The following is a 54,190-nucleotide window of genomic DNA, read 5'->3' as shown; positions in this document are numbered from 1 at the left end:
TTAAAAAAAGAAAAGGCCCAGGTCAGTCGAGAACTACGAGTTCTCCCGACCTGGGTCTTTTCTTCGTACCCAGACCCCGGTGCAAGTAGCCACCTACTCGCACCCACGGCCGGCCCCGCCCCAGGCGGTAGCAAAGGTCCCTTGCTCTCTCCGCGGTGTCGCTTAGCGGTTCCGCCGCGCGACCGCGCGCCGGCGAACTGGTGACGAGAAGACCAGCGAAGTCGTCGTCTCTCCATAACGCTGCATCCGCTCTACGAGCCCTTCCAACTCCGCGGTGTTCCGACAAGCGACCCTCACCAGCCAGCACTCGTCGCCCGTGACGTGATCGGCGTCGAGCACCTGGGGCAACGCGAGGATGGTTTCGCGGAAGCGAGGCGTGTCGAGGCTTCGCACCTTTGCCCGGACCATCGCCTCGATCGGGAGCCCGAGCTTGTTCAGGTCGACACTGGCCGAGTATCCGGTGATGATCCCTTTCTCCTCGAGCCGCCGAACCCGCTCGGTCACCGCCGGCGCCGACAGCGATACCCGACGGCCGAGTTCGGAGAAGGTCAGTCGACCGTCGGACTGGAGGAGTTCGAGCAGCTGCCAGTCGAGATCATCGAGGTTCACGGAACTCCAGGTCGATCGTCATCCCTGCCAGGAAACTCCAGGTTAGCCGTCGGAGAGACCTGGAATCTCCGATGTTGCGGGTGATCACCGGTCAGCAGGATTGAGCCATGACGACAGAACCCCGCGTACTGACCTTCCCCGCCTTGGACAGCACGACCGCGGCCGCGCTCCTGCGTGCAGAGCTCGCCCTGGACGTGGATCCTGATGACCTTGTCCGGGACCTCGACTCCGGTGCTCAACGGGGGTACGTGATCGTCGAGACCCGGGCTCCCGAAGTCTTCGCGACCGCTCGCATCCCTGGCGCTATCAATCTTCCGTACCGGGACATGACTCCCGAATCGGTCAGCCGACTCGACCGGGATCTCGTCTACGTCTGCTACTGCGAGAGCATCCACTGCAACGCGGCGACCAAGGGCGCCCTGAAGCTCGCGGAACTCGGCTTCAAGGTCAAACGCCTGTCCGGTGGCATCACCGCTTGGCAAGCGGCCGGCTACCCCGTTGACCGGAACCTCCTCACTTCCGCACCCAGCCCCACCCCTTCCCCACGCTGCGCCTGCTGACGAGCGCGCGAAGCAAGGGACCTTTGCTATCGCCGCCCCGAGCGATAGCAAAGGTCCCCTGCTCTCTTGGCGGTCGTAGGCTGGGGTGGTGACCGCTCCCAAGTTGCTCGTCATCCAGCCAGATGAATCAGATCCGATCGGTCCCCTCGGCGACTGGCTCACCGAGGCGGGAGCCGAGCTCGATATCAGGTTGCCGCCTGAACAGGACCTTCCTGCCGATCTTGATGGGTACTCGGGCGTCGTATGCCTCGGTGGCGGGATGGGTGCGAACGACGACGCCGCCCACCCGTGGCTCGCGGACGTGCGGAAGCTTCTTTCGAAAGCCGCGGGCGCGCGCATCCCGACGCTCGCGATCTGCCTTGGCGGCCAGCTCCTGGCGGTGGCGCTGGGCGGTAGCGTCGCCACCGGCGAACAGGGACCCGAGGTCGGCCCTGGGCTTGTGTCCAAGAAGGACGCTGCCTGGACCGATCCACTCTTCGCGGACCTGCCCCTCATGCAGGACGTCCTGCAGTTCCACAACGACGCGATCACCCGGCTGCCCGCGGGTGCCGAGCTTCTCGCTTCCTCGCCGCGGTATGCCTACCAAGCTTTCCGATTCGACCGTTGTGCCTACGGTGTCCAGTTCCATATCGAGACGACGCCGGACGTGGTCCTCGACTGGGCGCGGCAGTCGCCGGAAATGGCGGAACTCACCCGGCCGGACGTACTGACCCAGGAAAACCTCGCCCGAGTGCACGCCGATATCACCGAAACCTGGCGACCGTTCGCGCACCGCTTCGTCCGACTGGTGTCCGGTGACCTCGCTCCGGCTGCGGACCGTCAACGTACTTTGCCGATGGCTTAACGACTTATGTCTCAAATGTGTATGGGTTGTTAACACTCGGTCCTGGCTGTCAGGTACCTTGCGAAGGGAGTTTCGAAGGGTTCGGAGGTCGGGGTGGAGCCCTCAGTGTTGGTCGTGCTCGTCGTCGTCACGGCCCTAATTTTCGATTTCACAAACGGTTTCCATGACACGGCCAACTCGATGGCGACGTCGATCGCCACCGGGGCGTTGCGACCCAAGGTCGCGGTGACGATCTCCGCGGTCCTGAACCTGGTCGGAGCCTTCCTCTCGGTCGAAGTGGCCAAGACCATCTCGAATGGACTGGTCGATGACACCAAGATCGGGCCGGCGATCGTGTTCGGTGGCCTGGTCGGGGCGATCGTGTGGAACCTGGTCACCTGGTTCGTCGGCCTACCGTCCAGCTCGTCTCACGCGTTGTTCGGTGGCCTGATCGGTGCCACCTGGGTGTCGGCCGGAACGGACTCCGTCCATTTCGGAAAGATCGTCGAGAAGGTCCTGGTTCCGGCGGCGCTGTCGCCTGTCCTGGCAGGCCTCGCCGCGATGATCGTGACGTACTTCGTCTATCGGATCTTTGTCCGTCGAGGCCGCACCGCCGGCTTCCGAGTTGGACAGATCATTTCGGCTTCACTGGTATCGCTTGCCCACGGCACGAACGACGCGCAGAAGACCATGGGTGTCATCACGCTGACGATGATCACCGCCGGAACCCTCCCAGCGGGGGCGGGGCCACCGCTCTGGGTAATCGTCAGCGCGGCGTTGGCGCTGGCGCTCGGCACGTATCTGGGTGGCTGGCGAATCACCTACACGCTCGGTAAGGGCCTGACGGACATCGATGGTCCGCAAGGTTTCGCAGCACAGACCAGTTCGGCGGCGGTCATCCTCGCCTCGACGAACTTCGGTTTTCCTCTCTCGACGACCCACGTCTGCTCCGGAGGCATCGTCGGCTCCGGCGTGGGCCGGAACGAGTCCCCGGTCCGCTGGCGCACTGCCGGCCGCATGGTGATCGCTTGGCTGTTCACGCTTCCGGCTGCGGCCATCGTCGGCGCCGCGGCCGGCCTTGTGACCTCGACAGGCACGGTGGGCACCATCGCCGTCGGCGTAATCGGCCTGGTCATCGGCGTCGGCATCTACCTGCTTTCGCGCCGGAGCCCAGTCAACGCCGGTAGCTTCGCCAGCCCTACTTCGACCGTTCCTGAACAGGAAGTCGGCAGGATCGCCGCCTAGCGAAGCAAGGGACCTTTGGTACCGCCGGGCGTGAGACGACACCGAAGGTCCCTTGCTCCTTTGCGCGTCCGCCTGGTGACGGGCGCAAGGGCGACTACGGTGGAAGCCGATGGTTGAGCGCGCCAGGCCGACCGCTTCCGTGGCGAGATACGGCTTCACCGACCCCCGTGCCGACGGGCAGCTGCGTGCTGCCGGTTGGTGGACCGAATCCGGCGCGGACGGCTCCGCCGCCGACGTCTTGTCAGCACTTTCCCGAGCGGCGGATCCTGATCTCGCCTTGAGCGGGCTCGACCGGATCAGGGAAGCCGACCCGGCTGCCTGGAATGAGCTCGACCAGGCGCTTCGCACCAACCGAACCTTCCGCGGCCGGATGCTCGGTGTCTTGGGCACGTCGAGTGCGCTCGCGGACTTCCTGGTCGCGAACACCGACTGCTGGCGGACCCTCCAAGCCGACAAGAGCACCGAGCCGGATCAGTACGTGAGCCGTCTCCTCGACCATTTACGGTCGGAAGGCGAACTGGTCACGGGGCTCGAGGCAGAGCAGGCTCTTCGCGCCGGGTACCGCGAGCTCCTCCTCGGGATCGCGGCTGCCGACCTCGGCCACCTGGTCGAATCAGGTCTCTACCAGCCTCCTTATGCCGAGATCGGAGCTCAGCTCACCAGGCTCGCCGAAGCCGCGCTGACGGTGGGGCTTCAGGTCGCGGAGGCTGAGGTGAGCGCCGGCGTCGAAGGTCGGTTGGCCGTGATCGCGATGGGTAAATGCGGTGGCCGAGAGCTGAACTACGTGAGCGACGTCGATGTCATCTTCGTCGGCGATGGGGATCTTTCGATCTCGACGCGACTCGCCAGCACGATGATGCGCGTGGTCGGCAAGGCATGCTTCGAGGTCGACGCGGCGTTGCGTCCGGAAGGTAAGGCGGGCGCCTTGGTCCGAACCCTCGACGGACATGCCGTCTACTACCAGAAGTGGGCCAAGACCTGGGAGTTCCAGGCGCTGCTCAAGGCACGGCCGGTCGCAGGCGACGCCGACCTCGGACGTCAGTACGCGGAGATGGTCGCACCCAAGGTGTGGGCGGCGGCCGATCGGGAGAATTTCGTCCCCGAGGTCCAGAAGATGCGGCGCCGTGTCGAAGGCCATGTGCCCTCGGCACACGCCGAACGTGAGCTGAAGCTGGGGCGCGGTGGCCTTCGCGACGTCGAGTTCGCCGTACAGTTGCTACAGCTGGTCCACGGTCGGATCGACGCGGACCTGCGTTCTCCGTCCACGATGGACGCACTCGCCGCGCTGGGGGAAGGCGGGTACGTCGGCCGGAAGGATGCTGCGGAGCTCGGATCTTCGTACGAGTTCCTCCGGACGATCGAGCACCGGCTCCAGCTCCGCCGACTGCGGCGTACACACCTGTTTCCTGCCGCTTCGGATGCCGACGAGCTGCGAACGATCGCGAGGGCGAGCGGAGTGCGGCCCGCCCGGGGCCGAAGCGAGGGGGACGTGCTGCTGGCGGAGTTCCGCCGCCACCTGCAGAGCATCCGACGTCTTCACGAAAAACTCTTCTACCGACCCTTGCTGCAATCGGTCGCGAACGTGCCGACCGAAGCACTACGGCTGACGACGAAGCAGGCAGAGAGCCGTCTCGCCGCACTCGGCTACGCCGCACCGGATGGAGCCCTTCAGCACATCAAGGCACTGACCGCGGGAATGTCACGCCGTGCGGCCATCCAACAGGCCCTGCTGCCGGTCCTGCTGGACCTTCTCGCTGACACCCCGGACCCTGACCGTGGCCTTCTGTCCTATCGAAAGGTCTCGGAGGCACTCGAAGCAACGCCTTGGTACCTCAGGGTCCTTCGGGACGAGGGTGCCGTCGTCGAGCGGCTCGCCTTCTTGCTGGGCACGTCACGACTGGTGCCCGATCTGCTGGCGAGAGCGCCCGAAGTGCTGCAGCTGCTGGGCGATCCCACGCGTTTGGCCGGTCGCACGCCGGCTGAAGTGGCCACTTCGCTGCGAGCCGCAGTGCGACGTCAGCCGGGTTTGAACGCCGCGGTCGCGGCCGCGAGATCGCTCCGACGACACGAGATGCTGCGAATTGCATCAGCGGACCTGCTGGGGTTGCTTGAAGTCCCCGCGGTCTGCGCCGCGTTGTCGAGTGTGTGGGTCGCCGTGCTGCAAGGTGCCTTGGCCGCTGCCTTTCGCCAGCGTCAGGCAGAGCTCGGTAAAACGCCCGCGAAGATCGCCGTCATCGGCATGGGACGTCTGGGTGGGGCCGAACTCGGCTACGGGTCCGATGCGGACGTCCTCTTCGTATGCGAGCCGACCGAAGGAGTGTCGGACTCCGAAGCGGCGAAGTTCGCTTCCTCTGTCGCTGAGACTGTTCGTAAGATTCTCGGGGCGCCCAGCCCCGATCCGGCGTTGGTCGTCGACGCCGACCTCCGTCCAGAAGGGCGGAGTGGTCCCTTGGTACGGACCCTCGAGTCCTACCGCAGCTACTACGGTCGATGGGCAGAGGTTTGGGAATCGCAGGCGCTGCTCCGGGCGCGGTTCATCGCCGGTGACGACGACCTCGGCGCGCGGTTCATCGCGATGATCGACCCCATCCGCTACCCGCAGGCAGGTCTTGACGCGGTTCGGGTGCGAGAGATCAGGCGGATCAAGGCGCGCGTGGAGACGGAACGGATGCCGAAGGGCGCCGACCCGACACGACACACGAAGCTCGGGCGAGGAGGGCTCGCCGACGTGGAGTGGACTGTGCAGCTCATGCAGCTGCGTCATGGCCATGAAGTTGAGGGGCTTCGGACCACTTCAACGATCGAGGCGCTGAAAGCCGCAGCGGAAGCGGGTCTCGCCGAACCCGCCGAGATCGAATCCCTGACCGAAGCATGGTTACTGGCGACGCGTGTCCGGAATGCCGGGATGCTGGTCCGAGGCAAGGCAGTCGACGAGATCCCGAGCTCCGGGCGAGACCTCGCCGCGGTCGCGCGGGTGCTCGGCTACTCGGCCGATGACGATCCAGGCGAGTTTCTCGACGCCTATCGGCGGACGACGCGACGTGCCCACGCGGTTGTGGAGACCCTCTTCTACCAGGGCTGACCTCTCCGACCTGCAAGAAGTGAGCAAGGGACCTTTGCTATCGCCAGCCGTGCATGGACGAGGCGATAGCAAAGGTCCCTTGCTCACACTCGGCGTCGTGGATAGGGAGCGACGCTTACAGTGGACCGGTGACTGTGCGCGAACCTTTTCGCACCCGGATCAAGGTGCGGCACTACGAGCTGGACACTCTCGGCCATCTCAACCACGCCGTTTACCACTCCTACGGCGAGGTCTCCAGACTTGAGCTGATGGAACTCGCCGGTGGCCTCAACTCGGGCATGCGAGACGCGAATCTCGCCTTCGTGCTGCTTGAGTCCCACATCGTGTTCCGGCGCGAACTCCGGGCCGGTGACGTCGTGGACGTGACCTGTGACGCCAAGTTCGGCACCGGCAAGACCTTCCACATGGACTCGAACATCTACAAGGTCGACGGCACTCTCTCCGCGGAGATCACCTGCACCCTGGGGCTGATGGATCTCGAGCGACGCAAGCTGGTGGATGACCCCCGCGGCCGCATCGAGCGAGCAGGCGTCGACTTGAAGGTTCTCTCCACTTCGGAGTAGGCGCCCCTGCCAGACCAATAAGAAACGCCGGTGGTGAGGGCGATTCCGCACCTCACCACCGGCGTGCTCTTGGTGTTCCTACCGCACGATCACACGTCGTAGTACAGCGAGAACTCGTACGGGTGCGGGCGCAGCCGCAGCGGGTCGATCTCGTTCTCACGCTTGTAGGAGATCCACGTGTCGATCACGTCGGGGGTGAACACGCCACCCTCGAGCAGGTAGTCGTGGTCGGCCTCCAGCGTGTCGAGAACCGCACCGAGGTCGCCAGGAACGAGCTTGACGTTCTGGGCCTCCTCCGGCGGGAGCTCGTAGAGGTCCTTGTCGATGGGCTCCGGCGGCTCGATCTTGTTCTTGATGCCGTCGAGGCCGGCCATCATCATCGCCGAGAAGGCCAGGTACGGGTTGCCGGACGAGTCCGGGCACCGGAACTCGGCACGCTTGGCCTTCGGGTTGTTGCCCGTGATCGGGATACGGACACAAGCCGACCGGTTCCGCTGCGAGTAAACCAGGCTGACCGGCGCCTCGAAGCCCGGCACGAGCCGGTGGTACGAGTTGACGGTCGGGTTGGTGAAGGCCAGCAGGCTCGGCGCGTGCTTGAGCAGACCACCGATGTAGTGGCGTGCGGTGTCGGACAGACCCGCGTAGCCCGACTCGTCGTGGAACAGCGGCGTGCCGTCCTTCCACAGCGACTGGTGGCAGTGCATGCCCGAGCCGTTGTCACCGGCGAGCGGCTTCGGCATGAAGGTCGCGGTCTTGCCGGCGGCGAACACGGTGTTCTTCACGATGTACTTGAACAGCTGCAGGTCGTCCGCAGCATGCAGCAGCGTGTTGTACTTGTAGTTGATCTCGGTCTGACCGGCGGTGCCCACCTCGTGGTGCGCACGCTCGATCTCGAAGCCAGAGCCCTGCAGCTTCTGGACGATCTCGTCGCGCAGGTCGGCGAAGTGGTCGACCGGCGGGACGGGGAAGTAACCACCCTTGAACTTCGTCTTGTAACCCTGGTTGCCGCCCGGCACGTCGGCACCGGTGTTCCACCAGCCCTCGACGGAGTCGATCTCGTGGAACGAGGCGTGCTCGGCGGAGTCGAACCGGATCGAGTCGAAGATGTAGAACTCGGCCTCCGGGCCGAAGAACACGTTGTCGGCGACGCCGTACTCCGCGATGTACTGCTCGGCCTTGCGCGCGATGTTACGCGGGTCGCGGCTGTACGCCTCGCGGGTGAACGGGTCGTGCACGAAGAAGTTCAGCGACAGCGTCTTCGCCTTGCGGAACGGGTCGATACGCGCAGTCTCGGGGTCCGGGAGGAGCAGCATGTCGGATTCGTGGATCGACTGGAAACCACGCACCGAGGAGCCGTCGAAGGCCAGGCCTTCTTCGTAGGCCTCTTCGTTGAACGCCTTCGCCGGAACGGTGAAGTGCTGCATAACGCCGGGCAGGTCGCAGAACCTGACGTCGACGACCTCTACGTTCTCGTCGGCGATAAGGCGCTGAATGTCGTCTGGAGTAGTGGGCACCCTCGGTGACTCCTTCTCGTTCGTTGCCGGCGGCAGTACTCTCTTCGGCTCACGCTAAGAGCGCGGTGTTGCCCGACCGTCACCCGTATGTTTCGCCGGTGTTAACGGGGCGGCGATATCGGGTAGTCGACCAGGGCGAATGTGTCCCGCGCCACCGGCATACCCTGGATGGGTGGCGAGATGGACCGGAGAATGGCTACCCGGAGCCGGGGATGGAACGACGGCCGGTGGCGAGGGTACGCAGCGGTGGCGCGGTGAGCGACTCGGCTTGCCCCAATCGGGTGTCGGCTCGGTGACGGGCGGCGGGGCACGTCTCCTCGGACTGGTCATCGACCTGGTCCTGGCCTCGCTCGTCACCACTCTTTTCGTGACGCCGAGCCTTCAGGATCCCGCCGTCATGCAGACGTTCAACCTCTGGTCGGTGGGTGTCTGGGCGGCGATCACCGTCATTCCCGCCGCCTTCTTCGGCTTCACTCCCGGTATGGCGGTGGTCGGAGCCCGTGTCGCCAGGCTCGACGGCGCGCAAATGGTCGGAGTGTGGCGGGCGGTGGTACGGGCGGCACTGACCTTCCTGATCATCCCGGCCGCGATCCGCAACATCGACGGCCGCAGCTGGCTGGACCGGCTGACCGGGACCGTTGTGATCCGCATGCGATGACCTTGGGAGGGGAGCAGGGGACCTTTGCTCCCGCCGAAGGAAGCGGCCACGGCACCGGCGGTGGTCAGGCGGCCGGTGCCGCAGGAGTACTGCCGAGCTTCGGAGGCGGTCGTTGCCGAGCGCGACGGTGAGCCGCTCGTAGTTCCTGGATCACCATCAGCGGCTCGTCGCGTAGGCGCGCAGGACTTACCTGGACGGCGATGAGGCCCTCGGCGACCAGCGAGGGTATTTCGGGCGCCTTGTCCCGTTCGAGAGCGACTTCGTCGTAGCGGATTTGAATCGCGACGCCGGCCTTCGGCCACCAAGCGTCGGCGACACCGACGATCTCTCCGTCCGAAGTCCGTAGTTCGACCTTCCGTATCGGCGTTGGCAAACCGCTGCGCTCTAGTACGGTCTCCAGCCACTGCTCGACAGCGGAGTCGACGCCATCTTGGAGCGCGCCGATGACGATCCGGGGGAGTGCCGAGCCGATCGTGCTGGCCTGCGCCAGCTCCTCTCGAAGTTCCTCCGGAGTGCAAAGCCCGCGATGGACAGCGTCGTGGATCATCTCGCGCACGGCTTGGAGTTCGTCCATGCGCCGGGCCGCGTCGATCAAAGCCCGTGCGAGTGGAGCTACCGGCAGCCCGTCGATCTCGACTGGTTCCGGCAGGTGGATCGTTCGTTCGACGATGGCGAATCCCCAGGTGGCGACCTTGCTCCGGTGAGGGATCAGGGTGTGGGCCCGTCTCTCCGGCGGAAGTCTTCGGACTCCGTACAGCCTTGCTGCCTGGACTCCGGTGAGCATCGCCGCAGGGCCTGCGTGAGTCAGTGCGACCTTCAGGAGTTGACGTCTGGTCGGCGTGCCGTTGGTCAGGAGGATGACGCCGGGGATGGGACGTCGCCACGGACCGCCTTCGCGGCAACGGCGAGAGATCCAGGAATGGGAGTGTCCGAGGGCGACAAGTTTCGCCCGAGCGGCCACGCCGTCTGGGAACATCGCTGCCAGCGCCTTCTGCAAGGCGGTTGAGGTTGTGTCCACCCAGTGATCATGCGACCACCCACCGACAGTTCTTTGCCCGGAAACGCATCAGGGGTCCTTTACTACCGCGTAGCGGCAGCAAAGGACCCCTGATGCTGGTTTGGTCAGCGGCGACGGATGGTGCGCTGGACGTTGCGCATCTTCGCGCCGGCAGGCATCGGGCCCTTGGGCATCGCCGCGCCGCGGTTGCCGAGGGCGGCGAGCTTCGCTTCCAATGCGTCGACCTGCGCGGGCTTGAGGTTGCGCGGAAGCTTCATGAGGTAGCCCTGAAGCTTCTTCAGCGGAACCTGCTGGTCTTCGTTGCCGATGATCACGTTGTAGATCGGGGTCTCACCGATCAGGCGGGACACCCGCTTCTTCTCCTGCACGAGCAGGGACTTCACACGGTGCGGGGCACCTTCGGCGACGAGCACGACACCCGGGCCGCCGAGCACTCGGTGCACAGCGTCGAGCTGGGTCGTGGCCGCCACGGTCGGCGTCACCTTCCAACGGCCCCGCATGTTCTCGAGCGCCCAGGCCGCAGCGCCCGGCTGCCCGTCGGCCTTCGAATACACGGTCTTCTGGACCCGCCTGCCGAAGATGATCACAGCGGCGAGCGCGCCGAGCAGAACGCCCAGCGGCAGCACGACCCAGTGGACGTCGAAGATGAACCCGATGCCGAACACGACACCGGTGATGACCAGGAGCGATCCGACCATCCAGGGGATGAGCGCCTTGTCTTCCTTGCGCTGCATCTTGAAGGCTTCGAAGATCTGCCCGCGGCGAGCCTTGCTCGCGGCACGCTTCTCCTTCTTGGCCAGCTTCGCTGCTTCCTTGTCCTGCTTTCCCGCCATGTGACCAGGATACGGCCGCGTGCCCTGCGTCGATCCCGTCGGGCCCTCTGCGAGGATCGGGGCGTGGTTAGCGCATCGTCCCCGAAGAGTCGTCCAGGCCTGCTCGATGGGCTCGATCCCGAGCAACGCGCCGCCTGCTGCGCGCCGAGGGGGCCGGTCTGCGTCCTTGCTGGAGCGGGGACCGGTAAGACGCGGACGATCACACATCGCATCGCTCATCTGGTCCGTTCCGGGCACGTCGCCGCTGGTCAGGTCCTCGCGGTCACCTTCACGACCCGTGCGGCAGGTGAGATGCGCGCGCGCCTTCGAGGCCTTGGTGTCGACGCCGCCCAGGCACTCACCTTCCACGCCGCCGCCCGCCGCCAGCTTCGGTACTTCTGGCCCCAGGTCGTCGGGGACCGGCCCTGGGAGCTGCTCGAGAACAAGTTCCGTTACGTCAGCCAAGCCGCCAACAAAGCCGGGCTCGGCACGGAGACGGAGCTCCTGCGCGACCTCGCCAGTGAGATCGAGTGGAGCAAGGCCTCTTTGGTATCGCCGGACGACTACCCGGCCGTCGCCGCGCGCACGCAGCGGGACACGCCAGCGCCCGCGTCGCAGGTCGCGGAGGTCTACCGCAACTACGAGAAGGTGAAGACCGCCGCGCAGGTCCTCGATTTCGACGACCTGCTCCTGCACACCACCGCCGTCCTCGAGGAGCACACGGTGGTGGCCCAGGAGTTCCGCGAGCGCTATCGCTGCTTCGTCGTCGACGAGTATCAGGACGTCACGCCGTTGCAGCAACGGCTGCTCGACGCGTGGCTGGGCGGCCGCGACGACTTGACCGTCGTCGGCGATGCCAACCAGACCATCTATTCGTTCGGCGGCGCCTCTCCCCGACCGCTGCTGGAGTTCACTCGGAGGTTCCCCGAGGCGACGGTCGTGAGGCTCGAGCGGGACTACCGCTCGACCCCGGAGGTCGTGGCACTCGCCAATCAGGTGATCGGTGCCGCACGTGGCCGCCCAGCCGGGGCGAGGTTGAAGCTCGTCGGCCAGCGTCCGTCGGGGCCAGTCCCGCGCTTCGCCGAATACGACGACGAGACCGCGGAGGCCGCCGCAGTCGCGCGCAGGATCCGTGACCTGCTCGACGGCGGGGTGGCGGCCAGCGAGATCGCGGTGCTCTATCGCGTCAACGCCCAGTCGGAAGCCTATGAGCAGGCACTGGCGGAGGTGGGCATCCCGTACCTTGTCCGCGGCGGCGAGCGGTTCTTCGCCAGGACCGAGGTCCGGCAGGCGATGTCCGCGTTGCGGATGGCGTCGACCGACGCCGACACCGGCGAGCTGGTGACCCGGGTTCGCTCCGTGCTCGCGAAGGTGGGCCTCACCGACCAGCCGCCGGCCGGCGGTGCGGCGAAGGAGCGATGGGACGCGCTTCTTTCGATCGTCGAACTGGCCGAGGAGCTGGCATCCACCGTCGAAGACGCGGACCTGCCCCGATTCGTGGCGGAGCTCGAACAGCGGGCGAACGCGCAGCACCCGCCGACGGTCGAGGGCATCACTCTGGCCTCGCTGCACGCGGCGAAGGGGCTCGAATGGGACGCGGTGTTCCTCGTCGGGCTCGCCGAGGGGACCATGCCGATCCTCCACGCCGACGGTGACGACGCCGCCATCGAAGAAGAGCGCCGCCTCTTCTATGTCGGCGTCACGCGAGCACGAGAGCATCTCTCGCTGTCGTGGGCCTTGGCCAGGACGTCGGGGAATCGCCGCAATCGGCGACGCAGCCGGTTCCTCTACGGCCTGATCCCCGAAGACCACCCGGCGGCGAGGGTCGCTCGAGCGCAGCAGCCGAAGCAGTCGGGCAACAAGGCACGGTGCCGGGTGTGCGGCGGGCCGCTGCTGGAGACCCTGGACATCAAGCTGGGACGCTGCTCCCGTTGCCCGTCCAATGTGGATGAGCAGCTGCTCGAAAAGTTGAAGTCCTGGCGTGGGGAACGTTCACGCGAGCTCAAGGTGCCGGCCTTCGTCGTCTTCACGGACGCGACCCTGGTCGCCATCGCCGAGCAGCGGCCGACCGATGACACTGCGTTATGCGCCATCTCCGGGATCGGCGCGACGAAGCTCGAACGCTTCGGGGCGGAGGTTCTCGATGTCGTGCGGGCCTCGGTGGAGTCTTGACCGCGTTCCGGGCTTGATCCACGCGGCGAACCCGCTGCTCAGAGCCGATCTTCGCAACTTCGACGGATTTTCTGGAAAATAAGTTGCCCCGGTGAGCCCAGGAGCAATAACCTGCAAGTACCCGGGCGGGAGCGCCCGGACTGGGGAAGAACATCTACACAACACAGCGTAGGCCGCAGGGCGGTTCGCGCGCGACAGAGAAAGGCGGTGCCGGTGAAATGACGAACAAAATGATGCTCACGAACCCTGGCACCCGTCTGTCCTGCGTCGCGGAAGTCCCGCAGGCTCAGCGCCAGGGCACCTTCATGCCCGTGAGCATCCTCGCCGCCCGCGGCACCCAGCGGTTCGACCTGAGCTGGATCGCCGCCGACGAGACCTTCACGCACGCTGCCGCCTTGGGTGGGGCGTACGTGAAGGGCGGCGTCGATCTGCCGGTCATCAAGCAGTTCCGTGTTCCGTTGTCCATACGGGAGCGAAGTTCCTGACCTAGTCAGGACTAGAGGCTCACGAAGGCCGCGGAACCGGTTACCGGATCCGCGGCCTTCGTGTTTTTTGCTGCACAAACAAGTTGGCTGCACAACCTAATTGGGGTCAGCGTTGTCCAGTTCCACCGTCAGTACGAAATCCGTCACGGGACAGAGGAGTGCACTTATGTCATCGGCCATAGCTTTCGCGCCGGGGGAGGCCCTGCCCTTCGCCGACGCCGGCGTCGTCGACCTGCTCGACGCCATCGACTCGCCTGAGTCGATGCTTCCCTGCCGTTCGGGCGACGCGGACCTTTGGTTCGCCGAGTCACCGGCAGAGCTCGAGCGTGCGAAGGCGTTCTGCGCGGACTGCCCGGTCCGTTCCGCCTGCCTCGCGGGTGCCCTTTCGCGGCGTGAGCCGTGGGGCGTCTGGGGTGGCGAAATCTTCGAGCGTGGCGTTGTCGTCGCGCGGAAGCGGCCCCGTGGCCGCCCCCGGAAGAACCCGGTCGTCGAGCCCGTCGCCGAGGCGCGTCCCGTCGCGCGCAAGGTCGAGCGGAGCGCCGCGGCATGACCGTCGAACTCATCACCACCAGGGATTACGAGGCGCGGACGGGTTACCGGACTCTCGCGCCGACCAAATCGAACGAGATCAAGGTCGAGGAGACCAGCGAAATGTTGCTTTATGAAGAACTGTCCAGGGCCCGAATACGAGACCTCGAGGAGGGAGTCCGCGCACAGCGGGCTCGAAGCGGCCCACGCGCCGCACGCAGGTGGACCAAGGTCGCCCGCTGGGCGACCCGGCGAGCCGAGCGCCTTCAGGCCTGACCACTCGGGGGAGCGGGGGACCTTTGCTATCGCCGTGCGGCAGCAAAGGTCCCCCGCTCCCTTTTTGGGGCGTGGCGCGGCTCGGCTTGGTGTTCACTGGGGGAATGGCCGTACACACGCATGACGACATCGACTGGGCTGACAGGCTTCGATCGCTTCGCATGGCCGAAGCACTCGACGCCGGGCCGATGCGGATGGCCGCTCGCCGACTGCTGGAAGGCATGCCGGACAGGCCGACCATCCTCGACGTCGGCTGCGGTGCGGGCGGGATGAGCGTGCTGGTCGCCGAGGAGCTCACCTCCGCCGGCGCCAAGATCGTGCTGGTCGACGCGACCGAGCCCCTGCTGGCCGAAGCGCACCGGGTGGTTGCCGCGGCCGCGGGGGACAACGTCACCGTCGAGACGATCCACGCCGACGTGGCCGACGACGGGTTGTCTGCCAAGCTGCCTCCTGCTGATCTGGTCTGGGCTTCGCGCGTGGTCCATCATCTGCCCGATCAACAGTCGGCAGTCGACACTCTCGCCCGGCTCGCCCGCCCCGGCGGGCTGGTCGCCATCTCCGAGGGCGGCCTGGACTTCAACTGTCTCCCCTGGGACCTCGGCATCGGGCGACCAGGGCTGGAGGAGCGCCTGCTCGCCGCGCGAGGCGAGTGGTTCGCCGAGATGCGGGCGGGCATCCCCGGCTCCGTCTCGATGCCCTATGGCTGGAACATCGCGCTCCAGCGAGCAGGGCTGATCGACGTCGATTCCTTCGGCGTCCTCATCCACCACCCGGCGCCCGGACCGGACCTGCTGCGCGAGTTCGTCATCGAGCGGGTGACCTGGCTGACCGAGGTGGCGGGCGAACTCCTGAACAGCGACGACCACGAGACCGCGGCCGCCTTGCTGGATTCGGCGAGCCCGGACTTCCTCGGAGCACGCCAGGATCTGTTCTTGCAAGGGGCCAAGACGATCCATTGTGGACGGCGATCGTGAGCGACCGGGTCGGCTGCTCGTTGTGCGGCCGGATCCGCGGCGCGGACGAAGAGCCCGCGCAGACGCTCGCCTGGGTGTCCACCCGTGAGAAGAACGCCGTGCGCTGGATGTGTCCTGCCTGCGCTCGCCGCCACACCCGCGACATCGAGGGAAAGCTGCCCGACGAGTACTGGTGAGCTCGTCAGGCGGCGTCGATCCGGCCGATGGTGCGGACTTTCGGCCGCGGTGTACGCGCCGCTTCGGCGAAAGCCCTGACGAGTTCGGCCGCGACTTCCTGCGGAACCTTCTTCAACTGGTCGATGGTGCAGCGGACCAGCACCGTGCCGGTCGCGGTCAGCGCCAGTGGGTGGAAATCCGCGGCGCCTCGTTTCGGCGCACGGAACTGCCAGGCCAGGCCGATGTCGTCCCACCAGGCGTCGGCAGAGCCGATGGGACGTCCCCGCCGGTCGCAGATCGTCGTGTTCCATGACGGCGCGGGCAGCGGGCAGCCGCTGAGAGCCTTCTTCGCCAGCCCATGCGCGTAGGTCTCTTCGGGATCGACGCGCCGCAGAGCCGCGCGGACCGCGGCTGAGCCTCGCCGGTTACCGGAGTCGAGCTCTTCCTTGAGCTCGTCGAGCGTGCACAGCCCCCAGTACAGCGGTAGTGAGATCAGCTCGTCGATCCGCGCGGGATCGAGCTCCAACCTGGCGAGATCGAGCGCCGCCCTGGCCGGAGGCGCGAACGGGACGCCGTCGATCAAGGTCGGCGGTGGCATCCGCGTGGTTCTTCGCGGCAGCATGCCGGGCTCCGCCGGGACGCGCCGATAATCGGGGACGAGGAGATGGACCTCCCGTGTCACCGCGCAGTCGACGCCTCGTGCGCGAAGCGCGTCTGCGCCCGTCACCACCACGTCGGGCCCGAATCGTGCGACGGCGGCCTGCAACAGCTGAAGCCGGGTGGGCGCGGAGTCGCGCAGCAGGATCACACCCGGCATCAGCCTTCGCCAAGGACCGCCCGGGCCACAGAGCTTCGCGGCGTAACGGGCGGTGACGCCCGCCTTGCGCAGCTCGCGGCTGGTGACGATCCCGGATTCGCTGGTGTTACTGAGCGCCATCAGTCGGGCGCTTCGTGTAGTGGTCATGAATCGAGGATGGCCGTTGGGCCGACCGGGTGGAACCGCTTTGGCGAGGTTGTGGACAACTCGCCCGAACGCCCCCGGTTTCGGCTCAACCGCATCGTTCCCTGTGGATAACTTCTCAGGCCGCGAAGCCCGGCTGCCACCGTTCGACGATCGCGCGGGCGGGGATCTCCGCGTCGAGCTGGCAGAGGATGCCCGTCGATCCGGCGGTCACCCGGTGGATCATCAGGTACTCGGGCGGCAGGTTGAGGGACCGGCCGATCCGGAAATCCCGGCCTCGGGTGTCGCCGACCCGGCCCGCCTGCCGCTGCATCCAGCGGCGGGTGAAGTGGAACGTGTCGCCCGCCAGCGGTTCGGTGAACGGCGCCAGGTACGCGAGCACGTCGTCGGCCCGCAGGTCCGCGTCGGCCCGGATGAAACCGGACTCCCTGAGCAGCCGCATGAGCTTCGAGGATTCGCCGTCGAGCGCCAGCCTGGTCATCTCGCCGAGGTGTTGCGGAATCCCCTCGGGTAGCCGGGACACCCCGCCGAAGTCGATCACGCACAGCCTGCCGTCGGCGGTCAGCATGAAGTTGCCGGGATGCGGGTCCGAATGCAGGAGCCGGGCGCGTTCCGGCGACGAGTAGTGGAACTCGGTGAGCAGGCGGCCGGCGCGGTCCCGTGCCTCCTTGTCGCCACCGGCGATGATCTTCGACAGCGGAGTGCCGGTGACCCACTCCGTGACGACGACCTTCGGCGCGCTGGCGACCACGCGGGGGATCAGGAACCCGGGGACGCCCTCGAACGCCTTCACGAAATCGCGCTGGTTCTGGGCTTCCGCCTGGTAGTCGAGCTCTTCGTTCATCCGCTCGGCGAGTTCGGCCAGGAGAGGTTTCACCTCGGTTCCCGGCACGAAGGCCTGAAACAACCTGCTGAAGCGCTGGAGCTGACGAAGGTCGCTCCGCAACGCGTCGTCGGCTCCGGGGTATTGCACCTTGACGGCGACTTCGCGGCCGTCGTGCCAGGTCGCGCGGTGGACCTGGCCGATGCTCGCTGACGCGGCCGGTTCGTCGTCGAAATCCGCGAACCGCTGCTTCCAGGTGCGTCCCAGCTGCTCGGCGAGGACCCGGTGGGTCTGCCTGGTGGGCATGGGCGGTGCCGCGGCCTGGAGCTTCGTCAGAGCCTCGCGATAGGGCTTCGCCATCTCGTCGGGCACCGCGGCTTCGAAAACGCTCAGCGCCTGGCCGAACTTCATCGCGCCGCCCTTGAGCGTGCCGAGCACCTCGAAGAGCTGCTCCGCGGCTTTGGCGGACAGCGTCGCGTTGACCTCTTCGGCGCTCTGCCCGGTCAGTCGCCTGCCCCAGCCGCCGACCGCCCGGCCCGCTATGCCGAGAGGAATGCTGGCCAGCTTGGCCGTTCGCGCGGCCCCGTTGCGGGGGATGGCGGATTCTCGGTCCTCGGCGTTGCGGGAGTCGGTCACCCTCGCGATTCTGCCTTGATTCACTCCGCTTTCGCAGCCTGTTGAGGGCGTGCGTGTGGGCTACATCGCTTGCCGTATCACCGTGCGCCGCATCCACATCCGCTGTGCGGCGGCCAGTCGCGGTGACGGATCGCGCCGTCGAAGAAGTCGATCTCCAGAGTGGCGTTCCACGCGGGCGGCGCCTGGTCGCTGGGTGAGAGCAGCCGGAGTGCCTGCGCCGCGGCCAGCGCGGCGCAGGCTTGCACGGCGCCCAGATCCGGCCGTTGGACGCGTCCCGCGAGCTGGCTCGCCACTCTCGGCCAGGACTCGTCGTGGCCGGCGCGGTGCAGGTCGGCACAGCGCAGACAGCTGCTGCGGCCGGGCACCACCAGCGGCCCGACGATGCCGACCCCGTCGCGGACACGCACCGGCAGATGGTTGATTCCGTCCCGGACGAGCTCCTCGACCACTTCGGGAGCAGGCACCACGGTGTCGGTGAGCAGCACGAGCTCCGGTCTGCGGTCCGAGTAGAGCCTGGTGGTCGACGTGTCCGCCCCGGCGCGATGCACCGCCTGCGCCATCGCCTCCCGGCGGGGCATGCCGACTTCGGCCTCGGTGTAGCCCGAGCCCAGATCGCTTTCGAGCACCGTGCCCGAGGCCCGGATGTCGATGTGCCCGACCCCGCCGTTGGCGAGCAGGACGGCGATGGCCACGGCCAGCCTGCCGTCACCGTGGATCGCCACCGCTGTGCGTCTGCGCCGCGCGGTCATGGCCGCGTGGTGGTGGCGTGCGCGGAGCGACCAGAGTCCTGTTTCCGGTTTCGACACGGGGTGCTGCTCAGGCTGGCCCGCATCGGTCACGAGTCCGCGGGCCGCCAGGTCCGTCATCAGGTCCCGTAGCTGTTCGTCGTGTTCGCTCTGCGCGAGCACGATGTCGTCGGCGGCCTTTGTCCCGTCCAGCCCTCGGAGGGCTTCGGCCACTTCGGTGGCGACTCCGGCGACCACCACGGCGTGCGCGGGGTCGAGGCCGATCTGGATCTCGCCGTCTCCGCGTTCCAGCACATCCAGGCCGGGAAGCAGGACCGGGAAGGCGGGCAGGATGATCGATCTCAGGTCCGGTTCGCGCAGGTTCATGATCGCAGGATCGCACCGGCGCGCCGACCGGATGCCCAGAAGAACGCGAGTTATCCACAGGTTGACCCCGTTGTGGACAACTTGAGGCTGTGACCTTTCGGCCCTCGGAGTTGTCGGTGACTGGCCTTACCGTGGTCGAGTGGTCGAAGCACGGACGCCCTCATTGAGGAGCCGGGACACGACGAATCCGTCGGACACTCCCGAACACAAGGTCGAGGTACGGCGTAGCCAACGCCGTCACCGGACCGTCACCGCGTACTGGGACGAGGACACCCTCGTCGTGCTGATCCCTGCCCGGATGACCCGGGCCGAGGAAAAGCACTGGGTAGCCGAGATGCAGCGCAAGCTGCTGCGCAAAGGGCCGCGGCAGGCCGCGCCGCCGAAGGCCTCGGACGAGGCGCTCCTGGCGCGCTGCGCCGTGCTCTCGGCGAAGTATCTGGACGGAAAGGCGATACCCGCGAGCGTTCGCTGGGTGCCGCCGATGAGGACGAGGTGGGCGTCCTGCACACCGGTCGACGCGACGATCAGGGTCAGTGATCGTCTGCGCCGGGTGCCGGCCTGGGTGCTGGACTACGTCCTCGTGCACGAACTCGCGCATTTGAAAGAGCCAGGGCACAACGCGGCGTTCTGGGAGCTCGTGCGCCGCTATCCCAAGACCGAGCGCGCCATCGGCTACCTGGAGGGCCTGTCCTCCGCCGCCGGTTGGGGCATCGCGGCGGAGGACTGACGTGCCTCAGCTCTTGTCTTCGTCGTCCTTGGGCTTGTTCTTCTCGCGCTCGGTGCGTTCGATCTCGGCGATCGGGTCGATGCCTTCGAGGGTCGACTCGCCGTCGCCGAGACGTTCGGCGAAGTCGAGCGGCTCGTCGAGGTCGGCGGCGGTCGGCATCAGGTCGGGGTGGGACCAGAGGCCGTCCCGCTTCTCGATGCCGTGCTGGTCGCCGACCAGCTTCCACAGCGCGGAAGCCGCCCGCATCCGCCTCGGCCTGAGCTCGAGTCCGACCAAGGTGGCGAAGGTCTGCTCCGCCGGGCCACCCGTGGCCCGGCGGCGGCGCAGCGTCTCCCGGAGCGCGTCCGCGCCCGGCAGGCGGTCGCCGATGGCCTCGGCGACCACGACGTCGACCCAGCCTTCGACCAGCGCGAGCAGGGTCTCCAGCCGGTTCAGCGCCGCCTTCTGTTCGGGCGAGGTCTGCGGCTCGAGCAGGCCCGAAGACATGGCCTCTTCGATGCTGGCCGGGTTCGACGGGTCGATCTGTCCCGCGAGCTGCTCCAGCGCCGAGGTGTCGACGGAGATACCGCTCGCGAACTCCTCGACGGTGGCGAGCAGTCGCTGCCGCAGCCAGGGAACGTGCGCGAACAGCCGCTGGTGGGCGGCCTCGCGCGCGGCGATGAAGACCAGCACCTCGCTGGTCGGCAGCTCCAGGCCCTCGGTGAACTTCTCGATGTTCGCCGGCAGCAGCGCGGAGGTGGCCGCGGGACCGAGCGGCAGGCCCACCTCGGTGGAGGTGAGCACTTCGGAAGCCAACTGAGCCAGGGCGGTGCCGAGCTGGGAGCCGAAGGCCATCCCACCCATCTGTCCCATCATCGACAGCAAAGGGCCGGCGGCCTGCTTGGCCTCCTCGGGCAGGGCCTGGACCCAAGCTCCCGAGACCTGCTGGGCGACGGGGTCGCAGAGGCGCTGCCAAGTGGGCAGGGTCTTCTCGACCCAAGTACGCGCGGACCACGCGACGGTCGTCGTGGCCCCGGCGGGCAGGATGGTCGCGGCGTCGAGCCACAGCTCGGCGAGGTGGGCGGCGTCACGGACGGCTGTGTTCGAGTCGCCGCCGCTGGATGACGAAAAGCCGAGCTTGACGTCGCCGCTGTCGCTGCTGCTGAGGTTCTGCAACGCGATCTGTTTCGCCAGGTCGTAGTTGACCGGCCCGGTCGAGCTGCCGGCCTGGCTGAGCATCTGGCCCAGCTGGCTGAGCATCTGACCGAGCTGATTGAAGGCCTCGGCGCCGGAGGGCTGGCCGCCGGAATCCGACGGCTCGTTCTCGCCTCGTTTGTCGGGATCGGGCGGTCCGAAGCCGAACGGGGGTTTGCTCATGGCACCACCGTACGCGGGTCCTGGGACGCAGAGCTCGTCAAGTGGAGTGATGAGCGTGGCCTTCACCGAGAAGCGAACACCGTCACCGTACGCTGTCACGCGTGACAGAGCCCTCGGAGCAGACCACAGCAACGCGGCCCCGCGCGGGCTCCGCGAGTGACCAGGACCGCTCCGAGCGGCGGCTGACCCGGCGCGGCTGGACGCTGCTGGTCAGCGGTGCGCTGTTCGTCGCCTTCGCGCTGGTCGGGTTCTTCATCCCGGTGCCGTATGTGGCGATCAGCCCCGGCCCGACCTACGACACGCTCGGCAAGGACGCCGCCGGACAGTCGGTGATCCAGGTCAACGGGCACGAGGTCTTCCAGACCTCCGGCGAGCTGCGGATGACGACGGTCTCCCTGCGGGATGGCGGCATCACGCTTTTCAACGCGCTCGGGCTCTGGGCGAGCGGCCGGTACGCGCTGGCGCCGCGCGAGGAGTACTTCAAGCCGGGCGAGACCAATGAGCAGGTCCGCCAGGAGAACATCCAGCAGCTACAGGACTCGCAGACCGCCGCTCAGGTCGCCGCGCTGCGCCGCAAGTTCCCGGTGAAGGTGCTCGCGAAGACGATCGTCTCCGGCAGCCCGGCGGACAAGGTGCTCGCCCCGGGTGACCGGCTTCTGGTGGTCAACGGGCAGACGGTCAAGGAAGCGACCGATGTGCGGGCCGCGCTGAACGGGACGAAGCCCGGACAGACCGTCCAGATCACGTTCAAGTCCGACGGACAGGCCGAACGCACTGTGCCGCTCACGCTCGCGCAGCGGCCCGATGGCCCGGAAGGTTTCATGGGCCTGACCGCGGTGGATCGCGCCGATGTCCCCTTCGACGTGAAAATCTCGCTGCAGGACGTCGGCGGTCCGTCGGCGGGCTTGATGTTCGCGCTCGCGATCGTCGACAAGATGGAGCCCGACGACCTCGCCGGCGGCAGGCACATCGCCGGAACGGGTGAGATCTCCGAGAAGGGTGTCGTCGGCGCGATCGGCGGAATCTCGTTCAAGGTGGTCGGCGCCCGCGAGGCCGGCGCCACCGACTTCCTCGTGCCCGCGCACAACTGCGCCGAGGCGAAGACCGCCGCGCCCGACGGCCTGAACCTGATCAAGGTGTCCACACTGGACGAGGCGATCACGCAGCTCGAGAACCTCAAGGCGGGCAGGCCCACCGCCTCCTGCTGACCGCCGCGGGAGCAAGGGACCTTTGCTATCGCTCCGCAGGTCCGACTGAAGAGAGAGCAAGGGACCTTTGCTATCGCCGGGTGCGTCCTGGGGCACGCGATAGCAAAGGTCCCTTGCTCTCTCTTTGCAGGTCAGGGCAGCAGGGTTGCCTTCAGGGCTTCCAGCAGGTTCGGGGCCAGCTCCGGGTTCTCGATGATCTCGTCGACGGGGACGTCACCGGGTTCTTCGGGCTTTCCGGCACCGCGAAGCCGCATGACGCACGCTCCGGCACCATCCCGCAGCACGGCGGCCACGAGCCGCGCTTCGGTCCGGCGCGGGTGGTCGGCGGCCGCTTGACGCAGGCGTTCGGCATCGGTCTCGGGCACGACCGGAAGCTCGGCTTCGGCATCCGGCGGCAGCACGATGATCTCCTGCGCGAGCGCGCAGCCCAGCACCAGATCGGGCCACGCGATCTGCGCGAGCGCCTCACCCAGATCCCCATCCGGCAGCGACTCCTGGGCGACCGGGGTCAACGGGGCCGAGGCGTCGAGTTGTCCGGCCAATTCGGGCTGCTCGTCCAGCAGCGCCGCGGTCGGGACCAGCGCGAACAACTGCGGCGGCTGATCCCATCCTCCGGAGGCGACGAACTCCTCGACTTCGCGGGCCAGGCCGGCCACGCCCTGCTGCTCACTCGGTGCCATTGGCACATCGTTCCAGGCGGTCGGGACCGCGGCCTTCCGAGTCCGGTTTGGGCGGGTTCCGGGAACTTCCGACGGCATCCGTAGAGTTAGAGCATCAGGGGCCGCACGCGGTACGCGCGCCCCCGCGAAAAGTTCACCAAACCAGGAGCGTGTGCAGTGGCCACTCGGCCCCCCGTGAGCCTGCCGAAGCTGTCCCGGCGCAGCCGGATACTGCTCATCATCGCCGCCGTAGTCATCCTGGCCCTGCTGCTGGGCGCGAGACTGCTGGACACCTACGTCGACTGGTTGTGGTTCGGCGAGGTCGGCGCCCGCACGGTGTTCAGCACGGTGCTGATCACCCGCGTGATCTTGTTCTTCGCCGTAGGGCTCTTGGTAGGGGGCTCGCTCGCGGTCAGTCTGATGATCGCGTACCGGTCCAGGCCCGTCTTCGTGCCGGTTTCCGGCAACGACGACCCGCTCGCGCGCTATCGGTCCGCGATCGTCGGCCGGATCCGCCTGTTCGGCATCGGCATCCCGGTGCTCACCGGGCTCATCGCCGGCGCTTCCGCGCAGAGCGACTGGCAGGTGGTGCAGCTGTTCCTGAACGGCACGTCGTTCGGGCAGACCGATCCCGAATTCGGCAACGACGTCGGCTTCTACGCCTTCGACCTGCCGTTCTACAACTGGCTCCTGGGCTGGCTGTTCATTTCGGTCGTCATCGCGTTCTTCGGCGCGCTGATCTCCCACTACGTCTTCGGCGGCATCCGGCTCGCGGGCAAGGGCGGCCAGCTCGCCGGCCCGACCCGCGCGCAGCTCGCCATCACCATCGGCATCTTCGTGCTGCTGAAGGCGGTCGAGTACTTCTTCGACCGCTACAACCTGCTGCTCTCCGACCGGGGAGCGCCGCTGTTCGTCGGTGCGACCTACACCGACCTGAACGCGGTTCTGCCCGCGAAGCTGATCCTGCTGTGCATCTCGGTGATCTGTGCCGTCGCGTTCTTCGCCGGTGCCTTCCTGCGCAACCTGCAGCTGCCCGCGATCGCGTTGGTGCTGCTGATCCTGTCGAACGTGCTCGTCGGCGTCGCGTGGCCCGCGGTGCTCGACCAGTTCTCCGTGAAGCCCAACGCCAACGAGAAGGAATCGGCGTCGATCCAGCGCAACATGGACGCGACACGTCAGGCGTTCGGTCTGACCAATGTCGAGTACAAGGACTACACCGGCAAGTCCGAGGCGACCTCCGCGGAGATCAAGGCGGACAAGGGGACCGTCCCGAACATCCGGCTCCTCGACCCGAACATCCTCAGCGACACCTTCACCCAGCGCGTCGGCCGTGAGAACTTCTACGGCTTCCCGTCCAAGCTGGACATCGACCGCTACACCCTCAACGGTGTCACGCAGGACTACATCGTCGCGGCCAAGGAGATCAAGACCGAGGGCCTCACCGGCAACCAGACGAACTGGATCAACAAGCACCTCGTCTACACGCACGGAAACGGCTTCGTCGCCGCGCCGGCCAACACGATCGACCGCGCGCTGAAGGACGCCAACTCCGACGGCGGCTACCCGATCGCCACCACCAGCGACACCCAGAACCCGTCGGGAGCCGGGTCGTCCGACCCGAACAAGCCGGGTATCAAGGTGGATGAGCCCCGTATCTACTACGGCGAGCTCGCGACCGACGCCGCGTACGCGATCGTCGGCGGCACGGCAGGACAGGCGCCCGGCGAGTACGACACCGCTGTCGACCGCGGATACATCTACAAGGGCTCCGGCGGTGTGCCGATCGACAACTGGTTCAACCGGCTCGTCTTCGCCGCTGAATACGGCGAGCGGAACATCCTCTTCTCCGACGCCATCGGCGACGGATCCAAGATCATGTTCAACCGCGAGCCGCGGGACCGCGTCGCGAAGGCCGCCCCGTGGCTGACCCTCGACGGCGACCCGTACCCGGCGGTCGTCAACGGCAAGATCATCTGGATCGTCGACGGCTACACGACGATGAACAACTTCCCGTACGCCCAGCAGACCCAGCTCGGCCAGGCGACCAACGACTCGCTCAGCGGCACCACCCGCCAGGCGAACTCCTCGCTCAACTACATCCGCAACTCGGTCAAGGCCACCGTCGACGCGTTCGACGGCACCGTGACCCTGTACGGGGTCGAGGACAACGAGCCGGTGCTCAACGCCTGGAAGAAGGTCTTCCCGGGCCTGGTCAAGCCGAGCAGCGAGATCTCCCCGGACCTGCGGTCGCACTTCCGCTACCCGGAGGATCTCTTCAAGGTGCAGCGGGAACTCCTGTCGAAGTACCACGTGAACAACCCCGCCGAGTTCTACGCCCAGCAGGCCTTCTGGAGCGTCCCGCAGGACCCGACGCAGGAAGGCGGTGTGAACGCGTCCGCCTCCGGCATCGCCAACCAGCCCGGCTACTACGTCCTGGCCACCGCGCCGGGTGACACCAAGTCGCGGTTCCAGCTCACCAGTTCACTGACCGGTCTCCAACGGCAGTACCTGGCGGCATGGATGTCGGTGTCTTCGGATCCCGAAGACTATGGACGAATGCGGGTCCTGAGACTGCCCACGGGAGCGAGTGGCGCGACCCAGGTGGACGGACCCGTCCAGGTCCAGAACAGATTCCAAAGTGACCCCCGGGTCGCGCAGGACCGGACGCTCTTCAACAACCCGAACGTCACGGTCACCTACGGAAACCTGATCACCCTGCCCGTCGCCAACGGCTTCCTCTACGTGGAACCGGTCTACATCCGGCAACGGAACCAGCTGAGTTATCCGCAGCTGGCCCGAGTCCTGGTCTCCTACGGCACCAAGATCGGCTTCGCGCCGACGCTGAACGAAGCACTCGACCAGGTCTTCGGCGCGGGCACCGGATCCGGGGTCACGCCGCCCCAGAGCGGCGGCACCCCAGGACCGACGACACCGCCGCCGGGCCCGACGACGCCGCCACCCGCCAGCGGCAACCCGGCGCTCGAGAAGGCCGCGGGCGACATGCACGACGCCTGGACCAAGTACAAGGCTGCCCAGCAGTCGGGCAACTACGCGGACCAGGGCGCCGCTCTCTCCGCACTCGACGCCGCGTACCGGGCATACGAGGCAGCCAAGGCCAGCCCGCCGGCGACCAGTGCACCGCCCACCAGCAAGCCCGGAGGGTGACGTCGCTTACCTAAAGGCCCCCTGCTTTGCGCCTGCTCGAAACGCAGGCGTAAAGTAGGGGACACAACGCGGGGTGGAGCAGCTCGGTAGCTCGCTGGGCTCATAACCCAGAGGTCGCAGGTTCAAATCCTGTCCCCGCTACAGAGGTAGGAGGCCCGTGTCTGCGGATTGCGCAGACCGGGCCTCCTTCGTTTTGTCCCCGGGGGTCGAACCCCCGGACCCCCGCCAGGGAGGGCTCCGCCCCCCTGGACCCCCCGAAGCGTTCGGTAGCGCGGGTGCCTAGGCTACGGGAGTGAGCAAGGGACCTTTGGTATCGCGCCGAGGTGGCGGCGGTAGCGGGGGACCTTTGGTGTCGCCGGGGGAGCGGGGGACCTTTGCTATCGCGTCGGGGTGGGGGCGACCCAGCAGGCGTAGCCGTCGGGGCGGTAGAGGACGGCGTCCGTGGAGGGCCAGGGCAGGGTCGTGACGAGCTGGGTCGTCAGGCGTGGCGAGCGAGCTTGGGCCCGGGCGGCGTCGACGTGGGACAGGCTGGTCGTCAGGAGCACGAACTCGCCGTTGTGAAAGAGCGTGCTGGGGCGAAGAGGCCCGGCTTCGGTCGCGATGTCCTGATCGGCCAGTCGCGAGCCGAGCGCCGGATGCGACGTCCCGTAGGTCGTGTAGCGGATCCCGAGACCGGAGACCATGCCCGACAGATGCCGGTTCACCTCGGGCAGCTCGACCAGGTCGGCGAAAAAGTCGCGAAGCGCGCGAGCCTCGTGAGACCGCGGAGTCAGGCCCAGCTGAGCCGCGACGTTGTGCAGTACTTGAGCGCCGACAGGATGCCGTTCGGCCTCGTAGGTGTCCAGCAGGTCGTCACCGGCCCAGCCGTGCACGGTCGCGGCGAGCTTCCAGCCCAGATTCATGGCGTCCTGCACGCCCAGGTTCAACCCCTGGCCGCCCGCCGGGAAATGGATGTGCGCCGCATCGCCCGCCAGCAGGACCCGTCCGACGCGGTAGTGCTCCGCCTGCCGCGCGGCGTCCGAGAACTGTGACGCCCAACGGATTTCCGACACCGTCGCTGTCTCACCGTACGAGTCGAGCAGGGCCCGCCGGACTTCATCATGCGAGACGGCGGACCGGATGTCCTGGGGCCGCGAGCCCCTGTCGCCGTAGACGAAGCGGTAGAGACCCGGTTCTCCCAACGGAATCAGGCCTTTGAACGTGGTCGCGCCGGTCGGCTCGCCGACGTTCCGCATCGTTCGCCACTGTTTCTGCGCACCGTCAGGAATTTTGTCGAACAGGACGTCCGCGACCACGCCGTAGCCTTCACCGTCCACACCGGGAAAGTCCACGTTCAGTCCTTTGCGTACAACACTTCGAGAACCGTCGCAGCCGACGAGGAACTTCGCGCGCAGCCGGGTTTCGCCACCGTCTGTTCGGTACCGGACAGAGACAGAGTCTTTGTCCTGAACGAAATCGATTACTTCGGCTCCGCGCACCACCTTCGTTCCTTGTGCGGCAAGCCGTTCTTCCAGGTACTCCTCGACCTGTGCCTGCGGAATCCCCAACTGGAAGGGAAAACGGGTGTCCCAGCAGTGATAGTCGACCGGGATCATCGCGAAGTGTCCGTCCTGCACCGTCGTGAACGAACGCTCTTCGGCACCGTCCAGAAGTCCGCGCAGCTCCAGCATTTCCGCGGTCCGCGGTTGCAGGTTCAGCGCTTTCGACAGTCCGGTGCGCTCGGGAAGCCGTTCCAGTACCACGACGTCGACACCGGCGAGCGCGAGTTCGTGGGCCAGCATCAGCCCGGTCGGCCCCGCTCCGGCCACGACCACGTCCGTCCCCAGGTTGTTCATACCACTCCTTAACAACGTTAAATTGACCTGCGCCCAGCGTGCCCTTAACATCGTTAAATTGTCAAGGTGTCACCGCTGGAAAGAAGGTGGAAAGTGGGTCTGACCAGGCAGGACATCGTCCGTGCCGGGCTGCGGCTGCTCAACGACGTCGGGCTCAACGGGCTGACGCTCCGCCTGATCGCGCAGGAGCTCGGCGTCAAAGCGCCGGCGTTGTACTGGCATGTGAAGAACAAACAAGAGCTGCTCGACGAGATGGCGACACGGATGTACGCCGACGCGATGCCGGGCCGGGTGCCGGAAGGCCTGGGGGAGCGGGAAACCCTCGAGGTGGCGTCACGGAGTATGCGCCGGATGATGCTCGCTTACCGTGACGGGGCAAAGGTCTTCTCCGGGACCTTCATGACGGACGACAGCCTGCTCGGTGACAATCCGCTTCAAGGGCGTGTCGACGCGGGGCTCGAACCGTACCTGGCTGGACGAGCGTTGTTCACCGTTTACAGCTACGTCGTCGGCTTCACGATCGAAGAACAGGCCGTTTATCCGGTTCCGGGCGAACGAGACCCGCGCTACGACGTCACGCCCACCGCATGGGTCTTCGACGAGGACGTCGAGGGCAGATTCGGCGACGGGCTGACCATGGTGCTCGACGGCGTCTTCGCCTGGCTTGATGACAAAGTTGCGCCATAAAGGCAGGTCAAAGGCCCTTCGGGAAGTTAAGGGCACCCCCCTGAAACCTGGTTTCGCCCCCGTGTAATCTATTAACACAACGACGCGGGGTGGAGCAGCTCGGTAGCTCGCTGGGCTCATAACCCAGAGGTCGCAGGTTCAAATCCTGTCCCCGCTACAGAGAAAACGAAGCGCGGATCTGCGGAAATCGCAGATCCGCGCTTCTTCTTTTCCCGGTTCTGCGGCGTGCGCCCTCCGGGGCGATCACCCGCTGTCGTTGGTCGGAGCGGGGGACGGGTGCCGCTGTCCGTGGCGAAAGCCGGTCGCGCAGCGTGTTCGGTCCTTTGTGGACAGGCGTAGTCCGTTGGGCCGAATGAGCGCATATCACTAGCCACAATGGACAGATGTGCTGACCACAGTGGACACAGGTTCCGAAAAGTGGGACCGTAGAGGATGTGTCCGAATTGAATGCAACAGCCGCCGCACTGCTCGGTCTTCTCCACGACGGTCCCGCCACGGGCGGGCAACTGGTCGCGGGGGCGGGTGAGCGTTTCGGCGCCTTCTTCAGCGTGACCCGCAGCCAGGTGTACCGCGAGCTCCCCGCCTTGTCGAAGGAGGGCCTCGTCCGCCTCGGCAAGCAGGGCCCGCGGTCGAGCCAGCAGTACCTCATCACCGCGGCGGGCAAGAAGGCGTTCAAGACGTGGCTGTCCTCCGAAGCCGGTCCTGACCACCTCCGCAGCCCGCTGATCCTGCGTCTCGTGCACGCGGGCTCGCTGACGGTGAAGCAGCGCTCGACCCTGCTCGAGTCGGCGCGCGCCAGCTACACCCAGCAGCTCGACGAGGCCAAGGCCGCCACCAAGGGGGCCGACGGTCCCTACGCCAAGGCGGTCGCCGAGTTCGCACAGGCGCAGGCGAAAGCGGCACTGAAACTGCTGGATTCCATCCCCCAGTCCTGACCCGGACAGGTGCCCACGACCGGTTCCCCGCAACCGGTCGTGGGTTTTGCCGTAACCTTGGCCGACGTGAGTGATGAGTTCGATGCGGCACTGAAGGACCTGGCCGGCAAGCTGACGCAGATCGAGTCGGTGATGGACCTGGATGCGCTGCGTGCCCAGGTGGCCGAGCTGGAGGAACAGGCGTCCAGCCCGAACCTCTGGGACGACCCCGAAGCGGCGCAGAAGGTCACCAGCCAGTTGTCCCACCGGCAGAGTGAGCTGCGACGCATTTCCGAGCTGCGGCAGCGGCTCGACGACCTGGGTGTCCTCTATGAGCTGGCCGAGGCCGAGGGCGACTCCGCCAGCGTGGCCGAGTCCGAGTCGGAGCTCACGGCCCTCACCAAGGACATCGACGGCCTCGAGGTCCGCACCCTGCTCTCGGGTGAGTACGACCCGCGGAACGCCGTGGTCACCATCCGGTCCGAAGCGGGCGGCGTCGACGCGGCCGACTGGGCCGAGATGCTGCTCCGGATGTACCTGCGGTGGGCCGAGCGGCACAACTACCCGACGGACGTCTACGACATCTCCTACGCGGAAGAGGCGGGCATCAAGTCCGCCACCTTCAAGGTGAGCGCTCCCTACGTCTACGGCACGCTCTCGGTCGAGCAGGGCACGCACCGGCTGGTGCGCATCTCGCCGTTCGACAACCAGAGCCGTCGTCAGACCTCCTTCGCGCACGTCGAGGTGATGCCCGAGGTCGAGGAGGTCGACCACGTCGACATCCCCGAAAAGGACATCCGCGTCGACGTGTACCGCTCGTCCGGCCCCGGCGGCCAGAGCGTCAACACGACGGACTCGGCGGTGCGGATCACGCACATCCCGACCGGCGTGGTCGTTTCGTGTCAGAACGAAAAGTCGCAGCTGCAGAACAAGGCGGCCGCGATGAAGGTCCTCCAGGCGCGGCTGCTGCAGCGGAAGAAGGAGGAGGAGCGCGCCGAGATGGACGCGCTCAAGGACGGCGGCTCCAGCTGGGGCAACCAGATGCGCTCCTACGTGCTGCACCCGTACCAGATGGTCAAGGACCTGCGGACCGAGTTCGAGGTCGGCAACCCGTCGTCCGTGCTCGACGGCGAGATCGACGGTTTCCTGGAGGCGGGCATCCGCTGGCGCAAGCAGTCCGGAGCCGCGTAACAACCCTGCGTGAGAGAGCAAGGGACCTTTACTGTCACTTTCCGGAAGAGAGTGACAGCAAAGGTCCCTTGCTCGCTTGGCCGCCGGGACCGGGCTACCCGGGCTTAACGACGGGCATGGGTAGTATGCCGAACCGTGATCCGGCTCGAAGAGGTTTCCAAGGTCTACAAGACCTCGACCCGTCCCGCCCTCGAAAGGGTGTCGGTCGAGATCGACAAAGGTGAGTTCGTCTTCCTGATCGGTCCCTCGGGATCCGGGAAGTCGACCTTCCTGCGTCTCCTGCTGCGCGAAGAGGTGCCGAGCAAGGGTCGCGTCATGGTCTCCAACTTCGACGTCGCCAAGCTCGCCCGTCGCCGGGTGCCGCGCCTGCGGCAGACCATCGGCTGCGTCTTCCAGGACTTCCGCCTGCTGTCGAACAAGACCGTCGCCGAGAACGTCGCCTTCGCGCTCGAAGTCATCGGCAAGCCGCGCCCCACGATCCGCAAGGTCGTCCCCGAGGTCCTCGAACTCGTCGGGCTCGACGGCAAGGCCGACCGCCTCCCCAACGAACTCTCCGGTGGTGAGCAGCAGCGTGTCGCGATCGCCCGCGCGTTCGTGAACCGCCCGCTCGTGCTGCTCGCCGACGAACCGACCGGGAACCTGGACCCCGACACCAGCCAGGACATCATGTTGCTGCTGGAGCGGATCAACCGCACCGGCACCACGGTGCTCATGGCCACCCACGACCATTCGATCGTGGACTCGATGCGGCGAAGGGTCGTCGAGCTTCAGCTCGGCAAGGTCATCCGTGACGACGCCCGAGGCGTCTACGGCATCGGCCGCTGACCGGCCCCGCCCTCCTCCGTTACCCACGACTTCCAAGGGACAGCAACCCCGATGCGCGCCAGTTTCGTCTTCAGCGAGGTAGTCACCGGCTTGCGCCGGAACGTCACGATGACCATCGCGATGATCCTCACCACGGCGGTCTCCCTCGCCATGCTCGGCTTCGGTCTGCTGGCCGTCGGAACGATCGACAAGATGAAGGCCAACTTCCTCGCCGACGTCGAGGTTTCGGTCTATCTGGTCAACGACATCAGTTCGGGTGACCCCAACTGCTCGCAGTCCGCCTGCCAGTCGCTGCGCCAGGACCTGCAGGGCAACGACGGCGTCGAGTCGGTCGTGTTCGAGAACCGCGAGCAGTCCTACGAGCGGTTCAAGAAGATGTTCGAGAGCCAGCCGGAACTGCTCGCGCTGACCGGGCCGGAGGCGCTGCCCGCGTCGCTCCACGTCAAGCTGAAGAACCCCGAGCGCAGCCAGGCGATCATCCAGGAGTACACCGGCAAACCCGGCGTCAGCAAGGTCGACGACCAGCAGAAGGCGCTGGACCGCGTGTTCAACGCGCTCAACGGTGTGCGGAACCTGGCGTTCGGGGCCGCGCTGATCATGGCCATCGCCGCGCTGCTGCTGATCGCCAACACGATCCAGGTGTCGGCGTTCACCCGGCGCACCGAGGTCGGCATCATGCGCCTGGTCGGCGCGACCCGGTGGTACACGCAGCTGCCGTTCCTCCTGGAGGCGGTGGTCGCCGGCCTTGTCGGCGCGCTCATCGGTATCGTCTTCCTGGTGCTCACCAAGGTGCTGCTGCTCGACTTGGTGCTCACCGGTGACGTGTTCCCCGCGGTCGGCATGCTCGAATTGCTGTTCCCGGTGGCACCGATCCTGATCGCCGTCTCGGTCGTCATTTCGGCGATCACCGGCTACGTGACGCTGCGTCTGTACGTGCGCCACTAGCCGCCCGATAACCACCTGCCCGAACACAGAAACTCACGTAGAGTCGCCGCTATGCCCAAGGAACGTGGACACAAGGTGATCGTGTCGAACCGCAAGGCTCGCCACGATTACTCCATCCTCGACACCTACGAAGCCGGTCTCGTGCTCGTCGGTACCGAGGTGAAGAGCCTGCGTGAGGGACGGGCGTCACTGGCCGACGCGTTCGCCACGGTGGACGACGGCGAGGTCTGGCTGCGCAACGTGCACATCCCGGAGTACGTGCAGGGCACGTGGACGAACCACACCCCGCGCCGCACCCGGAAACTGCTGCTGCACCGCCAGGAGATCGAAAAGCTCATCGGCAAGACCAAGGAGAGCGGCCTTTCGCTGGTCCCGCTGTCGATGTACTTCAAGGACGGCAAGGTCAAAGTCGAGATCGCGCTGGCGAAGGGCAAGAAGTCCTACGACAAACGTCAGGACATCGCCAAACGCGACGCGGACCGCACCATCAGCCGGGCCATGGGCCGGGCGCTGAAGGGCCGGTACAACGATTGATCCACGGGCCCGCTTCGGACGCCGAGATCCCTGAGTGGATCTCGGCGCTGGGCATCGACGGACTTGTGGACATCCACCTGCACTTCCTGCCGAAGCCGGTCATGGACAAGGTGTGGGCCTATTTCGACCAGGCCGAGGAGCACTACGGCGTGGCCTGGCCGGTGTATTACCGCACGTCGGAAGCGGAGCGGATCGAAACCCTGCGCTCGTTCGGCGTGCGGAAGTTCGCGCCGCTGGTCTATCCGCACAAGCCGGGGATGGCCGAATGGCTGACGTCCTGGGCGTTGGAGTTCGCCGAACGCGTCCCGGACGCCGTGCCGACGGGCACGTTCTACCCCGAACCGGCCGCCCTGTCCGTTGTGGACGGTGCGCTGCGGGCGGGCGCCCGCTGTTTCAAGGCGCACGTCCAGGTCGGCGCCTACGACCCGCGTGACGAGCTGCTGGACGGTGTCTGGGGCGCGCTGGCGGACGCGGGTGTCCCGGTGGTCGTCCACTGTGGACACGGACCGTTGAAGGGTGCCTACACCGGGCTACGGCTGTTCGAAGAGATCCTCGTCCGGCATCCGAACTTGACGCTGGTGCTCGCACACGCCGGCATGCCGGAGATCGATTTCGCGTTCGAGCTGGCCCGGAAGTATCCGCGAGTGCATCTCGACACCACGATGGTCGGGGTCGAGTTCACCCTGCGCGGCAACCCGCTCCCGCCGGACTGGACGGACCTGCTGGCGGAATTCCCGGATCGCGTCGTGTTCGGCACCGACTTCCCCAACATCCCGTACTCGTACGCCACACAGCTGCAGGCGATCGCCGGCTGGGCGGCCGACGATCGCCTGGGTGAGCCTTTCCTGCGGGCGGTGCTGCACGACACCCCCGCGAAACTGCTCAGCGTTTGAGCTGCGCCACCTCGGTGACCGAGACCGCGCGGCCGAGCAGCCGCGTCCCGAGCTCCGTGACCTGGATCTGCTTGCCCGCCAGAAGGAATCCGCCGGTCGCGAGTGCCACCCACGGTGCCGGACCCTGCGTGAGACCGTCGCTCAGCGGGGCGAAGCCGTGCGCGGCCAGCCCGAGCAGGCCGCCGGCGATCGCGAGTCCGGCCAAGACGAGCTGAGGCGTCTGCGCGGTCGAGGCGGGACCAGAGCTCCGCGTTTCGAAGCGGGCGAACAGCCGCAGGAGACCGAGGAGCACCAGACCACAGGCGCCGAGCCAGGCGGGGACCATCGTCAGCCACAGCACGGAACCCGGTTCCGGAGTCTCGTAACCCAGGCCGTAGACCGCGACACCGGAGACGACGATCAGCGCCGGCATGTGCCACAGGTAGACGCTCATGAACCGGGGGCCGATCCACTTGAGAGCGGCGTCCAGGTCCGGACGGGCGGCCAAGGCGTTCAGCTGCGGTTTGAAGGCCAGCAGGAGACCGATCTGGCCGATCGCGAGGAAGGCCAGCAGCACGGTGGGCGGGCTCATGTTCGACACCGGCGCGCCCGGCATGCCGATCATGCTGGCCGGGTACGGGCCGAAGGCGACCATCAGCGCGGTGATGCCGAACCCGATGCTCGCCATGCCCAGGGCGGCGTTGCGGCTCAGCGAGCCGAGACGGCCCCGCGTGTAGTGGAAACCGAGCTGGTGCACGGCCATCCAGACGAAGATCGCGTTCGCGAAACCGATCAGGCCGAGGTCGTTGAAGCGGGCGACGTCGACGAGGACGGCGGCGGCGAGCATGACCAGCGGAACCTTGAGGCCCCAGCGGCGATGCGCGGTGGCCATCAGCGGCGTGAGCAGCACGGTGAGCACGTACACGGCCAGGAACCACAGCAGCTGGGCGGCGATCGCGCCGCCGACCTGCAACGGCTGCTCCGGAATGCCCATCCCGCGCAGGATGTCCGGGACGAACAGCCAGACGGCCACCAGCGGCAGCACCGGGATCATCAACCGCTTCAGCCGTGCGGCGAGCCAGGAACGGGAGCTTTCGGCGCGTCCCAGGGAAATCAGGTTCGCCGCCCCACCGGCGAAAAAGACCAAGGGCATCACCTGCGACAGCCAGGTGACGACCCACCAGCCAGGGGTCGCGAGGGCGTTCCCGGTGGACAATTTGCCGTCGGCGTAGGAAAGCACCGGCATTCCCCAGTGCTGGACCACGACCGCGAGGATCGCGACCGCTCGGACGATGTCCAGGAACCTGTCCCGGCCCTGTTTCTGGCTTGTGTGCATGGAAAGAAGCCTGGTGCTTTCCATGCCCGGAAACAGCAGTGCGTGCCGCCGTATCGGTCTTCCTGTTTTCGCCCGTCGAAGGTGGAGTTTTCCCTACCCCACACCGTCGGGTTCGGGCTCGGGCCGTGGCGCGGGCTCCGGGACCGGTGCGGAGCACAGCCGGAATTCCCAGCAGTCGTCCTCGGCGCGCCCGAGTTCGTACCGGGTTTCGATCTTCGGCCCGTCGTGCAGATGGACGTGTTTGAGCACGGTGCCCGCGATCGGTTCGGTGTCACCGAGTTCCTGGACGCGGCCGTCGAGAGGGCCGCCGAAGAAGCGGACACGATGGGAGGGCCGGTCGGTCATGGGTCCTCCTCGGTTCGACTCGTCTCTCACCACCAGTCTGCCCATGTTAGGTGAGTGACGGCGTCGCCACCAAGAGCTACTTCAGCGTCCTAAGTAAGTGAGCACCGCGCGGACCCGGCGGTGTTCCACCGAACTCGCTTCGAGGCCGAGCTTCGAGAAGATGTTGCCGATGTGCTTCTCGACGGCGCCGTGCGAGACGACGAGCGAGTTCGCGATCGCGGTGTTCGACAGGCCCTGCGCCATCAGCCCCAGCACCTCGGATTCGCGGGCGGTGAGCGCGTCGAGCGGGTTCTTGCGGCCGCGCGCCATCAGCTGCGCGATGACGTCCGGATCGATGGCCGTGCCGCCGCCGGCGACACGTTCGACCGCGTCGAGGAAGTCGCCGACGTCCGCGACGCGTTCCTTGAGCAGGTAACCGACTCCGCCCGCGCCGCCGGACAGCAGTTCGACGGCGTAGCTCTCTTCGACGTACTGGGAAAGCACGAGAACGGGCAGACCGGGGACGGCTTCACGGGCGCCCAGCGCCGCGCGGAGACCTTCGTCGGTGAACGTGGGCGGCATCCGGACGTCGACGATGGCGAGATCCGGCCGGTGCTCCTTGACCGCGCCGAGCAGGTCGTCGCCGTTGTCCACGGCGGCGACGGTCTCGATGTTCTCGTCGGCGAGCAGTCGGATCACCCCCGCGCGCAACAGCACAGCGTCTTCGGCGATGACGACCCGCATCCTGCCCCCAGGTTCGTGAGTGAACGGCAGGGCCTATTCACTCACGAACGGGTCACCACTGGCACGGCAGGTCGGCGCGAATCACCGTCGGGCCACCCGGCGGGCTGACGACGGTGATCACGCCGTCGATCGTGGCCGCGCGGTCGGCGAGCCCGGCGAGCCCGCCACCAGGACGGACTTCGGCGCCGCCGTGACCGTTGTCGGTGATCTCGACGATCACCATCGAGTCGGTGCGCCACACCTTCACGCCCGCCTCGGTCGCGCCCGAGTGCTTCGCGATGTTCGTCAGCGTCTCGCCGACGATGAAGTACGCCGTCGTCTCGACCGCGGCCGGCGGACGGGGTTCGACGTCCACCTCCACATCGACGTGGATCGGGGATTTCGCGGCCTGCGCGGACAGCGCCGCGTCGAGGCCACGGTCCCCGAGCACGGCCGGGTAGATGCCCCGGGCGAGATCGCGCAGTTCCGACACCGCCAGCTTCGCGTCGAGGTGCGCCTCGTCGATCAGTTCGCGCACGGCGTCCGGGTCCTGGTCGAACTTCGACTTCGCGCGGCCCAGGCTCATCGCGACCGCGACCAGTCGCTGCTGGGCGCCGTCGTGCAGGTCGCGCTCGATGCGGCGGCGCTCGGCCTCGGCGGCGTCGACACCGCGAGCCCGCGATGCTTGCAGCCGCTCGGCCTTCTGCTCCAGCTTCTGGGTGCGGTTCGGGCCGAGCAGGGAGAACGCGAGGTTGCCGTGCAGCCAGCCGATCCACGGGGTCACCCAGATCGCCATCGGCAGCAGCACGATCGACGCGATCGCGATCGGGAACTCGACGCAGGCCAGCGGGAACGCCACCATCAGGTAGGCGAGGTCACGCCACGTCGTCGGGTCGGTCAGCCGGGTCAGCCAGCGTTTGACCAGCGAAAGCCCTTCGACGGGGAGACGCTCGACAGGCTCCAGCGGGGTTTCGAGCATCTTCCGTGCCCAGCCCCGCTCCCGGTCGGCGGACCAGCGGATGAAGTTGGTCGTGGCCATGAGGATCGGGAAGCCGATCCACACCACCGCCGTCCCGATGCCGACCGCGAGGCCGACGATGATCAAGACGAACTGGAGCAGCCGGAACAAGAAGCTGACGAACATGTAGACGATCGACCTCAACGGTCGCGGCCGCGGGATGTCGACGTGCTGTACCTGCTGATCGATCGTCATCCGCGCACCGTGCTCATCGTCGGAACCTCGCCCCATGAATCCTCCAGACGGCGGCGCTGGGCGTGAGTCGGCCCGAGCAGCGCCGCCGCCAGCCGGGCATGCAGCCCTGCCAGCGCCTTCGTCAACGCTACCGACAGGGCGACGCACAACACGCCGAGAGCCGCCCAAGGCAGCGCCGAGACCGTCGAGTCGACGGTGAACCACGCGTTCTCCCAGTTCGGGAAGCGATACTCGCCGCCGGGCAGGAAACGGTAGTAGATCGGCAGGCCCGCGAGCCCGAGACTGGTCGACCAGAACACCGCGACCAGCACGAACTCGATGATCCCGAGCGGGAAGAGCAGGAAGAAGTAGCCGAGGTCTCGCCAGGTCGAGCTGTCCTTCAACCGCGCCTTCCAGCGCACCGACTGGGCGGCGGCGGGCAGCGGGAGGTACGGCAGGTCGATGTAGCGGTCGAGCAGCGCGTACACCCTGGCGCGCTCCATCCGGGCCGCCCCGCGGACGGTCAGGATCACCAGCGCGAGGATGGGCAGCCCGATCCAGACGATCGCCGTGCCGATCCCCGCCCAGATGAACGCCATCAGGAGCGCGAAGGCGCACACGCCCATCGGCAGGTTCATCAGCAGGTAGACCAGCGAGCCGCCGAACGACGGATCGGACCTGCTCAGCTCCCGCTCGGCCGCTAGCGAACTCATGGTCGTGCTCCTCTCCTGATCGAGGAGACAAGCATCGCGCGCAGGGGCGCCCGGTGACATGGTGCCCACGGGCATCTCCCAGGTGGGGCTAGCCCCACCTGCGGGATTAACCCGGTTGCCGACCGCGTTATGATGTACAGGTTGTGTCCCACCAAGGGGGTGAACGGTTTCGACTTTGGACGTTGAATCAGGAGAAGCGTGCCGGTGCAGGCGAGAGACCACCGTAAGCGTCATCGCAAACCAATAAGCGCCGAGCCTAAGAGCCAGCGCGAGTTCGCTCTTGCTGCCTAAGCAGTAGAGCAACTCTGTCGGTCCGGGGTCGCCTCCGACCCGGTCACCGGCATCAGCTAGGAGGCTTACCGCCACACTCGGCTGCGGGGTGTGGTTGGGAATCAAACAGTGGCTGGGCTCGTCACTTCAGCTTGTTCGCGTGACTGAAGGGGCCAAGTAGAGACATAGCGGACTGCGCACGGAGAAGTCCTGGTGATACGCCAGAGGACCCGGGTTCAATTCCCGGCACCTCCACTGGTCGAACGGCGAGTGCTCGTACGAGCACTCGCCGTTTCCCGTTTCCGGCCCTCGGATGGGTTGCGGTGAAGGCGGAGACGTGTTCAAAATATGGTCATGTTCAATTCAAATGAACATTCAGGCTCGCTGAACGAAGGGGGCTTGTCCGCCGAAGCGCGCTCCCGGCTCCAGGAGCTGGGGCTCCGGCTCGAAGTGCTCGCCGAAGTGCGGGAGCAGGGCCGTCAGGTGGATGCCCTCGTGCGGCTCACGACGGCATCCGGCGCTGCCCGGACCTACGGGGTCGAGATCAAGCAGCGGATGACCGCGGAGCTGGCCACGGCGGTCCACTTCCCGTCGGAGCCTCCGCCGCTGCTGTTCACCACGTACCTCAGTGAACCTGTCGCCGAGCGGCTGCGTGCCCGAAGGATCGACTACGTGGACACCGCGGGCAACGCCCACCTCGTCTGGGATGACGTCCTGATCGACGTCCGGGGTCGTCGCAAGCCGGCCATGCCCGCCGGACGAGCCTCCTCGCGCGGCGCAGGAGCCTTCGGCAGGGCCGGTCTTCAGGTCCTGTTCGTCCTTCTCAGCTGGCCGGAGACGACAGCCTTTCCCTACCGTCGGTTGGCCGAGATGAGCGGTGTGTCGCTCGGCACGGTCAAGACGGTCATCGATGAGCTCACCGGCGCCGGCTACTTGTACGAGCGTGGGAACGAGCGGCGGCTTGCCCGCGGAGCCGAACTGCTCGACCGATGGTCGGAGGCGTACTCGATCACCTTGGACGCCGCGCTGGCTCTCGGTGACTTCGCCGCGGCCGACCTTTCATGGTGGCGCGGCGCGGAAGCCGATCTGCTTTCCCAGGGAGTCCAGGTGGGAGGGGAAGCCGGGGCGAGCCTGCTCGACTCGCATCTGCGGCCGGCCTCGCTCACGCTTTACGCCACCAGGCTGCCGGTGCAGCTCATCGGCAGGCATCGCTTGGCCCGGACGGAAAACGACGGCAACGTGTATTTCCGGACCAAGTTCTGGCAAGCGCCCGAACCGGAGTCCTGGATCGTGCCGTCCCCGCTGATTTACGCGGACCTGTTGGCCTCGGGGGATCCGCGCCAGCGCGAGCACGGAGACCGGATTCGGAGCGGTGATGATCGACTTAAGCGCATCGACCGAACCTGAAATCCTTCTCGCCGCGAGAGTGCTGGCCCGGGTGGATGCCATCGCCCGTGCCGAGGCGGTCGACTACCTCGTGGTCGGGGCGACGGCACGCACGATTCTGTCGATAGGGCTGGTCGGTGGCCCACCCGAACGGGCCACCGAGGACATCGATATCGCCGCCGCGATGGGTACCTGGGACGACTTCGAACAGTTCGTGAGCCGGCTGGAACCGTATGGCAGGAGCGCGCATTCGTTTCTGGTGGAAGGCGTCGAGGTGGATGTGCTGCCATACGGTGCTATCGAAGACGAAGACCGGACCATCCTCTGGCCCGACGACCATCGCATGAATGTCCGTGGGCTGAGGGAAGCCGTGGCATCGGCCGAGCCGGTGCTCCTGCCGGGTGGGCTCGTCATCAAGGTTCCCGCGGTGCCGGCGCTGGCTTTGCTCAAGCTGCTGACGTGGTGGGATCGGCGTGTGGAGACCACGCGCGACGCCATCGATCTCGGGACGATGATCGGCTGGTACTCATCGGGGCCGTACTTGGATCGGCTCTATGGCGAGGAACTCGAAGTTCTCGAGCGGAACGGCTATGACCCCGCGCTCGCGGGAGCCTGGCTGCTGGGTTCGCACATGCCGGGTCTGCTCGATCTCGAGGGCGTCGCGGTACTGCTCGGCATCGTCGGCGACGATGACGTACTGGCTCGGTTGGCCAACGACGTTCGTCTGCCGCGGAGAGGGCGCCTTGTCGAAGCGCTGGCCGACGGCATAAAAGAGGCGAGTTCCTTTGGCGCTTAGCTTCTTGATCGCGTGCATCCCCTGCGGACTTCGAAGTTCCTTTTTGCCGACGGGGCAGGCGCACCACCCAACGATCTTTGGAGAATTTTCTGAATCACGGAGAGTAGCTAAATCAAGGTCGATTTCATCTCGATTCACCCTCAATGGTGATCTTGGTTGGGCGAGGTGTCATGCTGAGTGTCCGACCATGGCCCTCTAACGAAACGACCCCGTGTCGCCGGAGGGCCGGAAGAAGGTGGCAGATGACCTGGGCCAGGCACTCCAGTCGTCCCGATCCCGCAGAAGACCAGAGCCGGATGGCCGGTGTGCGCGCGGAGGAAGAAGTCCGCCTCACCCTGCAGAACGGCAGAGCCGCCAGGACTGTCGCGGGGCATGCCTCGGACGCCATCGACTGCGCGGAACTGCTGGCGATGCTCGGGCTCGAAGGAGTCCAGAAGAAGCACGTTCAGCGCACCTGACCCCCGATCCGAGTGGTCAGTTCGGCCGCGGTCAGGCGGACCTCTTCGGCCAGCTCAGGCCAAGTTTCCTCGCAGCCCTCGGCCCCCGGGCAGAGATGGCGGAGGGTCACGCTGATCGCGGCCATCGGCCGGCCGCCGTGATCGAAGACCGGGCAGGCGACCGAGGCGAATCCTTCGGTGACATGGCCGTCTTCGACCGCCCAGCCGAGTCTGCCTTCCGCGTTCAGCGTGCGGCGCAGTTCGGCGAGCGTGCGCGGGCCGCGGCCGGTGCGCAGGATGAACGCCGACGCGGCCGGGAAGAGCGCGCGCACGTGGGGCGACGGCAAGTGGCGGAGTATCGCCCTGCCTGACGCCGTGAGCTGCCCCGGCAGCCGGACGCCGACCTCGGTCACCAGGGTTTCCGGGCGGGTGGGTCGCTCCTTGACCAGGTAAAGCGACTCGTTGCCGTGCAGTACGCCTAGATGTGCGGTGTGGCCGACGCGGTCGGCGAGTTTGCGCAGCAGCGGGACCGCGAGCCGTTCGAGTGGGTCGTGCCGCAGGTAGGCCGAGCCGAGTTCGAACGCGGCGATGCCGAGGCCGTACCGGCGCTCGGCGGGCAGGTGTGTCACGAAACCGGCGGCCTCCAGCTCGGCGAGCAGGTGATACGTCGTCGAACGCGGGAGGCCGAGTTCGCGCGCGATCGCGGCCGCCGACACCGGGCCGGGACGGGCTGCGAGCGCGCGAAGGATGCCGAGGCCGCGTCTGAGCGCCGGTACTTCGCTGCTGTCACCCACGTCGACCTCCTGTTCTTCCGGCGGCGGGAGCAAGGGACCTTTGCTATCACCTGTCTCGACGTTGAGAGAAGTGATAGCAAAGGTCCCTTGCTCTCCTTATGGCGACTGTGTGGATTTCGGTGCGTCCAACGCAACAAAATCCACACGGTCAGTAGGCATGGTTACCCAGCGTGTGTGGTGTGTGGAAATAGGGACACTCAACGTCCCTATTTCCACACACCCCCTGCCCGCGATAGCAAAGGTCCCTTGCTATCGCGTGGTGTGTCTTGGATACCAGACACAACCACCGGTTGGGGCCGCCCACCAGCGGGCATGGCGTTGTCCAATGGGGCTATGCCGGAAACCGTACTTCTGGGGTCAGAACCGCTTCGGCCCGAACAGGTCGTCGCGGTCGCCCGTGACCACTCGCCCGTCGCGGTCAGCGAAGCGGCCGAGAAGAACCTCGCCGCGACGCGTCAGCACATCGACGACCTCGCCCATGCCGAGACGCCGACGTACGGCGTTTCGACGGGCTTCGGTGCGCTCGCCACCAGGCATATCCCTCTGGAGAGCCGCACCGCTTTGCAGCGGTCGCTGATCCGTTCGCACGCGGCGGGCGCCGGGCCGGTCGTGGAGACCGAGGTCGTGCGGGCGCTGATGCTGCTGCGCCTCCGCACCCTCACCAGCGGCTACACCGGCGTCCGGCCGAAGACCGCGCAAGCGCTTGCCTCCCTGCTCAACGCCGGGATCACCCCGCTCGTCCACGAGTACGGCTCCCTCGGCTGCTCCGGTGACCTCGCGCCCTTGGCCGCCGTCGCGCTGGCGCTGATGGGGGAGGGCGAAGTCGAGTACAACGGCGAAGTCGTCCAGGCCGGCGTCGCGCTGAAGCACGCCGGGATCGAGCCGGTCGTTCTCGCGGAGAAGGAGGGCCTAGCCCTCACGAACGGGACCGACGGCATGCTCGGCATGCTCCTGCTGGCCGCTGCCGACCTGCGCAAGCTTTTCGACACGGCCGACATCACCGCGGCGATGAGCGTCGAAGCGCTCCTCGGCACCGATCGCGCCTTCGCCGCCGACCTCCAGGCCCTGCGCCCGCACCCCGGACAGGCACGGAGCGCCCAGCGGATGTGGACGGCGCTTCAGGACTCGAAGATCGTCGAGAGCCACCGCGGCCCGGACTGCAACCGTGTCCAGGACGCGTACTCCCTCCGCTGCGCGCCCCAGGTGCACGGCGGCGCACGCGACAGCCTCACGCACGCCGAACTCGTCGCGGAGCGTGAACTTCACTCCGCGGTCGACAACCCGGTCGTGTTGTCCGACGGCCGCGTCGAGTCCAACGGCAACTTCCACGGCGCCCCGGTCGCGTACGTGCTCGACTTCCTCGCCATCCCGCTCGCGGACGTCGCCAGCATCGCCGAGCGCCGCACCGACCGGATGCTCGACAAGGCCCGCTCGCACGGCTTGCCGCCCTTCCTCGCGTTCGATCCCGGTGTCGACTCCGGCCACATGATCGCCCAGTACACGCAGGCCGCCGTGGTCAGCGAACTCAAGCGACTCGCGGTGCCGGCGTCGGTCGACTCGATCCCGAGCAGCGCCATGCAAGAAGACCACGTCTCCATGGGCTGGTCCGCCGCGCGCAAGCTGCGCAAGGCCGTCGAGGGGCTCAACACCGTCCTCGCCATCGAACTGCTCACCGCCGCGCGCGCCCTCGACATGCGCGCGCCCCTGGTCCCGTCGCCGGTCACCGGCCGGGTCCGGGATCTCGTCCGTACCAAGGTCGAGGGCCCCGGCCCCGACCGTCATCTGGCGCCGGAGATCGCCGCCGCCGAAGAACTCGTCGCGTCGGGTGCCGTCCTCGCCGCGGCCCAATTGGAGGTCTGAGCCCATGACCCGCACGGTCCGTGCCGCCCGAGGCACCACGCTCACCGCGAAGAACTGGCAGACCGAAGCCGCGTTGCGGATGTTCCACAACAACCTCGACCCCGACGTCGCCGAGCGCCCGGAGGACCTGGTCGTCTACGGCGGCACCGGCAAGGCCGCCCGTAACTGGGCCAGCTTCGACGCGATCACCCGCGAACTGATCACTTTGGACAGTGACGAGACGCTGCTCGTCCAGTCCGGCAAGCCGGTCGGCGTGTTCCGCACGCACGAATGGGCGCCGCGGGTGCTCATCGCGAACTCCAACCTCGTCGGCGACTGGGCGACGTGGCCGGAATTCCGCCGCCTGGAGGCCCAGGGCCTGACCATGTACGGCCAGATGACCGCGGGTTCCTGGATCTACATCGGCACGCAGGGAATCCTGCAGGGCACCTACGAAACCTTCGCCGCTGTCGCCAAGAAGCGTTTCGGCGGGACCCTCAAGGGAACGCTCACCGTCACCGCCGGACTCGGCGGCATGGGCGGCGCGCAGCCGCTGGCCGTCACGATGAACGACGGCGTCGCGCTCGTCATCGAATGCGACCCGCAGCGCGCCCACCGCCGCGTCGAGACCCGCTACCTCGACGAGGTCGCCGACGACCTCGACGACGCGATCCGCCGCGTGGAAGCCGCCAAGAAGGAGAAGCGCGCGCTGTCCGTCGGCGTCGTCGGCAACGCCGCCGAGGTGCTGCCGGAACTCCTGCGCCGTGGCGTCGAGGTCGACATCGTCACCGACCAGACCTCCGCGCACGACCCGCTTTCCTATCTGCCCAAGGGTATCGGCGTCGACGAGTGGCAGGACTACGCGGACAAGAAGCCCGACGAGTTCACCGAACGCGCCCGTGAGTCGATGGCGGAGCACGTCGAGGCGATGCTCGGCTTCCTCGACAAGGGCGCCGAGGTCTTCGACTACGGCAACTCGTTGCGGGGTGAGGCGAAACTCGGCGGCTGCGAGCGCGCGTTCGACTTCCCGGGCTTCGTGCCCGCCTACATTCGCCCGCTGTTCTGCGAGGGCAACGGCCCGTTCCGCTGGGCGGCGCTGTCGGGTGACCCCGAGGACATCGCGGCCACCGACCGCGCGATGCTGGAACTGTTCCCGGAGAACGAATCCCTCGCACGCTGGATCCGCCTCGCCGGTGAACGCGTCGCCTTCCAGGGACTTCCGTCGCGGATCTGCTGGCTCGGCTACGGCGAGCGGCACCTGGCGGGCTTGCGCTTCAACGAGATGGTCGCCAGCGGTGAACTGAAGGCGCCGGTCGTCATCGGCCGGGACCACCTCGACTCGGGCAGCGTCGCCTCGCCGTACCGCGAGACCGAGGGCATGGCCGACGGTTCCGACGCGATCGCCGACTGGCCGTTGCTGAACGCGCTGGTCAACACCTCCTCGGGCGCCAGTTGGGTGTCGATCCACCACGGCGGCGGTGTCGGCATGGGCCGCTCCATCCACGCGGGCCAGGTCAGCGTGGCCGACGGAACCCTGCTGGCCGCGCAGAAACTCGAGCGCGTGCTCACCAACGACCCGGGCATGGGCGTCATCCGGCACGTGGACGCCGGCTACGACCGCGCCGCCGACGTCGCCGACGAGCGCGGCGTGCGCGTGCCGATGCGGGACGCCGAGTGACCGCGTCCTCGCTGCTGGAGGAGATCTCGGACGTCGGCCGTGACCCGAAGCGCGGCGGCTATTCCCGCCACGCTTTCGACGCGGCCGAAACCGAACTGCGCGCGTGGTTCGTGGAACGCGCCGGACGGCTGGGACTGGGCGTCGAGACCGACCGCAACGGCAACATCTGGGCTTGGTGGGGCACACCCGGCCCGGACGCGGTCGTCACCGGAAGCCATCTCGACTCGGTGCCCGGCGGCGGCGCCTTCGACGGCCCGCTCGGGGTCGCGAGCGCGCTCGACGCGGTGGAGATCCTTCAGGCCAAGGGTTTCCGCCCCGCCAAACCGTTCGCCGTCGTGGTCTTCGCCGAGGAAGAAGGCGGCCGCTTCGGTGTTCCGTGCCTCGGCTCGCGGCTGCTGACCGGGACCATCGACGCGGACAAGGCACGCGGGCTGCGTGACCCCGACGGCGTCACGTTCGCCGAAGCGGCGGCGAAATCCGGTTTCGATCCCGAACTCGTCGGCCGCGACCCGGAGCGTCTCGGCCTGATCGGGCGGTTCCTCGAACTGCACGTCGAGCAGGGACGCGGACTGATCGACCTCGGCTCGCCGGTCGCGGTCGGCAATACGGTGATCGCGCACGGACGATGGCGATTCTCCTTCCATGGGCAGGGAAATCACGCCGGTGCGACGCTGATCGGCGATCGCCGCGACCCGATGATCCCGGCGGCCGAGACCGTCCTCGCCGTGCGGAAACTCGCGAAGGCGACGGCCGACGCCAGGGCAACGGTCGGCAGGCTCATACCGGTTCCCGGCGGTACCAACGTCATCGCGTCCACTGTGGACCTTTGGCTGGACGCGCGGGTTCCCGGCACGAGCACGCCCGAACTGGTCGCGGAGATCGCGAAACTCGCCGAGGAGGCCGCCGGTCAGGAAGGCTGCCGTGTCGAGGTCACCAGGGAGTCCTACTCGGACGACGTGATCTTCGACGACGCGCTGCGCCGCGACCTGGGCACCTGGCTGGGCGGGCCGCCGGAGCTGCCGACCGGGGCCGGGCACGACGCGGCGATCCTCGCCGGATTCGTCCCGTCCGGGATGCTCTACGTGCGCAATCCGACCGGGATCAGCCATTCCCCGGAGGAGTTCTCGGAGGCGGAGGACGTCGACCACGGCGCCCGCGCGCTCGCGGGCGTCCTGGAGAAACTGTCGACATGACGACATATTGGTGTGAGCGCGCCTGGTTGCCGCACGGGATCGCCGACGCCGTCCGGATCGAGGTCGACGGCGGGAAGATCACTTCCGTGACGGCGAACGCGCCGCGCGAAGGAACCGTCCTGAGTGGACTGACCTTGCCGGGCTTCGCCAACGGGCATTCGCACGCGTTCCATCGCGCGCTGCGTGGCCGGACGCATCATGACCGCGGGACGTTCTGGACGTGGCGCGAGCGGATGTATTCGCTCGCGTCCCGGCTGGAGCCGGATTCGTACTATCGCCTGGCGCGCGGGGTTTACGCCGAGATGGTGCTGGCCGGGTACACGAGTGTCGGCGAGTTCCATTACCTGCACCACGCGCCGGGCGGAAAGCCTTACGCCGAGCCGAACGCGATGGGTGAGGCGCTGCGGCAGGCCGCCGCGGACGCCGGGATCCGGCTCACGCTCCTCGACACGTGCTACCTGGCGGGTGGCATCGGCATCGAACCGGACGAGGTGCAGCGGCGCTTCTCCGACGGATCGGCTACGAAATGGGCGCAACGAGTCGGCGAATTGCGTGAAGGGGAGACGTTCCGGGTAGGGGGCGCGATCCATTCGGTGCGCGCCGTTCCCGAAGATCAACTGTCCGAAGTGGATCGTGGCACCGGACCGCTGCACATCCATCTTTCCGAGCAGCGGGCCGAAAACGAGCAATGCCTGGCGGCGTATGGCAGGACGCCGACAGAGCTGCTCCACGACCACGGGGTGCTCGGCGATCGGCTGACCGCGGTGCACGCGACACATCTGACGCCGCTCGACGTCGAGCGGCTGGGCGCGGCCCGGAGTCGCGCGTGTTTCTGCCCGACGACCGAGCGGGATCTCGGTGACGGGATCGGCCAGGCGCGGACGTTGCTGGACGCGAGGGTGCGGCTGTGCGTCGGCAGCGACAGCAACGCGATCGTCGACGCGTTCGAGGAAACCCGGGCGCTGGAGCTGAACGAGCGGCTCGCCAGCGAACAGCGTGGCCGGTTCTCCGCGGAGGAACTTCTCTCGGCGGCGACGGATCACGGGGCGATCGGCTGGGACGAGGTCGGCGAACTGGCGCCGGGCGCGGGCGCCGATCTGGTCACGGTCAGGCTCGGTTCGATGCGGACCGCCGGGATCGAGCCGTCCGGGGTGGTCTTCGCCGCGTCCGGCGCGGATGTGCGGAATGTCGTCGTCGCTGGGCGTGAGATCGTCCGCGATGGCGTGCACCAGCTGATCGACCGGCCGGAAACGGTCTTGGCCAAGGAGATCGAGGCATTGTGGCAGTCCTGATCACGGGTATCGGCGAGCTCACCACTAACGACGCCGAGCTGGGCAAACTCCGCGACGCGGCCGTCGTCATCGAGGGCGAGACGATCGCGTGGGTCGGCCCGGCGGCGGACGCGCCCGACGCGGACGAGCGGATCGACGTCGGCGGCCGTGCGGTGCTGCCGGGCTGGGTGGACAGCCACACGCACCTGGTGTTCGCCGGTGACCGGACGGCCGAGTTCGAGGCGCGGATGGCAGGGAAGGCGTACAGCGCCGGGGGGATCGCGGTCACCGTCGACGCGACGCGGTCGGCGTCCGACGAGCAGCTCGCGGCGAACCTGCGGCGCCACGTCGACGAAGCCGCGAAGCAGGGCACGACCTGCCTGGAGACGAAGACCGGCTACGGGCTCAACGTCGAAGACGAGGCACGGTCGGCGCGGATCGCCGCCGCGGTGGCCGACGAGGTCACGTTCCTCGGCGCGCATCTGGTGCCGCTGGGCGCGGACGCGGAGTCCTACGTGGACCTGGTGTGCGGCGACATGCTCGACGCCGTGGCGCCGCTCGTGCGATGGGCGGACGTGTTCTGCGAGACCGGTGCGTTCGACGAAGCGCAGTCCGGCCGGGTGCTGAAGGCGGCGCGGGAACGCGGTCTCGGGTTGCGGGTGCACGGGAACCAACTGGGGGAGGGGCCCGGCGTGCGGCTCGCCGTCGAGCTGGGGGCGGCGAGTGTCGACCACTGCACGTACCTGAGCGAAGCGGACGTCGAGGCTCTCGCTGCTTCGGACACCGTCGCGACGCTGTTGCCGGCGTGCGACCTGTCGACCCGGCAGCCGTTGGCGCCGGCGCGGCGGCTGCTGGACGCGGGGGCGACGGTCGCGCTGGCCAGCAACGCGAACCCGGGCAGTTCGTACACGACGTCGATGGCGTTCTGTGTCACGACCGCGGTGCTGCAGATGCGGATGACGATCGACGAGGCCGTGTGGTCGGCGACGGCGGGCGGCGCTCGCGCTCTTCGGCGTGACGATGTGGGCTTCGTGCGGCCTGGAGCGCGTGCCGACCTTCAGGTGCTGGAGGCGCCTTCGACGACGCACCTGGCTTACCGGCCCGGGGTGCCGCTGACGGCGGCTGTGTGGCGCCGTGGGGAGCTGCTGACCAGCGGTTTCGCGTCAAAGTGATAGCAAAGGTCCCTTGCTCCCCCGGCGGTCAGGAGGCCTGGTCGAGGGTCTCCTGAACCCGCTCACGCAGGGCGGGCGGGAGTTTGTCGAGCAGGTGGGACCACTGCTCGACGCGCTTCTCGCTCAGGTGGGTGAGCAGGTCGAGCACCGGCGCCCACAGGTCCTCGTCGGCGGCCGCGACCTCCAGGAGACCGCGGAACCGGGCCTCGGAGAGCAGCCCGAGGACGTGATCGATCCGGCTCTTGTCGTCGAGGACGAACGCGATCCGGATCAGTGCCTTGTCGCCGATCACGCCGAGGGCCCGGCGCACCGTCGGGTCGGGCAGGTGGCCGACGAAGCGGCCGACGGTGATCCAGTCCTCCCGGCGCACCAGTTCGTCGGCGACCGCGACGACGGTGTCGAGTGGGATGCGCGCGATGATCGCGCTCGCGCGGCGCGGGTCCAGTTCGGCCGCGACGTCGGACAGGAACTGCGGCTTCAGGCGCTTCGCGACGTCGACGCCGCGAGAGACGTCCACGAGCCCGGCGATCCGCGCGCACAGAAGCGGGCCGAAGACCTTCTCGGCGATCTTCGCGAGGATCGGGCTCGGGACGAGCTTGCTCGTCATCGCCATCCGTTCGAGGGCGGCGAGATTGGCGTCGAACAGCGTGTCCGTGACCTGCTCGCGGAACGCCTGGAGCTCCGCCGCGTCCACGTTCTCCAGGTAGGAGAGCCGTTCGGGGCTGGTGCCGAGGACACGGGCCAGTTTGAGGATCTCCGCCTGCGCGGCGAAGTTTTCGGTGGTCACAGGCCCACCACCTTGCGGATGGTGCCGCGCAGAAGGGCGGGTACGTACTTCAGGCCCTCTTCGCCCGCCTCGGCCAAAGCCTTGGCCTGACGGTGGCGCGCATCGCGCAACGCGTCGGAGAGGTCCTGCTTTTCGTTGTCGGCCAGCGCTTCGATGCCTGCCGGGACAGGACCGCCTAGCTGGCCGGTGAGTGTGCGCTCGGCCATGGTCGATCATCATGCCTCATGAATCCGGCGGAGACCCGATGATCGGGGGACCTTTACTTTCGTCCATGGCGGACGGTTCGGCGCGACTTGTAGCGTCCAGCCCGTGAAGGACGTTGAGGAGCCCGTGCGGCGCGGGCGGCGGCTGATCATGGACGTCGCCCTGTGGCTCGGGCTCTGCGGCTGGGTGGTCATCGACGCCGGATCCAGCACGAGGCCCTGGGAACTCTTCGCCGGGCTCACCGCGACCACCGCCGCGGTCGCCCTGTTGCGCCGGTACCCGCTGGTCTCGCTCGGGATCGCGATGGTCGCCAGTTTCGTGGTCATGGGCAGCTTCGGCGGCCGCGTGCCGGTCTGGGAAGGGTTCGTCCTGGTCGCGGTGAGTTACCTCGCCGGCTACCGGCAGCCGGTCGCGAAGCCGATGTTGCGCCTCTTCGTCGTCGTTTCGCTGATCGCGATCCCTGTCGCGCTGGTGTGGAGCAGGGACGGGTTCGCGTCCTGGGGCGCGCTGCTCGGTGTCCTGGTCTTCGCGTCGGTGACGCCGTGGCTGATGGGCCGGTACATCCGGCAGCGTGAGGACATGGCGCGCGACGGCTGGCGCCGCGCCGAGGAGATGGAGAGCCGTCAGCGCCTCGTCGCCGATCGCGCGCGGCTGCGCGAGCGCACCCGGATCGCCAGCGACATGCACGACTCACTGGGCCACGAGCTGAGCCTCATCGCGGTGCGCGCGGCGGCGCTGGAGGTCGCGGGCGGGCTCGACGAGCCTCAGCGGCAGGCCGCGGGCGAGTTGCGGCAGAGCGCCGCGACGGCGACCGAGCGGCTGCGCGAGATCATCGGGGTCCTGCGCGAGGACGACGCGCCGACCGAACCGGTGCACGAGAGCATCGACGACCTGCTCGACCGCGCCAGGGCGTCGGGCGTGCTGATCGAGTCCTCCGTGGACGGCCCGGTGGACGGTGAGCCGCGGATGGTCGACCGCGCCGCGTATCGCGTGGTCCAGGAATCGGTCACGAACGTGGTGAAACACGCGCCGGGGGCCGCGGTCACCGTCCGGGTCACGCGTTCGGCGGGGCGGACGGACGTCGTGGTCACCAACGCCGCGCCTCCCGCGGGACCGCTGCCGGGCAGGACCTCGGGCAAACGGGGCCTGATCGGACTGCGCGAGCGGGTCCGGCTGGTCGGCGGGACCTTGCGGGCAGGCCCCCACGACGGCGGATTCGAGGTCGGCGCGACTTTGCCACACGACGCGGCGCCGTCGGAGGAATCGCCGGAGAGTCAGGCGGCGATGGACGCCGAGGTGGGGCAGTCCCTTTCGGCCAGGGAGCTGGAACGCGCCCGCCGTGACGTCCGGCGCAGCCTGATCCAGGCGATCGTCGTGCCGATCGGGCTCTTCGGCGTGGTGGTCGCGATCAGCGGGAGCGTCTTCCTCGTCCAGTGGTACCGCTCCGTCCTGCCCGGCGGCGACTACGACCGCATCCGGACGGGTCAGACGCGGGCGGAACTCGCGTCCGTCCTGCCCGGCGCCCAGCGGATCGCGCGGCCACGCGTGGTGGAACCGCCGGTGCCCGCCGGGGCGACCTGTGAGTACTACGGCACAGAGCGCACTGTGTTCAACTTGAACTACGAGGCTTACAGGTTGTGCTTCGCCGCCGGGAAACTCGTGGCGAAGGACGTGATCACCGAAGACGAGCAAAGGGGGAACCCGGATGATCCGGGTGGTGCTGGCCGATGACGAGGCGATGATCCGCGCCGGGGTGTCGGCGATCCTGGCGGCGGACGCCGGGATCGAAGTGGTCGCGGAGGCCGAGAACGGCAGTGCCGCCATCGAGCAGGTGCGCGCGACCAGGCCGGATGTCGTGCTGCTGGACATCCGGATGCCGGTCATGGACGGGCTCAAGGCCGCCGAGGAGATCCGGCGGCTGCTGCCGGAGATCGGCGTGATCATGCTGACCACGTTCGGCGAGGACGCCTACATCGAGCGCGCGCTGGGCCTCGGCGCGAGCGGATTCCTGTTGAAATCCGGTGATCCCCGCGAATTGCTCGCGGGGATCCACGCTGTCGCCGGTGGCGCGGCCTTCCTCTCGCCGAAGGTCGCGCAGCGGGTCATCGCCCGGTTCTCCGGCAACCAGGTGTCGCGTGCCGAAGAAGCGAAGACACTGATCGGCAAGCTGACTCCGCGAGAGCAGGAAGTGCTGGCGCTCCTCGGTTCCGGACTGTCCAATGCGGACATCGCGGCGAAACTGTTCGTGGTCGAGGGGACCGTGAAGGCCTACGTGAGCACGATCCTCAACCGGCTCGGTGCCCGGAACCGGGTGCAGGCGGCGATCACGGCGTACGAGGCGGGACTGGTCGGCGGGGAACGGGAGGAATCCAGCCGCTGACGCCGGCGCCGATACGGGCGGTGAGCGCGCCGGGGAGCAGGCGGAACACGCCGTTCCGGACGGCCACGGCGAGCGGATTGCGCAGCTGTGGCCCGATTTTCCCGGCTTGGACCGAGGCTTTGACGACGCCCTGGCTGCGCGGGCGGCGTTGCTCGTCGTAACTCTTCAGCGCCGTGTCGATGTCATCGTCGGTGCTGAGCGCGGCGGCGAGGACGACGGCGTCTTCGATCGCCTGGCAGCCGCCCTGGCCGAGGAAGGGCGGCATCGCGTGGGCCGCGTCGCCGAGAAGGGCGACGCGGCCTTTCACGTATGAGGGCAGGGGAGTGCCGAGCAGGTAGAGATCGTGGTGGAGCAGCGTTTCGGGCTCTGTCGCGTCGATGAGCTCGGGAATGGGTTCGTGCCAGCCGCCGAAGCGGTTCTTCAGGTACGACTTCGGGTCTGCGTGTCGGATTCCCGCTTCGGCGACGTAGCTCGCCCACCAGTAGACACGGCCGTCGTGCAACGGGATCACGCCGATCTCGGCGCCGTCGTCCCAGCTCGTGCTGAGCTCGACCGGGCGCGGAGGGGTGGTCACCGCGCGGAAGGCGGTGCTGCCGCTGTAAACCGGCTCGGGATGCCGTGGCCACAGCTGTTTCCGGACGCCGCTGTGGATGCCGTCGGCGGCGATGACGACGTCCGCGTCGAGGTCGTCGAATCCGGTGACCTCGGTGCCGGTGCGGACGCTGCCGGTGGGCAGGGCGTCGCGGAGCGCGCCGATGAGATCGGCGCGGTGGATGGCGGCGAGCGGGCGGCCGTGATGACGGCGGAACGCCTCGGCGTCCCAACGGGTGATGCGGCGGCCTTCGCGGTCGTGGAGGCCGCCCGACGACTGTTCCCGCAGGTCGCCGAGGTGGATGTCCAGCGTTTCGAGCGAACGCAGGGCGTTCGGCCACAGGGAGATGCCAGCGCCGACGGCGGTGAGCTCCGGGGCTCGTTCCAGGACGGTGACCTCCCAGCCGATGCCGTGCAGCCCGATGGCCGCGGTCAATCCGCCGATTCCTCCGCCGACCACGATCGCTTTGCGCATGTCGACCTCCTCTACATGTGTAGAGTACTACTACACTTGTAGAGTGCGAAAGGCGACGATCGGGGACGCGGCCATCGAAGTGATCGCGGCCGAGGGAATGCGGGGGCTGACGCATCGCGCGGTCGACCGGTTCGCCGGGCTGCCGTCGGGGTCGACGTCGTATTACGCGCGGACGCGGGCGGCGCTGCTTGAGCTGGCGATCTCACGGATGGTCGAACTCGACGACGTCACCCTCGATCCGCCGCCCGGCGGGCTGGCCGAGTACGTGGCGGGGTTCGCGCACGCGGCGATCACGGGCGGGCGGACGCGGATGCTCGCGCGGTACGAGTTCGCGCTGGAGGTGACGCGGCGGCCGGAGTTGCGCGAGGCGTACGACCGCGGCGGGCTGATGATCCGGCGGCGGTGCGCCGAGGTGCTGGCCGGCCGCGGCTCGGCGGAGCCGGAGCGGCACGCGCGGGTGCTCGTCGCGTGGCTGGACGGGATGATCTTCGACGCGCTGGCCGGGACCGGCTCACTGCGGCCGCCGGGGCTCGGGGAGCTGACGACGGGGGCGAGGGAGGTGCTGGCGGGGCTCGGGGTGGCGGGGTAGCAGGGGACCTTTGCTATCGCCGGGGGCGCTGACCTGCGGTTTTGGCGGGGAAGGGAGCAAGGGACCTTTGCTGTCGCGAGGGGGTGTGTGGAAATAGGGACGTTGAGTGTCCCTG

General features: G+C 67.6%; 52 protein-coding genes, 2 tRNA genes and 1 other RNA gene. 36 read left to right on the top strand and 19 right to left on the bottom strand.

Annotated features, from left to right (window positions below; genetic code table 11):
• Positions 1-162: 162 nt before the first annotated feature.
• A complete protein-coding gene (locus CFP71_RS24075) occupies positions 163-609 on the bottom strand; it encodes an Lrp/AsnC family transcriptional regulator (protein WP_093936207.1) in 447 nt (148 codons plus the stop codon).
• Positions 610-716: 107 nt separating this feature from the next.
• Between CFP71_RS24075 and CFP71_RS24070 the strand changes: the two genes are divergently transcribed.
• The 5 genes from CFP71_RS24070 (at position 717) to CFP71_RS24050 (ending at position 6,882) form a co-directional block, all read left to right on the top strand.
• A complete protein-coding gene (locus CFP71_RS24070) occupies positions 717-1,169 on the top strand; it encodes a rhodanese-like domain-containing protein (RefSeq protein ID WP_167406252.1) in 453 nt (150 codons plus the stop codon).
• A gap of 88 nt (positions 1,170-1,257) precedes the next feature.
• Positions 1,258-2,013, top strand: coding sequence for a type 1 glutamine amidotransferase (locus CFP71_RS24065; protein WP_093936211.1), 756 nt, complete (start codon positions 1,258-1,260; stop codon positions 2,011-2,013).
• A 105-nt stretch (positions 2,014-2,118) separates the two neighbouring features.
• Positions 2,119-3,237 (top strand): inorganic phosphate transporter, encoded by a 1,119-nt coding sequence (locus CFP71_RS24060; RefSeq protein ID WP_093936206.1) that lies wholly within the window; start codon positions 2,119-2,121, stop codon positions 3,235-3,237.
• A gap of 109 nt (positions 3,238-3,346) precedes the next feature.
• Positions 3,347-6,319 (top strand): bifunctional [glutamine synthetase] adenylyltransferase/[glutamine synthetase]-adenylyl-L-tyrosine phosphorylase, encoded by a 2,973-nt coding sequence (locus tag CFP71_RS24055; protein ID WP_093936205.1) that lies wholly within the window; start codon positions 3,347-3,349, stop codon positions 6,317-6,319.
• Between the two features lie 128 nt (positions 6,320-6,447).
• Complete coding sequence (locus tag CFP71_RS24050; protein WP_020633826.1) at positions 6,448-6,882, top strand: acyl-CoA thioesterase; 435 nt, start codon at positions 6,448-6,450, stop codon at positions 6,880-6,882.
• Positions 6,883-6,971: 89 nt separating this feature from the next.
• On the opposite strand, the gene glnA is transcribed toward CFP71_RS24050, so the two are convergent.
• Positions 6,972-8,396, bottom strand: coding sequence for a type I glutamate--ammonia ligase (glnA, locus tag CFP71_RS24045; RefSeq protein ID WP_093936204.1), 1,425 nt, complete (start codon positions 8,394-8,396; stop codon positions 6,972-6,974).
• 172 nt (positions 8,397-8,568) lie between these two features.
• On the opposite strand from glnA, the gene CFP71_RS24040 reads away from it, so the two are divergent.
• A complete protein-coding gene (locus CFP71_RS24040) occupies positions 8,569-9,054 on the top strand; it encodes an RDD family protein (RefSeq protein ID WP_244199805.1) in 486 nt (161 codons plus the stop codon).
• Positions 9,055-9,118: 64 nt separating this feature from the next.
• Here the strand turns inward: CFP71_RS24040 and CFP71_RS24035 are convergent, their stop codons facing one another.
• The gene (locus tag CFP71_RS24035; RefSeq protein ID WP_244199804.1) at positions 9,119-9,838 is read right to left on the bottom strand and encodes a hypothetical protein; all 720 of its coding nucleotides are present in this window, start codon (positions 9,836-9,838) and stop codon (positions 9,119-9,121) included.
• A gap of 338 nt (positions 9,839-10,176) precedes the next feature.
• Positions 10,177-10,905: a DUF4191 domain-containing protein gene (locus CFP71_RS24030; RefSeq protein WP_093936201.1), complete on the bottom strand. Its 729-nt coding sequence runs from the start codon at positions 10,903-10,905 to the stop codon at positions 10,177-10,179.
• Positions 10,906-10,968: 63 nt separating this feature from the next.
• Here CFP71_RS24030 and CFP71_RS24025 point away from each other — a divergent pair, with 63 nt between their 5' ends.
• The 6 genes from CFP71_RS24025 to CFP71_RS24000 all read left to right on the top strand — a co-directional run bounded on the left by CFP71_RS24025 (position 10,969) and on the right by CFP71_RS24000 (position 15,495).
• Positions 10,969-13,056 carry an ATP-dependent DNA helicase UvrD2 gene (locus tag CFP71_RS24025; protein ID WP_093936200.1) on the top strand — a complete coding sequence of 696 codons (2,088 nt, stop codon included), beginning with the start codon at positions 10,969-10,971 and terminating at the stop codon, positions 13,054-13,056.
• A 218-nt stretch (positions 13,057-13,274) separates the two neighbouring features.
• Positions 13,275-13,541, top strand: a complete 267-nt coding sequence (locus tag CFP71_RS24020; RefSeq protein WP_093936199.1) for a hypothetical protein — start codon at positions 13,275-13,277, stop codon at positions 13,539-13,541.
• A gap of 166 nt (positions 13,542-13,707) precedes the next feature.
• Complete coding sequence (locus CFP71_RS24015) at positions 13,708-14,091, top strand: WhiB family transcriptional regulator (protein WP_093936198.1); 384 nt, start codon at positions 13,708-13,710, stop codon at positions 14,089-14,091.
• On the top strand, positions 14,088-14,345 hold the full coding sequence (locus CFP71_RS24010; RefSeq protein ID WP_093936197.1) for a hypothetical protein: 258 nt from the start codon (positions 14,088-14,090) through the stop codon (positions 14,343-14,345). The genes CFP71_RS24015 and CFP71_RS24010 overlap by 4 nt, the downstream gene beginning before the upstream one ends.
• Before the next feature lie 104 nt (positions 14,346-14,449).
• Positions 14,450-15,319 carry a class I SAM-dependent methyltransferase gene (locus CFP71_RS24005; protein ID WP_093936196.1) on the top strand — a complete coding sequence of 290 codons (870 nt, stop codon included), beginning with the start codon at positions 14,450-14,452 and terminating at the stop codon, positions 15,317-15,319.
• Complete coding sequence (locus CFP71_RS24000; RefSeq protein ID WP_093936195.1) at positions 15,316-15,495, top strand: hypothetical protein; 180 nt, start codon at positions 15,316-15,318, stop codon at positions 15,493-15,495. The genes CFP71_RS24005 and CFP71_RS24000 overlap by 4 nt, the downstream gene beginning before the upstream one ends.
• A 5-nt stretch (positions 15,496-15,500) precedes the next feature.
• Here the strand turns inward: CFP71_RS24000 and CFP71_RS23995 are convergent, their stop codons facing one another.
• The 3 genes from CFP71_RS23995 to CFP71_RS23985 form a co-directional block, all read right to left on the bottom strand.
• The gene (locus tag CFP71_RS23995) at positions 15,501-16,412 is read right to left on the bottom strand and encodes a hypothetical protein (protein WP_093936194.1); all 912 of its coding nucleotides are present in this window, start codon (positions 16,410-16,412) and stop codon (positions 15,501-15,503) included.
• A gap of 142 nt (positions 16,413-16,554) precedes the next feature.
• A complete protein-coding gene (locus CFP71_RS23990) occupies positions 16,555-17,895 on the bottom strand; it encodes an ABC1 kinase family protein (protein WP_093936193.1) in 1,341 nt (446 codons plus the stop codon).
• A gap of 77 nt (positions 17,896-17,972) precedes the next feature.
• Complete coding sequence (locus CFP71_RS23985) at positions 17,973-19,007, bottom strand: TOMM precursor leader peptide-binding protein (RefSeq protein ID WP_093936192.1); 1,035 nt, start codon at positions 19,005-19,007, stop codon at positions 17,973-17,975.
• Between the two features lie 163 nt (positions 19,008-19,170).
• Here CFP71_RS23985 and CFP71_RS23980 point away from each other — a divergent pair, with 163 nt between their 5' ends.
• Positions 19,171-19,734: a M48 metallopeptidase family protein gene (locus CFP71_RS23980; protein ID WP_005167498.1), complete on the top strand. Its 564-nt coding sequence runs from the start codon at positions 19,171-19,173 to the stop codon at positions 19,732-19,734.
• A gap of 6 nt (positions 19,735-19,740) precedes the next feature.
• Here CFP71_RS23980 and CFP71_RS23975 read toward each other — a convergent pair whose 3' ends face one another.
• Positions 19,741-21,090 (bottom strand): zinc-dependent metalloprotease, encoded by a 1,350-nt coding sequence (locus CFP71_RS23975; protein WP_167406250.1) that lies wholly within the window; start codon positions 21,088-21,090, stop codon positions 19,741-19,743.
• Between the two features lie 203 nt (positions 21,091-21,293).
• On the opposite strand from CFP71_RS23975, the gene CFP71_RS23970 reads away from it, so the two are divergent.
• Positions 21,294-22,298 (top strand): YlbL family protein, encoded by a 1,005-nt coding sequence (locus CFP71_RS23970; protein ID WP_208636025.1) that lies wholly within the window; start codon positions 21,294-21,296, stop codon positions 22,296-22,298.
• A gap of 131 nt (positions 22,299-22,429) precedes the next feature.
• On the opposite strand, the gene CFP71_RS23965 is transcribed toward CFP71_RS23970, so the two are convergent.
• Complete coding sequence (locus tag CFP71_RS23965) at positions 22,430-22,978, bottom strand: PPA1309 family protein (RefSeq protein ID WP_093936190.1); 549 nt, start codon at positions 22,976-22,978, stop codon at positions 22,430-22,432.
• 156 nt (positions 22,979-23,134) lie between these two features.
• Here CFP71_RS23965 and CFP71_RS23960 point away from each other — a divergent pair, with 156 nt between their 5' ends.
• A complete protein-coding gene (locus tag CFP71_RS23960; protein ID WP_093936189.1) occupies positions 23,135-26,122 on the top strand; it encodes a UPF0182 family protein in 2,988 nt (995 codons plus the stop codon).
• Positions 26,123-26,189: 67 nt separating this feature from the next.
• Positions 26,190-26,263, top strand: a tRNA-Met gene (locus tag CFP71_RS23955).
• Between the two features lie 236 nt (positions 26,264-26,499).
• On the opposite strand, the gene CFP71_RS23950 is transcribed toward CFP71_RS23955, so the two are convergent.
• Entirely contained in the window at positions 26,500-27,957 is a 1,458-nt protein-coding gene (locus CFP71_RS23950; protein ID WP_093936188.1) for an FAD-dependent monooxygenase, read from the bottom strand.
• Positions 27,958-28,050: 93 nt separating this feature from the next.
• Here CFP71_RS23950 and CFP71_RS23945 point away from each other — a divergent pair, with 93 nt between their 5' ends.
• The 8 genes from CFP71_RS23945 to CFP71_RS23910 all read left to right on the top strand — a co-directional run bounded on the left by CFP71_RS23945 (position 28,051) and on the right by CFP71_RS23910 (position 33,946).
• Positions 28,051-28,644: a TetR/AcrR family transcriptional regulator C-terminal domain-containing protein gene (locus tag CFP71_RS23945; protein WP_093936187.1), complete on the top strand. Its 594-nt coding sequence runs from the start codon at positions 28,051-28,053 to the stop codon at positions 28,642-28,644.
• Positions 28,645-28,727: 83 nt separating this feature from the next.
• Positions 28,728-28,801 (top strand) — tRNA-Met (locus CFP71_RS23940).
• A gap of 277 nt (positions 28,802-29,078) precedes the next feature.
• Positions 29,079-29,579 carry a PadR family transcriptional regulator gene (locus CFP71_RS23935; RefSeq protein WP_020633847.1) on the top strand — a complete coding sequence of 167 codons (501 nt, stop codon included), beginning with the start codon at positions 29,079-29,081 and terminating at the stop codon, positions 29,577-29,579.
• A 66-nt stretch (positions 29,580-29,645) separates the two neighbouring features.
• Positions 29,646-30,749, top strand: a complete 1,104-nt coding sequence (prfB, locus tag CFP71_RS23930; RefSeq protein WP_037345950.1) for a peptide chain release factor 2 — start codon at positions 29,646-29,648, stop codon at positions 30,747-30,749.
• A 135-nt stretch (positions 30,750-30,884) separates the two neighbouring features.
• Positions 30,885-31,574: a cell division ATP-binding protein FtsE gene (ftsE, locus tag CFP71_RS23925; RefSeq protein ID WP_005168409.1), complete on the top strand. Its 690-nt coding sequence runs from the start codon at positions 30,885-30,887 to the stop codon at positions 31,572-31,574.
• A gap of 51 nt (positions 31,575-31,625) precedes the next feature.
• A complete protein-coding gene (ftsX, locus tag CFP71_RS23920) occupies positions 31,626-32,519 on the top strand; it encodes a permease-like cell division protein FtsX (RefSeq protein WP_093936186.1) in 894 nt (297 codons plus the stop codon).
• 51 nt (positions 32,520-32,570) lie between these two features.
• Positions 32,571-33,053, top strand: a complete 483-nt coding sequence (smpB, locus tag CFP71_RS23915; protein ID WP_034322147.1) for an SsrA-binding protein SmpB — start codon at positions 32,571-32,573, stop codon at positions 33,051-33,053.
• On the top strand, positions 33,050-33,946 hold the full coding sequence (locus CFP71_RS23910; protein WP_093936185.1) for an amidohydrolase family protein: 897 nt from the start codon (positions 33,050-33,052) through the stop codon (positions 33,944-33,946). Before smpB ends, CFP71_RS23910 begins: the two co-directional genes overlap by 4 nt.
• Here CFP71_RS23910 and CFP71_RS23905 read toward each other — a convergent pair.
• The 5 genes from CFP71_RS23905 to CFP71_RS23885 form a co-directional block, all read right to left on the bottom strand.
• The gene (locus CFP71_RS23905) at positions 33,936-35,261 is read right to left on the bottom strand and encodes an acyltransferase family protein (protein WP_093936209.1); all 1,326 of its coding nucleotides are present in this window, start codon (positions 35,259-35,261) and stop codon (positions 33,936-33,938) included. The two genes, CFP71_RS23910 and CFP71_RS23905, sit on opposite strands and share 11 nt — an antisense overlap.
• A 93-nt stretch (positions 35,262-35,354) precedes the next feature.
• Positions 35,355-35,606: a hypothetical protein gene (locus tag CFP71_RS23900; protein WP_093936184.1), complete on the bottom strand. Its 252-nt coding sequence runs from the start codon at positions 35,604-35,606 to the stop codon at positions 35,355-35,357.
• An 81-nt stretch (positions 35,607-35,687) separates the two neighbouring features.
• Positions 35,688-36,329 (bottom strand): response regulator transcription factor, encoded by a 642-nt coding sequence (locus tag CFP71_RS23895; RefSeq protein WP_093936183.1) that lies wholly within the window; start codon positions 36,327-36,329, stop codon positions 35,688-35,690.
• Between the two features lie 52 nt (positions 36,330-36,381).
• On the bottom strand, positions 36,382-37,521 hold the full coding sequence (locus CFP71_RS23890; protein ID WP_093936182.1) for a sensor histidine kinase: 1,140 nt from the start codon (positions 37,519-37,521) through the stop codon (positions 36,382-36,384).
• Positions 37,518-38,213, bottom strand: coding sequence for a sensor domain-containing protein (locus tag CFP71_RS23885; RefSeq protein ID WP_093936181.1), 696 nt, complete (start codon positions 38,211-38,213; stop codon positions 37,518-37,520). Before CFP71_RS23885 ends, CFP71_RS23890 begins: the two co-directional genes overlap by 4 nt.
• A gap of 155 nt (positions 38,214-38,368) precedes the next feature.
• On the opposite strand from CFP71_RS23885, the gene ssrA reads away from it, so the two are divergent.
• The 4 genes from ssrA (at position 38,369) to CFP71_RS23865 (ending at position 41,123) form a co-directional block, all read left to right on the top strand.
• Positions 38,369-38,741, top strand: a transfer-messenger RNA (tmRNA) gene (gene ssrA / locus CFP71_RS23880).
• Positions 38,742-38,882: 141 nt separating this feature from the next.
• Positions 38,883-39,890: a type IV toxin-antitoxin system AbiEi family antitoxin gene (locus CFP71_RS23875; RefSeq protein ID WP_208636023.1), complete on the top strand. Its 1,008-nt coding sequence runs from the start codon at positions 38,883-38,885 to the stop codon at positions 39,888-39,890.
• Positions 39,859-40,665 carry a nucleotidyl transferase AbiEii/AbiGii toxin family protein gene (locus CFP71_RS23870; RefSeq protein ID WP_143267158.1) on the top strand — a complete coding sequence of 269 codons (807 nt, stop codon included), beginning with the start codon at positions 39,859-39,861 and terminating at the stop codon, positions 40,663-40,665. Before CFP71_RS23875 ends, CFP71_RS23870 begins: the two co-directional genes overlap by 32 nt.
• Before the next feature lie 242 nt (positions 40,666-40,907).
• Positions 40,908-41,123 (top strand): hypothetical protein, encoded by a 216-nt coding sequence (locus tag CFP71_RS23865; protein ID WP_093936178.1) that lies wholly within the window; start codon positions 40,908-40,910, stop codon positions 41,121-41,123.
• Here the strand turns inward: CFP71_RS23865 and CFP71_RS23860 are convergent.
• A complete protein-coding gene (locus tag CFP71_RS23860; RefSeq protein ID WP_093936208.1) occupies positions 41,111-41,896 on the bottom strand; it encodes an IclR family transcriptional regulator in 786 nt (261 codons plus the stop codon). The two genes, CFP71_RS23865 and CFP71_RS23860, sit on opposite strands and share 13 nt — an antisense overlap.
• 333 nt (positions 41,897-42,229) lie before the next feature.
• On the opposite strand from CFP71_RS23860, the gene hutH reads away from it, so the two are divergent.
• Genes hutH through hutI form a run of 5 tightly spaced genes read left to right on the top strand, consistent with a single transcriptional unit; the run spans position 42,230 to position 49,049 of the window.
• Positions 42,230-43,756 carry a histidine ammonia-lyase gene (gene hutH, locus CFP71_RS23855; protein ID WP_093936177.1) on the top strand — a complete coding sequence of 509 codons (1,527 nt, stop codon included), beginning with the start codon at positions 42,230-42,232 and terminating at the stop codon, positions 43,754-43,756.
• A gap of 4 nt (positions 43,757-43,760) precedes the next feature.
• A complete protein-coding gene (gene hutU, locus CFP71_RS23850) occupies positions 43,761-45,413 on the top strand; it encodes a urocanate hydratase (protein ID WP_093936176.1) in 1,653 nt (550 codons plus the stop codon).
• Positions 45,410-46,606 (top strand): allantoate amidohydrolase, encoded by a 1,197-nt coding sequence (locus CFP71_RS23845; protein ID WP_093936175.1) that lies wholly within the window; start codon positions 45,410-45,412, stop codon positions 46,604-46,606. Before hutU ends, CFP71_RS23845 begins: the two co-directional genes overlap by 4 nt.
• Positions 46,603-47,898, top strand: a complete 1,296-nt coding sequence (locus CFP71_RS23840; protein ID WP_093936174.1) for a formimidoylglutamate deiminase — start codon at positions 46,603-46,605, stop codon at positions 47,896-47,898. Before CFP71_RS23845 ends, CFP71_RS23840 begins: the two co-directional genes overlap by 4 nt.
• Positions 47,886-49,049 carry an imidazolonepropionase gene (gene hutI / locus CFP71_RS23835; RefSeq protein WP_093936173.1) on the top strand — a complete coding sequence of 388 codons (1,164 nt, stop codon included), beginning with the start codon at positions 47,886-47,888 and terminating at the stop codon, positions 49,047-49,049. The genes CFP71_RS23840 and hutI overlap by 13 nt, the downstream gene beginning before the upstream one ends.
• Positions 49,050-49,077: 28 nt before the next feature.
• On the opposite strand, the gene CFP71_RS23830 is transcribed toward hutI, so the two are convergent.
• The gene (locus CFP71_RS23830; protein ID WP_093936172.1) at positions 49,078-49,836 is read right to left on the bottom strand and encodes a hypothetical protein; all 759 of its coding nucleotides are present in this window, start codon (positions 49,834-49,836) and stop codon (positions 49,078-49,080) included.
• Entirely contained in the window at positions 49,833-50,042 is a 210-nt protein-coding gene (locus tag CFP71_RS23825) for a hypothetical protein (protein ID WP_005168441.1), read from the bottom strand. The genes CFP71_RS23830 and CFP71_RS23825 overlap by 4 nt, the downstream gene beginning before the upstream one ends.
• A gap of 124 nt (positions 50,043-50,166) precedes the next feature.
• Between CFP71_RS23825 and CFP71_RS23820 the strand changes: the two genes are divergently transcribed.
• Both CFP71_RS23820 and CFP71_RS23815 read left to right on the top strand, forming a co-directional pair.
• Positions 50,167-51,771 carry a sensor histidine kinase gene (locus CFP71_RS23820; RefSeq protein ID WP_093936171.1) on the top strand — a complete coding sequence of 535 codons (1,605 nt, stop codon included), beginning with the start codon at positions 50,167-50,169 and terminating at the stop codon, positions 51,769-51,771.
• Positions 51,746-52,420: a response regulator transcription factor gene (locus CFP71_RS23815; RefSeq protein WP_093936170.1), complete on the top strand. Its 675-nt coding sequence runs from the start codon at positions 51,746-51,748 to the stop codon at positions 52,418-52,420. The genes CFP71_RS23820 and CFP71_RS23815 overlap by 26 nt, the downstream gene beginning before the upstream one ends.
• On the opposite strand, the gene CFP71_RS23810 is transcribed toward CFP71_RS23815, so the two are convergent.
• Entirely contained in the window at positions 52,365-53,486 is a 1,122-nt protein-coding gene (locus CFP71_RS23810; protein WP_093936169.1) for an FAD-dependent monooxygenase, read from the bottom strand. The genes CFP71_RS23815 and CFP71_RS23810 overlap by 56 nt on opposite strands.
• Before the next feature lie 43 nt (positions 53,487-53,529).
• Between CFP71_RS23810 and CFP71_RS23805 the strand changes: the two genes are divergently transcribed.
• Positions 53,530-54,075, top strand: coding sequence for a TetR/AcrR family transcriptional regulator (locus CFP71_RS23805; protein ID WP_093936168.1), 546 nt, complete (start codon positions 53,530-53,532; stop codon positions 54,073-54,075).
• Positions 54,076-54,190 lie beyond the last annotated feature (115 nt).

It is taken from the genome of Amycolatopsis thailandensis (assembly GCF_002234405.1).
In the GTDB taxonomy this organism is placed as follows: domain Bacteria; phylum Actinomycetota; class Actinomycetes; order Mycobacteriales; family Pseudonocardiaceae; genus Amycolatopsis; species Amycolatopsis thailandensis.
The sequence above is the reverse complement of the archived record's forward strand: the minus strand, read 5'-3'. Positions and strand labels throughout refer to the sequence as shown.

Coding starts and splice junctions, on each gene's coding strand:
- CFP71_RS24070 (WP_167406252.1), top strand. CDS start 717: ATGACGACAGAACCCCGCGTACTGACCTTCCCCGCCTTGGACAGCACG.
- CFP71_RS24055 (WP_093936205.1), top strand. CDS start 3,347: ATGGTTGAGCGCGCCAGGCCGACCGCTTCCGTGGCGAGATACGGCTTC.
- CFP71_RS24035 (WP_244199804.1), bottom strand. CDS start 9,838: ATGCTCACCGGAGTCCAGGCAGCAAGGCTGTACGGAGTCCGAAGACTT.
- CFP71_RS24030 (WP_093936201.1), bottom strand. CDS start 10,905: ATGGCGGGAAAGCAGGACAAGGAAGCAGCGAAGCTGGCCAAGAAGGAG.
- CFP71_RS24020 (WP_093936199.1), top strand. CDS start 13,275: ATGACGAACAAAATGATGCTCACGAACCCTGGCACCCGTCTGTCCTGC.
- CFP71_RS24015 (WP_093936198.1), top strand. CDS start 13,708: ATGTCATCGGCCATAGCTTTCGCGCCGGGGGAGGCCCTGCCCTTCGCC.
- CFP71_RS24010 (WP_093936197.1), top strand. CDS start 14,088: ATGACCGTCGAACTCATCACCACCAGGGATTACGAGGCGCGGACGGGT.
- CFP71_RS24005 (WP_093936196.1), top strand. CDS start 14,450: ATGGCCGTACACACGCATGACGACATCGACTGGGCTGACAGGCTTCGA.
- CFP71_RS23995 (WP_093936194.1), bottom strand. CDS start 16,412: ATGGCGCTCAGTAACACCAGCGAATCCGGGATCGTCACCAGCCGCGAG.
- CFP71_RS23985 (WP_093936192.1), bottom strand. CDS start 19,007: ATGAACCTGCGCGAACCGGACCTGAGATCGATCATCCTGCCCGCCTTC.
- CFP71_RS23975 (WP_167406250.1), bottom strand. CDS start 21,090: ATGAGCAAACCCCCGTTCGGCTTCGGACCGCCCGATCCCGACAAACGA.
- CFP71_RS23965 (WP_093936190.1), bottom strand. CDS start 22,978: ATGGCACCGAGTGAGCAGCAGGGCGTGGCCGGCCTGGCCCGCGAAGTC.
- CFP71_RS23950 (WP_093936188.1), bottom strand. CDS start 27,957: ATGAACAACCTGGGGACGGACGTGGTCGTGGCCGGAGCGGGGCCGACC.
- ftsX (WP_093936186.1), top strand. CDS start 31,626: ATGCGCGCCAGTTTCGTCTTCAGCGAGGTAGTCACCGGCTTGCGCCGG.
- smpB (WP_034322147.1), top strand. CDS start 32,571: ATGCCCAAGGAACGTGGACACAAGGTGATCGTGTCGAACCGCAAGGCT.
- CFP71_RS23905 (WP_093936209.1), bottom strand. CDS start 35,261: ATGCACACAAGCCAGAAACAGGGCCGGGACAGGTTCCTGGACATCGTC.
- CFP71_RS23900 (WP_093936184.1), bottom strand. CDS start 35,606: ATGACCGACCGGCCCTCCCATCGTGTCCGCTTCTTCGGCGGCCCTCTC.
- CFP71_RS23895 (WP_093936183.1), bottom strand. CDS start 36,329: ATGCGGGTCGTCATCGCCGAAGACGCTGTGCTGTTGCGCGCGGGGGTG.
- CFP71_RS23890 (WP_093936182.1), bottom strand. CDS start 37,521: ATGACGATCGATCAGCAGGTACAGCACGTCGACATCCCGCGGCCGCGA.
- CFP71_RS23885 (WP_093936181.1), bottom strand. CDS start 38,213: ATGAGTTCGCTAGCGGCCGAGCGGGAGCTGAGCAGGTCCGATCCGTCG.
- CFP71_RS23870 (WP_143267158.1), top strand. CDS start 39,859: ATGATCGACTTAAGCGCATCGACCGAACCTGAAATCCTTCTCGCCGCG.
- CFP71_RS23865 (WP_093936178.1), top strand. CDS start 40,908: ATGACCTGGGCCAGGCACTCCAGTCGTCCCGATCCCGCAGAAGACCAG.
- hutH (WP_093936177.1), top strand. CDS start 42,230: ATGCCGGAAACCGTACTTCTGGGGTCAGAACCGCTTCGGCCCGAACAG.
- hutU (WP_093936176.1), top strand. CDS start 43,761: ATGACCCGCACGGTCCGTGCCGCCCGAGGCACCACGCTCACCGCGAAG.
- CFP71_RS23840 (WP_093936174.1), top strand. CDS start 46,603: ATGACGACATATTGGTGTGAGCGCGCCTGGTTGCCGCACGGGATCGCC.
- CFP71_RS23825 (WP_005168441.1), bottom strand. CDS start 50,042: ATGGCCGAGCGCACACTCACCGGCCAGCTAGGCGGTCCTGTCCCGGCA.
- CFP71_RS23815 (WP_093936170.1), top strand. CDS start 51,746: ATGATCCGGGTGGTGCTGGCCGATGACGAGGCGATGATCCGCGCCGGG.
- CFP71_RS23810 (WP_093936169.1), bottom strand. CDS start 53,486: ATGCGCAAAGCGATCGTGGTCGGCGGAGGAATCGGCGGATTGACCGCG.